This window comes from Pseudomonas taetrolens (assembly GCF_900475285.1).
Lineage (GTDB): Bacteria > Pseudomonadota > Gammaproteobacteria > Pseudomonadales > Pseudomonadaceae > Aquipseudomonas > Aquipseudomonas taetrolens.
The window spans coordinates 4747501-4805171 of sequence record NZ_LS483370.1 but is presented as its reverse complement, the minus strand read 5'-3'; the positions used below and the strand labels follow the sequence as shown (position 1 = coordinate 4805171).

Here is a 57671-nt window from a genome sequence, read left to right as displayed (position 1 = left end):
AGGCACTGCGGCTATTGCCTGACAGTCAGCATCACGACCCCAGCGGTAATCAGGTCAATGCTCCCGGCAAGGTGGTAAAGCCCGGGATGAAGTACTCGAGCCGACTCTGGCAAAGAGGGCGGACAACGCCGCAAAGGTAGCTGGCAACAGGGCCCAGAATGTTCAGGAGGAAAATACACCTGAGCCCATGTTGCTCACTTTATCGTCTGAAGGCTGTCGTGTTGCTGTCAGACAGCCTCAAGTTTGGCATAGCCCATCATCAGCCACTTGCTGCCTTCGGAGAAGTTGACTTGCACCCGCGCTTGAGCGCCAGCGCCCTCAAAGTTGAGGATAACGCCTTCACCAAACACGGCATGCTTCACCATCTGACCGAGTTTGAATTCGGTTTCAGGGATCTCTGATCCGCCAAACAAAGTGCTGGCGCTTTGCTTTTGGCCGCCGCCGAAAGGACGGCTGACGCTGTTGGAAAGCCGAACTTCCTGAATCAGACCTTTGGGTACTTCGCGTACGAAACGCGAAACCTTGTTATAGGTTTCGCTACCGTACAAGCGTCGGGTTTCAGCATAAGTCATGACCAGATTGTGCATGGCCCGAGTGATGCCCACGTAGGCCAGACGGCGTTCTTCTTCAAGGCGGCCGGGTTCTTCCAGACTCATCTTGTGAGGGAACAGACCTTCTTCCATGCCGACCAGGAACACATATGGAAATTCCAGCCCTTTGGCGCTGTGCAGCGTCATCAACTGGATGCCGTCTTCATGTTCTTCAGCCTGGGTGTCACCGGCTTCCAGCGAGGCGTGACCGAGGAAAGCCGCCAGAGGCGACAGTTCTTCGTCTTCGTCATTGCTTTCGAAGTTGCGCGCCGCGCTGACCAGTTCCTCAAGGTTCTCTACCCGGGCCTGGCCCTTTTCGCCTTTTTCCGCCTGGTGGTAGGCAATCAGCCCGCTTTGTTCGATCACGGTTTGGGTCATCAGATGCAGAGGCATCTCCATGACTTTTGCCGACAGGTTTTCGATCAGTTCGATAAAGCCGGCGATGGCACCCGAAGCGCGACCTGGCAGGGCTTTATTGGCGATCAGTTGGCGCATCGCTTCCCACATTGACACATCGCTGTGTCGAGCGTGTTCGCGAATGGCTTCGACGGTTTTTTCACCGATGCCGCGAGCCGGTACGTTGATGACCCGCTCCAGAGCGGCGTCATTGCCTCGACCTTCCAGCAGGCGCATATAAGCCATGGCATTTTTGATTTCCGCCCGCTCGAAGAAGCGTTGGCCACCGTAAATACGGTACGGAATACGCTCACGCAGCAGCGCTTCTTCAAGCACACGTGATTGGGCGTTGGAGCGGTACAAAATAGCGATATCGCTGTGAGCAAGACCGGTTTTCAGGGCGCTTTCGATGGTTTCGACAACGTAACGTGCTTCGTCATGTTCGTTGAAGGCCGCGTATAGATTGATTGCTTCGCCTTCGCCGCCGTCGGTCCACAGCTCTTTGCCCATACGTCCGCTGTTATTGGCAATCAGGGCGTTGGCCGCTTTGAGGATACCGGCGGTGGAGCGATAGTTTTGCTCCAGGCGGATGGTTTCGGCATCCGGGAAGTCGGTCGAGTACTGGTAGATGTTCTCAATCTTGGCGCCGCGCCAGCCATAAATCGATTGGTCGTCATCCCCTACGACCATCAGGCTGTCGCCGCCCTTGGCCAGTAATCGTAGCCACGCATACTGAACGGCGTTGGTATCCTGGAATTCGTCCACCAGAATATGCCGGAAACGCTTCTGGTAATGCGCCAGCAAGCCCGGATGGTCACGCCACAGGTCCAGGGCACGCAACAGCAGTTCAGAGAAGTCGATTACGCCTGCGCGTTGGCATGCAACTTCGTAGGCTTCGTAGATGTTGCGCATGGTGGCCAGGAACAAGTCGCCGCTGGCTTGAATATGTTTAGGGCGCAGACCTTCGTCTTTTTGACCGTTGATAAACCATTGCGCCTGACGCACTGGCCAGCGTTGTTCGTCCAGCCCGAGTTCACGAATCACACGTTTGACCAAGCGTTGCTGGTCATCGCTGTCGAGAATCTGGAAGGTCTGGCTCAGCCCGGCTTCTTGCCAGTGCGCCCGCAGCAGACGATGTGCGAGGCCGTGGAAGGTGCCTACCCACATGCCGGCCGGGTTGATGCCCATGAGCTGTTCGATGCGGTGGCGCATCTCGGCAGCGGCCTTGTTGGTGAAGGTCACCGACAGCACAGAGTGCGGGGAGGCGTTTTCGACCTGGATCAACCAGGCGATACGGTGCACCAACACACGGGTTTTGCCGGAACCTGCGCCGGCCAGAACCAACTGACGCCCGACACTGGCCGTGACGGCCTGACGTTGGGCATCGTTGAGGGAATTTAACAAGAGAGAGAGATCATCGCGCATCGGCGCATTCTAGGGTGCTGGCTCAAACCGGGCAAACCCCAATGCCGCTTAGTGTTGTCCTCTGCTTGTCCGTCCGTCGCGGTCTTGGGTTGAGTGCTTTAAAACGGAGCACGCGGTGCGGACTGATTCAGCATATTTATTTCATCTATTTAATGACGCGTCACCGTTTGGCCGCAGGCATTGCTTGTGTATGCTCGGGCAACTTTTGGTTGATCCACTGATAAGAATTTTGCCGATGATTCAGAGTTTCAGCTATCAGGGTGTTTTTTTCGGCATTGGGCTGGGAGTTTTCCTGGCTCTGCTGGGCGTTCTCGGCTGGCAAGTGAGTCGCCGTCAGGCGCGTCATGCACACCCTCAGGCATTATTCGAAGACTTGCAGCTCGCTAATGTACGCAGTGAGCAACTGAATGCAGAGCTGGTGGGGGAGGTGGAACAGCGTCGCCTGGCCGCCACCGTATTTGAAGCGGCCAGTGAAGGCATTGTCATTCTCGATCCGTCTTACGCCGCATTGGCTGTCAATCGGGCTTTTAGTCATATCAGCGGTTACACCGTAGAAGAGTTGATCGGGCGTCGAATGGATGAGCTGGCCTGTTGCCGCGATGCCAGTCGACATTTTCCGACCATTCAAATTTCGCTTGATCAGTTGGATCGCTGGCAAGGCGAGCTGGTTGAGACGCGAAAGAACGGCGAGCTGTATCCACAATGGCTTCAGCTCAAGGTGGTGCGGGATGATAACGAGCACATCAGCCATATTGTGGCGTTTGTCAGCGACCTCTCGGCGCGACGAGAATCCGAAGCACGTGTGCGTCACCTCACGCATTTCGATGAACTGACCGGCCTGGCCAATCGGCTGTTATTCAGAGAGCGTCTGGAGGAGGCCAATTTGCGTGTGCGGCAGGGCTCGCGCAGCCTGGCATTGCTGCATATCAACCTTGACCGCTTCAAACTGCTCAATGACAACCTGGGGCATGAGCTGGCTGATCAAGTTCTGCAAGAAGTTGCGAAACGGATGGTCAAGGCCATGCCTGAAGCCTACACAATCGCGCGCCTGTCGGGTGATGAGTTCGCGGTGTTGTTCGATGCCTATGGCAGCCTGACCAGCCTGGCGCGAGTCGCAACCCGACTGCTGAGCAAGCTGAGCCGGCCGCTGGTAATTGAAGACCATGAACTGGTCGTCAGTGCCTCCATCGGTATCAGCCTGCTGTCTGACATCGCGCGGGACGCTGGCACGCTGGTCAATCAGGCAAACAAAGCCATGCAGCAGGCCAAGCATCTGGGCGGCGGTCGCTTTCAATTTTTTAGTCATAGCCTGCAACACAGCACCTTTGAGCGGTTGCAGTTGGAAAATCAGCTGCGTAAAGCCATCGCCGAACATCAGCTCAAGGTTTTTTACCAGCCCAAGTTATGCCTGGCGACAGGGAGGCTGCAGGCTGCCGAAGCACTGGTGCGTTGGGATCATCCGCAGTTGGGTCGCATCCCCACAAGCGACTTTATCGGTCTGGCCGAAGAGACAGGGCTGATCGGCGCAATCGGCGAGTTTGTGCTGCGTGAAGCCTGCCGCCAGGCGTGTGAATGGCAGCGCGAAGGGCTGGCGCCCATTCGGGTGTCGGTGAACCTGTCGGGGCATCAGTTGCGTCAAGGGACGCTGGTAAGCCTGGTGCGTCAGGTATTAGAGGATACCGGTCTGGCGCCGCATTTCCTGGAGCTGGAGTTGACAGAAAGTCAGTTGCTCGAAAATGTTGAATACGTCATTGCGACGTTCCAGCAATTGCACAGGCTGGGGGTGAAGTTGTCGATCGATGATTTCGGTACTGGTCATTCATCGCTCAGCTACCTCAAGCGTTTTGCGGTGGACTACGTGAAGATTGATCAGACGTTTATTCAGGGTGTTGGTCGCTGCAGCGAAGACGAGGCCATCACGGTGGCGATCATTGCAATGGCTCGCAGCCTTGATCTAAAAGTGGTGGCCGAAGGTGTCGAAGATGACGTGCAGCTGGCATTTCTCAAGGCTCAACACTGTGACGAAGTGCAGGGGTACTTGATCAGTTGCCCGGTTAACTCATTGGATTTGGGTGAATTATTACGTAGAAATGTAGTTTTTTTGTAGTGCGGGGAAGGGCTACATAGAGCAAAAGCTGCGTGATTGTGGGGCAGGAAGGGCTTGGTTCGTGTGGATTGACTGGGCAGAAAGCGAATTCTTGTAGTATAACTACAAGATTGCTACATCCCCGGTAGCCAACCTTTCCAGACCGAGTCCTGCCCTTTGAACTTGCTGCAACATATTGCCCAGTCGCGCCACTTGTTACGTAAATCGGAACTCAAGGTCGCCGATCACGTGCTGCTTGATCCTGCGGCTGTTATGCACAGTTCCATGGCCGACCTCGCCCACAGTGTTGGCATCAGCGAGCCGACCATCGTGCGCTTTTGTCGGGCGATCGGGTGTTCAGGATTTCAGGACCTTAAACTCAAGCTGGCACAAAGCCTTGCGGCAGGTGCCAGTTTTGGTCAGTTTGCGATCCATGAAGACGATTCTGTGGCTGACTACAGCCTGAAGATTTTCGATACCACGCTGCACACCTTGATGGATGTGCGCGAAAAACTGGATCCGGTTGCGCTGCAGCGTGCCGTGACAGCCATGTCACAAGCACAGCGGGTCGAATTTTATGGTTTTGGAGCGTCGGGCGCGGTGGCGGCTGATGCCCAGCACAAGTTTTTTCGCCTGTTGCTGACCGCAGCTGCTTATTCCGACCCGCACATGCAGGCCATGTCGGCTGTCACCTTAAAGCCCACTGATGTGGCGATTTGCATCTCTCAGTCCGGGCGCTCCAAAGATTTGCTGATCACCGCCAATCTAGTGCGTGAAAGCGGCGCGACCCTGATCACCTTGTGCCCGAGTCAAACCCCGCTGGCCGAGCTCGCTACCGTCAATCTGGCGATTGATGTCCACGAAGATACCGAAATCTATACCCCTCTGACTTCGCGCATTGCCCATCTGGTGGTGATTGACGTGCTGGCTATGGGCGTAGCCATGGCTCGCGGTCCAAGCCTGGTCAACCACCTCAAAAGCGTTAAACGCAGCCTTCGTAGTTTGCGCCTGTCACCCAAGTCATTGAAAAATATCGAAGATTAAGCATCTTCACGTCCGCTGTAGTCGTACCTGTAATCCGGCTTCATGAGGGTCTGCGGTTTTAATTGCAGCCTTCGGGAGTGGTTTCACGATTGGGTTCGAACTATAGCGTTCATGTTTTTGTCATCCTGCCTTCGCCAAGCCGTCATAAACAAAGTCCATCGTGAAGCTCCCGTATACGCCTTGGGAGACTCGAAATGGCTCAGTCCTACGAAGAACGCAATAGCGCCGTCAAAACTCGCCGTCAGCAGGAAGATCAGCGCCGCATGGCCTTCCGTCGCGCGATTGAAGACCATACGAGCCAGCGCCAACTGCGCCTGGAAACGGCTGATTACCCCGATCTCAATGGGATCAACTATTGGCAGGCCGCGCCGGCAAGTGACCGGCGAAGCGCTCGACCAGTGCGCTGATTAACAGACGCTCACTGCGAATAAACCCTAAAAATGCATGGGCTACCGGTGACAGGCGCTTGGCTTTGGCCTGCACCACGCACCAACTGCGATACAGCGGCAACTCTTCGATCGGCAGCTCGCGCAGCAAGCCGGTCGCCAGCTCCAGGCTAACGGCGTGGCGCGTCAACAAGGCCACGCCCAACCCGGCCACTGCACATTCACGCTGAGCATCGGTGGAAGCCACTTCCAGAGTTTGGCTGAAGTGCACACGCTTTTCTTTGAAATACTCTTCGCAGGCAAGGCGTGTGCCTGAACCCTGTTCGCGCATGAGCAACGTAAAGGGTTCCAGATCTCTTAAATGCAAAGGGCTCTGCGCGCATAGTGGATGGTCGACCGGTGCAACCGCGATGATCGGGTTATTCAAAAAGGGCAAAAACTCCAGGCCCATGTCCTGCGGCACCATCGACATGATCACTAGGTCATCGCGGTTATCAGACAGTCGGCGCACGGCCTGTGCCCGATTCACCACCGTGAGTTGCAAATTGACCTCCGGGTGCTGGCGTTTGAAAGCCGCAAATAAATGCGGAATAAAATATTTAGCACTCGATTCGACCGCTAATTTCAGTTGCCCCTGCAGTGACCCCAGCATGTCCGACAGCTGCATATCGAGGTTTTCCAGCCGCCCGAAAATATCTCGGCTGGCGCGCTGAAGCGCTTCAGCGGCCTCGGTCATGTATAGCTTTTTGCCGACGTAATCGAATAAAGGTTGCCCAATCAGCTCTTCAAGCTGGCGAATTTGTAGGCTCACGGCTGGTTGTGTCAGAGACATTTCTTCAGCTGCGCGGCTGTAAGAGCGTAAATCGCAGACTTCATTGAAGATTTGAAGCTGTCGTAATGTGATACGCATCAATGACTTACGCATTTTTATGCTCTTTTTTGAGGCGTTGAGTTCTTCAACTATAAGTCTTTGCTTATGATCATCCCAAGAATTATTGATTTTTATTAATCACTACACAGGACTAGTGTGACAACGCAACGGTTCAGACACATTTGGACACGTGCCGACTTGGTCTAGCAGGTCGTTTGTTCCATGGGCTTTAGGAAACCTCCAAGTGATAAAAAAGATCCTGATCGCCAACCGCGGAGAAATTGCCGTCCGTATCGTGCGCGCTTGTGCCGAGATGGGTATTCGCTCAGTTGCGGTCTATTCCGAAGCTGACCGGCATGCTTTGCACGTAAAGCGTGCAGATGAATCACACAGCATTGGTGATGACCCGCTGGCCGGTTACCTCAACCCGCGCAAGCTGGTGAACCTGGCAGTTGAAACCGGTTGTGATGCCTTGCATCCCGGTTACGGCTTTTTGTCAGAGAATGCCGAGCTGGCTGATATCTGCGCTGAGCGCGGGATCAAGTTCATCGGGCCGGCGGCTGAAGTCATTCGCCGCATGGGTGACAAGACCGAAGCGCGCCGCAGCATGATCAAGGCGGGTGTACCGGTTACCCCGGGCACTGAAGGCAACGTTGCCGACATCCATGAAGCATTGCTTGAAGGCGAGCGCATTGGCTATCCGGTCATGCTCAAGGCTACCTCGGGTGGTGGCGGTCGTGGCATTCGTCGCTGCAACAGCCGTGAAGAGCTTGAACAAGCGTTCCCGCGAGTGATCTCTGAAGCCACCAAAGCTTTTGGCTCGGCTGAAGTGTTCCTCGAAAAATGCATCGTTAACCCCAAACACATCGAAGCCCAGATTCTTGGCGACAGCTTTGGCAACGTGGTGCACTTGTTTGAGCGCGATTGCTCGATCCAGCGCCGCAACCAGAAGCTTATCGAAATCGCCCCAAGTCCTCAGTTGACCCCGGAGCAGCGCGCCTACATCGGTGACTTGTCTGTGCGCGCAGCCAAGGCCGTGGGTTACGAGAACGCCGGTACCGTGGAGTTCCTGCTCGCCGAAGGCGAGGTGTACTTCATGGAGATGAACACTCGAGTGCAGGTGGAACACACCATCACCGAAGAAATCACCGGCATCGATATTGTTCGCGAACAGATTCGCATCGCCTCCGGCCTGCCGCTGTCGATCAAGCAAGAAGATATCCATCACCGGGGTTTTGCCCTGCAGTTCCGAATCAACGCTGAAGATCCGAAAAACAACTTCCTGCCCAGCTTCGGCAAGATCACCCGTTATTACGCGCCCGGCGGTCCTGGCGTGCGTACCGACACGGCGATCTACACCGGTTACACCATTCCACCGTATTACGACTCCATGTGTCTGAAACTGGTGGTATGGGCGCTGACTTGGGAAGAGGCGATGGACCGTGGTTTGCGCGCCCTCGACGACATGCGTCTGCAAGGGGTGAAGACCACCGCCGCGTATTACCAGGAAATTCTGCGTAACCCGGAATTCCGTAGTGGCCAGTTCAATACCAGCTTCGTAGAGAGCCACCCTGAACTGACCAACTACTCGATCAAGCGCAAACCCGAAGAGCTGGCTCTGGCCATCGCTGCTGCCATCGCCGCCCACGCAGGCCTGTGAGGAATATTTCAATGTCCAAGAAGATTTTCGTAACTGACACCATCCTGCGTGATGCTCACCAGTCGCTGCTGGCCACTCGCATGCGCACTGAAGACATGCTGCCGATCTGCGACAAGCTCGACAAAGTCGGCTACTGGTCTCTGGAAGTGTGGGGCGGTGCCACCTTTGACGCTTGCGTACGTTTCCTTAAAGAAGACCCGTGGGAGCGCCTGCGTCAGTTGCGCGCCGCCTTGCCTAACACGCGTCTGCAAATGCTGTTGCGTGGGCAGAACCTGCTGGGCTATCGCCATTACAGCGACGACGTGGTCAAAGCGTTTGTGGCCAAGGCGGCGGTTAACGGGATCGACGTGTTCCGCATCTTTGATGCCATGAACGACGTACGTAACCTGCGTGTCGCTATCGAGGCGGTCAAAGCTGCCGGCAAGCATGCCCAGGGCACTATCGCGTACACCACCAGCCCTGTGCACACCACTGAAGCGTTTGTGGCTCAAGCCAAGCAAATGGAAGCCATGGGTTGCGACTCGGTAGCAATCAAGGACATGGCCGGCCTGCTGACGCCGTTCGCGACGGGTGAGCTGGTCAAGGCGCTGAAAGCTGAAATCAGCCTGCCTGTTTTTATTCACTCCCACGACACCGCCGGGCTGGCTGCCATGTGCCAGCTCAAGGCGATCGAAAACGGTGCCGACCATATCGACACCGCGATCTCCAGCTTCGCATGGGGCACCAGCCACCCGGGTACCGAATCGATGGTCGCAGCCCTTAAAGGCAGCGAATACGACACCGGTCTGGACCTGGCGCTGCTGCAGGAAATTGGCATGTACTTCTACGCTGTGCGTAAGAAGTATCACCAGTTTGAAAGCGAGTTCACGGCTGTCGACACCCGTGTTCAGGTCAACCAGGTACCGGGCGGGATGATTTCCAACCTTGCCAACCAGCTCAAAGAGCAAGGCGCTCTAAACCGCATGAGCGAGGTGTTGGCTGAGATCCCGCGCGTGCGTGAAGACCTGGGCTTCCCTCCGCTGGTGACGCCAACCTCGCAAATTGTCGGTACCCAGGCGTTCTTTAACGTGCTGGCGGGTGAGCGCTACAAGACCATCACCAACGAAGTGAAGCTGTATCTGCAAGGTGGCTACGGCAAGGCACCGGGGGTGGTGAATGAGAAGCTGCGCCGTCAGGCCATCGGTAACGAAGAGTTGATCGATGTGCGTCCGGCTGACTTGCTCAAGCCTGAAATGGTCAAGCTGCGTGGCGAAATTGGTGCGCTGGCCAAATCCGAAGAAGACGTGCTGACCTTCGCCATGTTCCCGGACATCGGTCGCAAATTCCTTGAAGAGCGTGCTGCAGGTACTTTGTCTCCAGAAGTGTTGCTGCCAATCCCGGAAGCGGGTGGTGTCAGCAAGGCGGGCGGCGAAGGGGTGCCAACCGAGTTCGTGATCGACGTGCACGGTGAAAGTTACCGCGTCGACATTACCGGTGTTGGCGTTAAGGCGGAAGGCAAGCGCCACTTCTACCTGTCCATCGACGGTATGCCGGAAGAGGTTGTGTTTGAACCACTCAACGAATTCGTCGGCGGCTCTGCAAGCAAGCGCAGGCAAGCCAGCGAGCCGGGTCATGTCAGCACTGCCATGCCGGGCAACATCGTTGATGTACTGGTCAATGTTGGCGACATCGTCAAGGCAGGCCAGTCGGTACTCATCACCGAAGCCATGAAAATGGAGACCGAAGTACAGGCCGCGATCGCTGGCAAGGTCGTCACCATTCACGTGATCAAGGGTGACCGCGTCAACCCGGGCGAGATTCTTATCGAAATCGAAGCCTGATACGCCTTTGATCCAAACGCTTTAAACCTCGGGGGAGCATGTGCTCCCCTTTTTTTTACCTTGAATTTGATATCTGCACTTTAGTGCAGATATCAAGGTTAAAAGGGCAACTTATCTGCAATAAAATGCATGAAAGCAAAGGAAATATCGGTATGCCTGCACTATATTGCAGGTATGTGTTATTTCTCGGTCGTGAAAGTGCATTAAATTGCAGGTGACGTTATGTTTCAGCTGACCCTTCAGCTCTACAGTGCCGGCCAATGGCTGGATGCGATGACGCTGGCTTTTCCTGAGCCGGAAAAAGGCCTCGATGGTCCGTGTCGCTTTGGCTATAAACAGGATTATCTGCTGGATAATCTGGGCGCCATCGACAGTCCTTTCGCCGCATCGGTGAGCGCGTGTGTTCCTCTTGAGTGGGATGCCAGACACACGAAGCAGGCCCCGGCGTTTTTGCATGACATCGCGCCTGCGGGTGCGGCGAAAAAAGTGCTGATCAAACAAATAGGCCGTGAAAAGCCGGAGCACCTGAGCGATGACTTGTTTTTGCTGGGGCGAAGCACGCCCGCGCCTATTGGGCATCTGCGAATAAAAGAATCGTTTGAGCAGCTCGATCAGCGTCAGGCGATGGGTTTTTCGCGTGAGGATGTCATCGTTCGTGACAATAGCTTTCTGGAGTACGCCCACGAACAGGGTGCGGCGATTGGTGGTGCAACGGGTGCGGGTGGCGAGGCTCCCAAGCTATTGATGGCTGAGGGTGCTGACGGCTTGCTGTACCCGGACGCCACCCTCGCAGACGCTCAGGTTAAACAGCACTGGTTTATCAAGTTTGCCCGCAACCAGGCCTTCGAGCGTGATCAGGTCATTTTGCGCAGTGAGTTCCTTTACTACCAGGCCTTGCAGGCGCTAGGAATTGAAACTGTTCCGGCCCAGGGCCTGGCGTTGGAAGAGGGGCGCAAGCCAAGCCTGTGGATGCAGCGTTTTGACCGTCACATCGAGGCTCAAGGCGTTCAGCGCTACGCCGTAGAGTCGATCTACTCCTTGGCCCAAGTCACGGAACCTGGGAGCACCATGACTCATCTGGAAGTTGTCGAGTTGCTGGCCACCCTTTGGACACAGGCGGGGCAGCAAGCGCAAATCCCGGATTTGGTCGCTGAATATCTGCGCCGCGATCTGCTGAACAAAATTCTGGGCAACAGCGATAACCACGGGCGCAACACTGCGATCATTCGTGGCTCGGATTCGTTTCGCCTGGCGCCGATTTATGACCTGGCGCCGATGGTGATGGATGACGAAGGCATTACCCGAACTACTAAATGGCCTTTGGCTATCGAGCGAGCGGGGGCGGTTGATTGGCGCGCTGCGTGTGATTCATTGCGCGGCGTTATCGACCCGCAATTGGCCTTTGATCGCTTGCGCCACGACGCGCAGCAACTATTGGCATTGCCCGATCTACTCAGCGCCAGCGGCTTACCGGATGTGACGATGAATCATCCGCAAATTGCGCTGAGGAATCTCGATCAGCGACTGCAGGAATGGGGCTTGAAATGACGCTCTCTATCGACGTTCGCCAGGCAAAAATCCAGAGCATTGAAGATGACCTGGCCCAAGGCAAAATCACCTTGGGCGAGGCGGTGAAGCGCTTTCGGGTGGATGTCACTCAGTTGCAGCAAACCCAGTACGCCCGCATGTGCAAAATCTCGGTGCGTACGTTGATTCAAATCGAGCACGACGAAGGTAATCCCACGCTTAAATCCCTGAATGCAGTCTTTAAGCCTTTTGGGTTGCAGATGGGTGTCGTGCGCCGGCCTCGAAAGTTTTAACCCCTGCCTGACACAAAAACGCCCGACAGTTCTTGTCGGGCGCTCTGATCATTTTTTATACAGTTGAGTCTCTGCATTCTTCCAGGGTTCTTATTTGGCCGCTTTCTGGTTGGTTATCCAATGCCAGCCATTTTTCGAAGCCTGCGGCTATAGGCGGCCATTGTGTACTGATAATGCTGTACCACGTGGTATCACGATTTTTGCCTTTTACCACCATATGCTGGCGAAAAACCCCTTCAAACGTGTACCCCAATCGTACTGCGGTACGCTTGGATCTGGCGTTGTCGTTATTGCACTTCCATTCCAGACGACGGTAGCCCAGTGCGAAGGCTTCCTTGGCCAGCAGGTACACGGCTTCGGTGCTTTTCGGCGAACGCTGCATAGGGGCACCAAAGGTCACGTGGCCGATCTCGATTCGCCCATGATCCGGAACGATGGACATCAGGCTGAGCAGCCCTTGTGCCTGGCCATTGGATTTATCGATAACGCTGTAGAAATGCGGGTCAAGGCTGGCGGCGTGGTTCTTGAGCCATGCATCGAATGTGGTGCGCTCGTGGAAAGGTCCGTAGGGCAAGTAGTCCCACAGCTTGGGGTCGCTGTCCGGCCCTTGTAAGGCTAGCCATAATTCATCGCCGTGACGTATCGGGTCTAGCTTTTCCAGACGAATGAAGCGCCCTTCGAGGGACCTGTTGTCGGGCGCTTGGGCCGGTTGCCAGTGTTGTAGAGATTCCGACATTGCGCGTTCCTTTTTATGACAAGGATTTGCGAAACTGAATAAACCCGGGGCGTTCGGCAATACGTTCATAAAGCCGAATCGCCGTGGCATTGGTTTCCTGGGTCAGCCAGTGGACTTTGGCACACTGCGCGGCGCGGGCGGCGGCGTAAACATGTTCGATCAACTGTCGGCCGACACCTGTACCGCGCACCTCCGGGCTGGCAAACAGGTCTTGAAGGTAGCAGGAGTTACCAATGCTCCAGTTAGAGCGGTGATAGATGTAGTGCACCATGCCCACGGCTGTATCACCCTTCCATGCCAGCGCCAGGTGAGTGGGCTCGGTGGGGTCGAGAAAGCGCTGCCAGGTAGATTGACTGACCTCGGCCGGCAACTCGGTTTTATAGAAGTGCAAATACGCCTGCCACAGAGGTAGCCAGTGATCATGATCGGCGGCAGTGGCAGGTTTGATCTGGAGTGGCTGGGGCACGGTGCTATTCCTTAGCGATTAAAAGTGCGAGTGCGTGGTCTTGCGGGTTGCTGTTGGCCAAAAGCCCGGATCGCACGCCGGCCTGATCGGCAGCATTGCGGTTTTGGCTGAGTTTGCGTTTGCCGTCCAAGCGGGTGATTGGCAGACGAAAACCAACAATCGCCTTGAGCATGCTGTCGATGTAGTCCGTAGGCGCGTCACTGACAGCCCAAGGTTGGGAGCGACTGGACTCGTGCTTGTTGCTCAACTCGCTGACCAGCGCCAGCAGGCGTTCGGCATCGTCGAATACTTCGGCCTGGCCGTAGGCGTGGACCGCCACGTAGTTCCAGGTAGGGACCGCTTTGCCGTGTTCAGCTTTGCTGGGGTAGAAGGACGGGCTGATGTAAGCCTGCTCGCCCGTGAAGATCACCAGCGCTTCAGCGCCTTCGGCCAGGGTCTGCCACTGCGGGTTGGCGCGAGCAAAGTGTCCGTACAGCGTGCCGTAGTCGCCTTCGTGCGGGTTTAGCAGCAAAGGAATATGGCTGGCGAACAGGCCTTGGCTGTCGTGAGTCACGAGTACCGGTAAAGGCGTGGCTTGCATCTGTTCATGCAAGGTGGGCGTGTGCAGTTCTTCGAAGGCGCGGGGGATATACATAGAAGTTTTCCTTGGCGAATGACTGCATCCTAGGCAGGCTATTGGCTTGTTGTAAGAGCCATTAATGGTCATTTTCACAGGTCCAATTTATGTCCGACTCAGCGCTGTCGATTGCCTTCAACCCGGCCGGTATTGAGCTAGACCCTAAACTGGGGTTGAGCCGCCAGCTCTATCAGGCATTACGCCAGCGTGTATTGGATGGTCGTTTGAGCAGTGGCTCGCGGTTGCCTGCCAGTCGCGATCTCGCAACAGCCCTCGGTATTTCGCGCAATAGCGTGGTGCGGGCCTATGACCAACTGTATGCCGAGGGCTTTATTGAAGGGCGGATTGGTGATGGCACTTACGTTGCGCAATTACCGGAAAAAGCCCTACCGCTAAAAAAGTTGTCCACTAACTTGTCCACAGGGTTTTCAACAAGCTTATCCCCAGGGTTATCCACAAAATCGGCAAAAATACCTGTAATTACATCCAGTAAAGTTATCCACAGCACTGCCTTGAACAGGGTGGCTACGCACTCGCTTGACCTGCCTCCAAGTGGTCCTCCCAGGGCATTTCGGGTGGGGGTACCTGCTTTTGACTTATTTCCTTTTGAGGTATGGAGCAAGCTGCAGGCGGCTTTTTGGCGTAAGCCGGACTTGCAGCAGCTGTGCTATGGCGACCCGGCGGGGGATGAGCGTTTGCGAGGGCTCATTGCGGCCTATTTGCGAACTTCCCGGGGTTTATCGTGTACAGCTGATCAAATTTTGATCACAAGTGGTGCGCAGCAAGGAATTAGCCTTTGTGCACAGCTGCTGGTTGAGCCGGGTGAGGGGGTCGCTGTGGAAAACCCGGGCTACCGTGCTGCCGCTTATGCCTTTGCGATTGCCGGGGCTCAAGTACAGGGTGTGGCGGTAGATCAGGACGGTATGGATTGTTCTGCACTGGCGCATTTGAACAACTGTCGCCTGGCCTATGTCACACCGTCCCATCAATACCCGACCGGTGTCACCATGAGCCTGGCCCGGCGACTGGAGCTGCTGGCCTGGGCAGAGCGGACCCAAGGCTGGATCGTCGAAGACGACTACGATGGCGAGTATCGCTATAGCGGTGCACCGCTGGCACCTTTGGCAGCGCTGGATCGGCAAGGACGGGTGATTTATGTCGGTACCTTCGGCAAGGTCGCCTTCCCGGCATTACGGTTGGGGTATTTGGTATTGCCTGCGGATTTGATCGAGCCATTTGCCCGTCGACGCTCGCTGGATATGCGTCATTCCGAGGTCAGTACTCAGGCGGTGATGGCTGAATTTATGGCAACGGGACATTTTCAGCGTCATATCCGGCGTATGCGTCGGGCCGCATTGAGCAGGCGTAACGCGTTAATGGCCGATTGGCCATCCGGACTGGCGGGCGTGGGGGCTTTGCCGAGCATTGCGGCGGGGCTACATGTTGCCGTACCGGTAGCAAGCCTTGAACGTGAGCAGCAACTTCTGGCCCAGGCCGGGGCAGTCGATGTAGAAATCAACGGGCTAAGCCGTTATTGGCAAGAAGACTCAGTTGAGCCTGTGGATAACCGCGCCGGGCTAGTACTGGGCTTTGCTGCCGTGCCGGAAAGGGACATCAAGGCGGCATTGAAACGATTGGGCGCGGCCTGGGCATGACGTCACCCTTGTAGACGCGAGACAAGCCCGCGTCTACAAGGTGGTGCGCTGCGTTAAGTTCCGGATTTTATCTTGGTCCATATCCGCGTCCGGACACGCTCGGCTTCGCGTGGCAGCGGAGTGAGGGTGTAGAGCGAGCTCATGGCTGTTTCGGTGGGGTACAAATTAGGGTTGTTGCGAATGGTTGGGGCCACCAGATCAGTAGCGTCTTTGTTCGGATTGGGATAGCCGACAAAATCGCTGATCGGCGCAATCACTTTGGGCTCAAGCAAGTAGTTGATGAAGGTGTGGGCGTCTTCCGGATTTTTGGCCCCTTTAGGGATCGCCAGCATGTCGAACCAGATCGGCGCACCTTCTTTAGGCAGGCGCATGTCGACGGTCACACCATTGTTGGCGTCTTTGGCCCGGTTGGCTGCTTGCGAGAAGCTCCCCGAATAACCTACCGCTACGCAGATATCGCCATTGGCGATGTCGGCCATGTATTTGGAGGAGTGGAAGTAGGTGATGTACGGGCGAATTTTCATCAGCAAGGCCTCCGCTTTGGCGTAGTCCTTGGGATCGCTGCTGTTAGGCGGCAAACCCAGGTATTGCAGCGCCAGCGGCACTATTTCGGAGGGTGAATCCAGCAGCGCAACACCGCATTGCTTGAGCTTGCTGATGTTCTCTTCTTTGAAAATAAGGTCCCAACTGTCGACCGGTGCATGTTCACCCAATGCAGCTTTGACCTTGTCCGGGTTGAAGCCGATCAGGATGGTGCCGTACATATACGGCACAGCGAATTGGTTACCCGGATCATTGGCCTCGATCAACTTCATCAGCTTGGGGTCCAGATGATTCCAGTTGGGCAGCTTGCTGCGGTCCAGTGGTTGAAAAACCCCGGCTTCGATTTGCTTGGCCAGAAACACATTAGACGGAACCACCACGTCGTACCCCGAATTACCGGTCAGCAGCTTGGCCTCCAGCGCTTCATTGGTGTCGAAAATGTCGTAGATCAGCTTCACCTGGGTGTCTTTTTTAAAGTCGACCAAGGTTTTCGGAGTGATGTAATCGAACCAATTGTAGACCCGCAGGGTACGCTCCTCGGCCTGTACGGCGCTGCTCAGCAGAGCGCTGGCGCACAGGGCGGGAGTCAAGAATCGCGTGAGAGTGCTCATTGTTTTCATTCCTCGGTAGCACGCTGGAAGCCTTCAAGTACATTGACGGCATTGATGCCGATTTCCTCTACGGCGTAACCCCCCTCCATCACGAACAGAGTGGGTTTCCCCAGACCCGCGATGCGTTCGCCCATGCGCAGGTAGTCCGGGCTATCAAGCTTGAACTGGGAGATCGGGTCGTCCTTGAACGTGTCGACCCCCAACGAAATGACCAAGACATCAGCGTCGTAGCGTTCGATCTCGGTGCAGGCCTGTTCCAGTGCGGCGCTCCAGTGGCTCCAGGCTGAGCCTGCTGCCAGCGGGTAGTTGAAGTTGAAGCCTTCGCCCGGGCCTTCGCCATGTTCATCGTCGTAACCCAGAAAGAACGGGAACTCGGCTTCAGGATGGCCATGGATCGAAGTGAACAGCACGTCGTTGCGCTCATAGAAAATCGACTGCGTACCATTGCCATGGTGATAGTCGACATCGAGGATCGCAACCTTCTGGCGGCCTTGATCGAGGAAGGCTTGAGCCGCAATGGCAGCGTTGTTCAGGTAGCAATAGCCGCCCATCAAGTCGCCTGCGGCGTGGTGACCGGGTGGCCGGCACAAGGCGAATGCACTGCGGGCGCCGCGCTGGATTTCCGCCTGAGCGGTCAGGGCAACCTGCGCTGCGCTATAGGCTGCCTGCCATGTGCCTGCGGTAATCGGTGCTCCGCCGTCAAAGCTGTAATACCCCAATTGGCCATGCAGGCTGGTGGGTAATACTGAGCGCAAGGTGCGGGCAGGCCAAGTGTAGGGCAGCAAATCGCCGTCTCGGCCCTGTTCGCTCCAGCGTGCCCAGGCGCCCTGGAAAAAATCCAGGTAGGCGGCGCTGTGGATACGCTCCAGAGGGGTGCGGCCAAAGTCTTGTGGAGCATGTACAGGCCCCAGTTCACGGTTTATTACGCGTTGCAAAATATGGTCGGCGCGAGAGGGCATTTCAAAGCAAGGCATCAATTGGCCGTCCATCAACTCGCAGCGGCCGTGATGTAGATGGTGATCATCCGAGTAGATTGTCAGCATTTTCTTATTCTCCGCAGGCTTAACTGGTGGGTAACAGTCTTGCGGGGTTGGATCTTTCAGAGAACGGCCAGAGCGGCCAAAAGGGGATAAATATGGCCAAAATGATTGACCGAAATTCGCCTCTTTCAAGCGCACGAGTGCCCCTTTTTTGAGCAACAAAGAATACGGGGCGTTCGGTCATGGCCAGCTGAAACGACCGATGGGCAAGATTTTTCAGGCGCGAAACTGACTGGGTGATACGCCGCTCCAGCGGATAAACGCGTGTCGAAAGCTGGCCGTCTCGCTGAAACCCAGCGTGTCGGCGATCCGGTAAATCGGCCATTCGGTTTCGTTTAACAGGCTCTTGGCGCGCTCAAAGCGCAGGTCATCGAGCAAGGCCTGGTAGCTGCAGCCCACGGCATGCAGATGCCGGCGCAGGGTGCGAGGTGAGCAGTTCATTTGTTCGGCCAGCCCCTCAACGCCCGGTGCGGCGTGAAGTTGGTCGGCCAGTAGTTGGCGGATCCGGTCCAGCCATGTCTGGCGACCGGTAAATTCCCTGTTTTGTCTTCGACAACGCTCGGCCATCGCTTGGTGAGTGACGGCATCTGCCAATGGCAAAGGGTGCTCCAGCCAGTGTCTGGCAAAGGCAAATGCATTGTCCGAAGCGTCGAAACGGTGTGGGCAGTCGAGGCTCTTCCCGTATTGAGCCCGGTAGTCCGGGGCGCTATGGGCGAACCGCGCAGCTAGCAAGGGCAAAGGCTGACCGAGCAGGTCATTGCAAATAGTCTTCAGTGAAACCAGACACAGTTCGGTGTTGAAAACAGCCAGTTGCGGGTTCTCTCGGTAGCCATTGGCGCAAAACCAGACAATGTCGTCCTGAACCTCAAGGCTTAAATCAAACAACGTTCCCAGTAGCGCCGGGTAGCGCAGGGCCAAGCGTAAAGCGTCACCTAAGGTGGCACTGGTGAGCAGGGCATAACCGAGCATGCCGTATGAAGACACGTGCATGCGTAGCCCCAACTCCAGCCCGATCTCGCGCCGTAACGCAACGGCGTTGGCACACACGCGCATCTCTTGGTCGGTTGTGATTCGGCTGTCTGCGCGGCTCAAGTCCGCAGCCCGTATGCCGCTACCGGCTAACAGCACCTCGTTGGGCATGCCTTCGGCCTTGAAGGTGCTGAGCACCAGCGAGACCGCATTGAGCGTTGTGAGATGGGAATGGGGCATGCTCGCTTCCTGCCTAAAGGTGCTGGAAGCGAGCAAGTTATGTGCCGAGGGGGAATGTACTTAAGCCAGCTCTGAACACAGGTCCAGTTCGATCAGGCGTCGCACTTCAGCCAAGGGCAAGTCTGCACCCAGCAAGGCGTGCAATTTGCCGAATACGGCTTCGCGGGTCATGCCGCCGCCCGAGAGTACACCTGCTCCACGTAAACGACTGCCCGCTTCGTACACGTCCAGCTCCACGCCGCCTTCATGGCATTGGGTAATGGCGACAACTACGATGCCGTCCTTCTGCGCCTGTTGCAGGCTGGCCAGGAATGCCGGGTTGTCGCTTGGGCCGGTGCCGCTGCCGAAGCACTCCAGCACCAGCGCCTGAATGCCACTGCTCAGCATGGCATCCAGCTGTGCGGCGTTGATTCCCGGCACCAGCGGTAATACGCCCACGCAGGCTTCGCGTCGGGGCTGGTTGTAGTTCAGTGCGACGGGGAGCGTCTCGGCCTTGGCAGCACCGCCATTGCGATTGAGCGCCATGAACGGGTTACGTCCAAAGCTGCGCACTTTGGCACAGCGGGTTGGCGCCAGCAGCGCGCCGTGAAAGTACAGCTGCACACCGTGAGGCTGACCTTGTGCGAGGGCCGTCAATGCACCGCTGATGTTTTCCCAGGCATCGCTGTCGGGCACACCTGCGGGCAGCATGGAGCCGGTAAATACCACCGGTGCTGGTAAGCCCAGCAGTTGAAAGCACATAGCCGCCGCACTGTAGGCCAAAGTGTCAGTGCCATGCAGGACCAATACCGAGTCGCAGCCGTCCTGTTCGATAGCTTCGACAATCGCGGCACGCAGACGCAGCCAATAAGCAGGCGTCATGTTGGCGCTGTCGATCAGCGGGCTCATCTCGCGAAAGCGCCATTGCGGCACTTGCAGTTGGGGTTGGCTGGCGAGGAATTCACCCATGCGCGCTTCGAAGCCGGACGCGGGCGCCAGGCCGTTGGCGCTGGCTTGCATGCCGATGGTGCCGCCGGTGTAGAGCACCATGACGCGTTGGGCGATGTGATGAGTGGTCATTTATGAGTCCCCATAAGCAAAAACGCAGCGGTTCTGGTCAGAACCGCTGCGTGAGTGTCAGCGTTTGGTCTCTGTGGCCTTGGCGACCGATCTTGGCGGCCAGGCTTTCAGATCCAGATCCAGATCCGGAAATTTACTGGAATCGAACACAGGTGTCTTGATCCCCGCACAGCGCTGGTCGTCGTAGTCCTTGAGTACACGCATGCAGATTTTGAACAGCATCGCCAAGGCAACCAGGTTGACGAAGGCCAACATGGTCATGGCGATGTCGGCGAACGCGAAGACGGTCTGCAGGTTTTCGATCGACCCCCAAAAAATCAACACAAGCACCAGCACGCGATAACCAATCAGCGCTTTGCGGCTTTCACCGACCAGAAAGCGCAGGTTGTTTTCACCCAGATAGTAGTTGTAGAGCATTGAGGTGAACACGAACAGCGCCAGGGCCACGCTGATAAATACACGGCCCCATTCGCCCACAACGGCCGCCAGGGAGTTTTGGGTCAGGGCAATGCCATCGCCTTCAAAGCCCGGAGTGTAGAAACCAGACAGCAGAATCAGCAACGCGGTGCAGGTGCAGATTACGAAGGTGTCGAGGAATACGCTGAATGCCTGAACCACACCTTGAGCAATCGGGTGATCAACATCGGCCACGGCAGCGACGTTCGGGGCACTGCCCAGACCGGCTTCGTTGGCGAATACACCGCGTTTGACGCCCATGACAATGGCACTGCCGATCAGGCCGCCAAACACCGGGTCGATACCGAAGGCGCTCTTGACGATATGGCCCAGCATGGCTGGCACGTGATCGAACTGCAGCACAATCACGTACAAGGTGACTGCGATATAGGCCAGGGTCTTGACCGGTACCAGAAGGTCAGCCACCGAAGCGATACGCTTGATGCCACCGATAAACACCAGGCCTAGCAGCACGGCGATGGCCAGGCCCGAGTAGTTGGTTTCAAAGCCGAAAGCATCTTGCAGCGAGTGGGTCACGGCATGGGCTTGCAGGCCCATAAAGGCAAAACCGAAGGTGATCAGCAGCAAGACGGCCATCAGCTGGCCCATCCACTTTTTGCCCAGGCCGTATTTCATATAGAAGGACGGGCCACCACGTAGCTGACCTTCAGCGTCACGACGCTTGTACAGCTGGCCGAGAGAACATTCGATCAGGCTGCTGGACATCCCGACCAGGGCTGTCACCCACATCCAGAACACTGCGCCAGGTCCGCCGAGGGTTACGGCGATGCCGACACCGGCAATGTTGCCTGCACCTACACGGCCCGCCAGGCTCAGCATCAATGCCTGAAACGAACTCAGTTCACCGGCGCTGCTGCGCAAGCTGTCTTTGAATACCGAAAACATGTGCAGGAAGTAACGGAACTGAACGAAACGCGAGCGAATCGTGAAGTAGCCCCCGAGCCCAACCATGAGCACGATGAGCACTTTCCCTGAGAGGAAGTCATTGATGACTTCAAGCATGATTATTCCTCGCTGTTTTTATCTGATGGCAAAACGGCCGGATCGAAATATCGCGTTACATCCCAGGCGAGGGGCGTAAAAGTAGGCGATGGACCCTGGCCATGTTGCTGCTTGGTTTACGATGCTGTTTTCGCGTTGCCAGTGGCTGCTATTGCAGGCCTACACACGCAAGAGGGGCGGCACTATACCTATACGTGTAGGAAGCGTCTCCATAAGTGACTGATTTTTCATGTGTCTCCCGCCTCTACACGATGCCGCAGGTCGTGCTGGCGTTCTGTTTACGGAAGGTCTTTCGGTCTTTGTTGCTGCCTTCGCCCGCGACTGACTAGAGAAAGAAACTCTCAAATTACGGGCAAAAAAAGGGCTCGCAGATGTATCTGCGAGCCCTCAAAAGGTGAGAGGTGTCTAGTCTCTCGACCTGGTGAGCGTGTTACAGCGTTAGGCCTTCAAAGGCACCAGACGCGGGGCAATCATGTTTTCCGGGCGCAGGATGTCGTCGAGCATGGCATCGTCGAGCAAGCCTTCTTCACGCACCAGTTCCAGCACGCCACGACCGCTTTCGAGGGCGATTCGGGCAATGCGGGTGGCGTTTTCGTAGCCGATGTACGGGTTCAGTGCAGTGACCAGGCCGATCGAGTGCTCGACCAGTTCGCGGCAGCGTGCTTCGTTGGCAGTGATGCCGACGATGCAATGTTCGCGGAGCATGTCCATGGCGCGTTGCAGCAGGCGGATCGAGTCGAAGATCTTGAAGGCGATCAACGGTTCCATCACGTTCAGTTGCAGCTGGCCGCCTTCGGCTGCGATGGTCAGTGCCAGGTCGTTACCGATGATCTGGAAGGCCACTTGGTTAACGGCTTCCGGGATAACCGGGTTGACTTTGCCAGGCATGATCGAGCTGCCAGGCTGACGCGCAGGCAGATTGATCTCGTTGATGCCGGTGCGTGGGCCGCTGGACAGCAGGCGCAGGTCGTTGCAGATCTTCGACAGCTTGACTGCGGTACGCTTGAGCATGCCGGAGAACAGTACGAAGGCGCCCATGTCCGAGGTGGCTTCAATCAGGTCAGCTGCCGGAACCAGCGGGTGGCCGCTGATGGTCGCCAGACGTTGAACGGCCAGGTGCTGGTAACGCGGGTCGGCGTTGATGCCGGTACCGATGGCGGTACCGCCCAGGTTCACTTCGGTCAGCAGTTCAGGTGCCAGCGTTTTCAGGCGCGCCAGGTCTTCACCCAGGGTTGTGGCGAAAGCACGGAACTCTTGGCCCAAGGTCATTGGCACGGCGTCTTGCAGCTGGGTACGGCCCATCTTCAGGACGTGGCTGAATTCTTCACCCTTAGCGGCGAATGCCTGGATCAGGCTATCGAGGCTGGCAAGCATGGCGTCGTGCCCCAGCAGCAGACCCAGGCGGATCGCGGTCGGGTAGGCGTCGTTGGTCGACTGCGCCATGTTGACGTCGTTGTTCGGGTGCAGGTACTGATATTCGCCTTTCTGGTGGCCCATGGCCTCCAGCGCGATGTTGGCGATAACTTCGTTGGCATTCATGTTGGTTGAAGTGCCAGCGCCGCCTTGAATCATGTCGACCACGAACTCATCGTGGAAATCGCCGCGGATCAGGCGGGCACAAGCTTCGCTGATGGCAGCGTGCTTGGCATCGCTCAGATGGCCCAACTCGCGGTTGGCGTCAGCAGCGGCCTGTTTGACCATTGCCAGCCCTACGACCAGTTTTGGGTAGTGCGAAATCGGGACGCCGGAGAGACGGAAGTTATGCACCGCTCGCAGGGTCTGGATGCCGTAATACGCTTGAGCGGGTACTTCGAGTACGCCAAGCAGGTCTTTTTCGGTACGGAAAGATGCAGCGGAGGACATGATAGAAATCATCTCGATAAGGACCCGGTCTGAGCCGGAACGCTGTGAATCCTAGGCCTGCGCCCAATTTAGGGCCAATGCCTTTAAACACTATCCTATGCATAAACGGCATAATGGCGACGTGACGCGGAGAGCGCGTCGAGCGTGTGACCCAAATTGGTGCGCGTCCGGGAGGACTCAATGAACCTAGAAAGTAAATGGCTGGAGGACTTCAGTGCCCTGGCCGCCACTCGTAGTTTTTCCCAGGCGGCAGAGCGTCGTTTTGTCACTCAGCCGGCCTTCAGTCGACGCATTCGAAGTCTTGAAGCGGCACTTGGACTGACCTTGGTGAATCGTTCCCGCACCCCGGTGGAGTTGACTGCGGCCGGGCAGCTTTTTTTGGTGACGGCACGTACGGTGGTCGAGCAGCTGGGTGAAGTCTTGCGCCATCTGCATCACCTCGAAGGCGGGCAAGGTGAGGTCATGCAAGTGGCTGCTGCGCACTCTCTGGCACTGGGTTTTTTCCCGCGCTGGATCGCTCAATTGCGTAACGAAGGGTTGAACATCGCCACACGGCTGGTTGCGACTAACGTCGGAGACGCTGTGCATGCGCTGCGTGAAGGTGGCTGCGATTTGATGCTGGCATTTTATGACCCTGACGCGGCGTTGCAGATGGATCCGGAAATTTTCCCGTCATTGCACCTGGGTAATACCGAAATGCTTCCGGTCTGTGCTGCCGATGCTGACGGCAAGCCATTGTTCGACCTGGAAGGGGAAGCCAGTGTGCCGCTGCTCGCCTACAGTGCGGGTGCGTTTTTGGGGCGCTCGGTCAATTTGTTGCTGCGCCAGCGCAGTCTGCGCTTCACCACTATTTATGAAACGGCGATGGCCGACAGCCTTAAAAGCATGGCGCTTGAAGGGCTGGGCATTGCCTGGGTGCCGCACCTGAGTGTGCGGGCCGAGCTGGCGCGGGGTGAGCTGGTGGTATGCGGCGGCCCGCAGTGGCATGTGCCGCTGGAGATTCGCCTGTATCGCTGCGCCTTGGTGCGCAAGGCGAACGTACGGTTGTTGTGGCGTAAACTGGAAAACCCTTCAACCCCAGCTCCGGCGCTTGCATAGCCAGCCCTTGCGGAGGTTGTTGGCTTGACCTGAAAGTCAGTAAAACCGGGCTCCGGGCCAGTTTTTACAGTGAAAGGCAGATGGTCGGGGGAATATGCGTTTTGTTTGCCTTTTTGGGTATACTGCGCGGCCTTCGGCTGGCTTGACCGGCCTTAATTCCTATAACAAGCCACGTCGGATTCTCCACGTGGCTTGTTGTTTTTTGACGCGCCTGCGGGCGCCCAAGAGAAGAGGCGCGACGATGAGTGCACTGGTAGGCGTGATCATGGGCTCCAAGTCCGATTGGTCCACCCTCAGCCACACCGCCGATATGCTGGAAAAACTCGGCATTCCTTACGAAGTTAAAGTGGTCTCAGCCCACCGTACTCCGGATCTGCTGTTCCAGTATGCCGAAGAGGCCGAAGGCCGCGGGATTGAGGTCATCATCGCCGGTGCCGGTGGCGCAGCCCACCTGCCAGGCATGTGTGCAGCCAAAACCCATTTGCCGGTACTCGGTGTTCCCGTACAGTCGGCCATGTTGTCGGGCGTTGATTCGTTGCTGTCGATCGTGCAAATGCCTGCTGGCATTCCGGTGGCGACCCTGGCCATCGGCAAAGCGGGCGCTATCAACGCTGCCCTGCTGTCGGCGAGCATCCTGGGTGCCAAGCACCCACAGTTCCATACCGTACTGAAAGCATTCCGTGCTGAGCAGACAGACAGCGTGCTGGACAATCCAGACCCGCGCGAAGCCTGAGGTTTTTGACGATGAAAATCGGTGTAATCGGTGGCGGCCAGCTGGGTCGCATGCTGGCCCTGGCGGGTACTCCGCTGGGAATGAACTTCGCTTTCCTGGACCCGGCTCCGGACGCCTGTGCCGCCGCATTGGGCGAGCACATTCGTGCCGATTACGGCGACCAGGATCACTTGCGCCAACTGGCCGACGAAGTTGATCTGGTCACGTTCGAGTTTGAAAGCGTCCCGGCCGAGACGGTCGCCTTCCTGTCGCAATTCGTACCGGTTTATCCGAGTGCCGAAGCCCTGCGTATTGCTCGCGATCGCTGGTTCGAAAAAAGCATGTTCAAAGACCTCGGGATCCCGACGCCGGCGTTTGCCGACATCCAGTCCCAGGCTGACCTTGATGCTGGCGTAGCCACTATTGGTCTGCCGGCCGTACTCAAGACCCGTACCCTGGGTTATGACGGCAAGGGCCAGAAAGTGTTGCGTACGCCTGCTGATGTCGTGGGCACATTTGCCGAACTGGGCAGTGTCCCGTGCTTGCTCGAAGGTTTTGTTCCATTCACTGGCGAGGTATCGCTGATTGCGGTGCGCGGTCGTGATGGCGAAACCCGGTTCTACCCGTTGGTCCACAACACCCATGACAGCGGCATCCTCAAGTTGTCAGTAGCCAGCACCGATCACCCGCTGCAGGCCTTGGCTGAAGACTACTCCAGCCGTGTGCTCAAGCAGCTGGATTATGTAGGTGTGATGGCGTTCGAGTTCTTCGAAGTCGACGGCGGCCTCAAGGCCAATGAAATCGCTCCGCGCGTGCACAACTCCGGGCACTGGACCACTGAAGGGTCCGAGTGCAGCCAGTTCGAAAACCATCTGCGAGCCATTGCCGGCCTGCCGCTGGGGTCGACGGCCAAGGTCGGTGAAAGTGCCATGCTTAACTTTATCGGCAGCGTACCGCCGGTTGAGAAGGTCGTTGCGATTGCAGACTGCCATTTGCACCACTACGGCAAGGCCTTCAAGGTCGGTCGCAAGGTTGGGCACGCTAACCTGCGTTGTGCCGACATGGCGACGCTGCAAGCGCAAATCCTGCGCGTTGAGACGTTGATCAACGAAGCCTGAATCGGTAATCGGCGGGAACCATTCGGTTATCGCCGCTCTCTGATGGCGTGATGCCAAAGTGCTGACTAGGCTTTGGCTTTACGTCATCAATAGAGAGGAAGCGCCCATGGGCATCATTGGAACCATTTTTATCGGCTTGATCGTTGGCCTCCTGGCTCGTTTCTTGAAACCAGGTGACGACAAGATGGGATGGATCATGACCATCCTGTTGGGTATCGGTGGCTCGCTGGCGGCTACCTATGGTGGTCAGGCAGTGGGTATCTACAAGGCAGGCGAGGGTGCCGGCTTTATCGGTGCAGTCGTCGGCGCGGTCATCTTGCTGGTGATCTATGGCCTGGTGTCGAAAAAGAGCTGATTGAGCGCTGGGTCCTCTCTGCGCCCGTCGTAGAGAGGGCTAGAATGCGCAGCGTCATAAGCCCTATTTCTATTGAGCCTGTCATGCGCCGTCTTGTAGTGACTTTTCTTTTGCTGGGCTGCGGCCTGGTGCACGCGGCAGAACTGCCGGAAACCGACTGGCTGGACCTCATGCCCAAGTCGGATCAGATTGCCCTCGAACAAATGCCTGAAATCGACCATGACTCGCCCGAGGCCAATGGAACGTTTACAGACAAGGGTGGCTTGAAACAAAGCAAAGGCCTGCCGGCCGTGATGTATTCCAACAAAACCGTCGCAGCCATGAATGGCAAGCAGATCCGTTTGGGCGGTTATCCCGTACCGTTGGAAACCGATACCCAGGGGCGCAGCACTCTGTTCTTTTTGGTGCCATACCCGGGCGCCTGCATTCACGTACCCCCACCACCGCCTAACCAGCTGGTGCTGGTGCGCTATCCCAATGGCCTGAAGCTGGACGATATCTACACACCGCTGTGGGTGACGGGGGCGCTGAAGGTCGAAAGCGTCAGCAATGATCTGGCGGATGCTGCCTATGCATTGGACGCGAGTAAGGTGCGGGTCGTGGAAGAGGCAGATTTGTAGCCACTGCACACAGTTTGCAGGCGCAAACGGCCTGCAGACGGTGTGGCGGGTTAACCGTGCAGGCGCTGGCTGCCGATACTCACACCCAGGGTGTGGCTGGCGCCTGGTTCAAGCGTGATGATGTCATTCATCACGTTCGCGGTTTCGATGCACAGCATGCGTTGCCAGCCGTCGTCCGCCATGTCGTCGAACTGCCTGGCGCGTTCGATCCACGGATTCCAGATGACGGCGCTGCGTGAGCCGCGGCTGCTCAGCTCAATGCTGCGGGCCCAATCAGGATCAACGATGCTCAGTTGCTGTGGGGTATCGAGGTAGATGCGGTCGGTTTCACCGCTAAAGGTCAAATCACCTGTTTGCCTGACGTGTTTCCAGTCATCCAGCGTCTCGATGTATGTCAGACCATCCACACCTTTCACTTGAACCTTTCGCACATCGCTGACAGCGAAATAGCTGTGCAGTGCCTGGCTGATACTGACTGGAATATCGCTGCGGTTATGGCTGGTGAGACTGATATGAAGCTGTGTATCAAGGCGGATACTCAAGGTCAGTGCCACATCGTGGGGCCAGCCGGGAAGGCCGCCTTCGAGGTGGGGCAGGCCAAGCTCGATATGCAGTGCTTCACCCGCATCATCGATTTCAAGGATTTCCCACTCAAGGGTGCGTACCAGACCGTGGGCGGTGGCAGGTTCATCGCTGTGACGCATGGCCTGCACGCTTTGCGGATTCATGGCCAGGTTGCCAAACCACGGCCAGCACACCGGTACGCCGGTGCGAATGCCTTTGCCTGCCTTGTACTGTGCTTTTTCATTGAGCCAGATAACCGGTGGCTCATCGCCAACCTGGTAACTGAGTACCTGAGCGCCTTGTTTGGCGATCAACAGTTGTGCCTGACCATGCTGGAAGTGCCAGCACTCCAGTTCGTCCAGGGTGACCGACTCAATGTGGTGCATGGCAGGCTCTCTATTTCAATGACTGGGGCAGCATTCGGCAGGTGATGTGCCGTGGGGTTTAACGGCGGGGTGGAACGGAGCGCGTGCGGCCGCTGCCATCAATGGCGACGAACACGAACACGGCCTCTGTCACTTTGCGCCACTCGCTGGACAGCGGGTCGTCACTCCAGACCTCAACCATCATCTGGATTGAGCTGCGGCCGATTTCCAGTGCCTGGGTGTAAAACGACAACTGTGCGCCGACGGCCACAGGAACCAGAAACGCCATACGATCAATAGCGACAGTGGCGACACGTCCGCCCGCTACCTTGCTGGCCATTGCGGTACCGGCGAGGTCCATCTGTGACACCAGCCAGCCACCGAAAATATCGCCGAAGCCATTGGTTTCGCGCGGGAGGGCGGTGATTTGCAAGGCGAGGTCGCCTTGCGGGATTGGATCTTCTTGTTCGAGCTCTAGCATGCCGAAGGGCCTCTGACCCGTGATTCATCATGTGTACTGCGGGTGAATAAGCGTCTATAGAAAAACGATTCAGCCCGAACATACTACGTTCGTCACGTTCTTCATAAGCCGCGCCAAGAGAAACTCTGCGAAATCGGCTGGGACTCCCCAGCGGGCGTTTTCGCACAGCAACCTTAAAAGCATCCTTCGGCCAGCGAGTATATCGGGCGACAGCGTAGCCGACGACCTTCAGATTCTGCTTTTTAAATGGGGCATGCGTCTAGCTCTGTGCTTTTACAGGCAATTTGTTATCTTTCCATGTCTGCCCAGCATCTGCCGGCGTAGTTGCAGCTTTTTCGCCGAATCTAATAAGAGAAGCAATTCCCCATGATCACAGAGTCTTTCAGCGCAGCACCGCCTGCGCGGCCGTTAACCCGTAACGACTATAAAACTTTGTCGCTGTCTGCCTTGGGCGGCGCGCTGGAGTTCTACGATTTCATTATTTTTGTGTTTTTCGCCACTGTGGTCGGCAAGCTGTTTTTCCCGGCGGACATGCCTGAGTGGCTACGACTAATGCAAACCTTCGGCATTTTTGCCGCAGGCTATCTTGCTCGGCCATTGGGCGGCATCGTGATGGCGCACTTCGGTGATCTGTTGGGGCGCAAAAAGATGTTCACTTTGAGCATCTTCATGATGGCTGTTCCTACCCTGATCATGGGCTTGTTGCCGACCTATGCGCAGATCGGCATGTGGGCGCCGATTCTTTTGCTGCTGATGCGTGTGATCCAGGGCGCGGCCATTGGCGGTGAAGTACCCGGGGCATGGGTATTCGTGGCTGAACACGTACCGGCTCGCCATGTGGGCTATGCCTGCGGCACGCTGACTTGCGGGCTGACTGCGGGTATCTTGCTGGGCTCGCTGGTGGCCACCGCCATCAACTCGATTTACACCCCGGTCGAAGTCTCTGATTACGCGTGGCGGATTCCTTTCCTGCTGGGCGGTGTATTCGGACTGTTCTCGGTGTACCTGCGTCGCTGGTTGCACGAAACGCCGGTGTTTGCCGAGCTGCAACTGCGCAAGGCCCTGGCCGAAGAAGTTCCGCTCAAGACCGTATTGCGTGATCACCGTGGGGCGATTGTGATCTCGATGCTGCTGACCTGGTTACTGTCTGCCGGCATCATCGTGATCATTCTGATGACGCCGACTGTTCTGCAAACCGTGTACGGCTTTTCGGCTACTACCTCGCTGCAAGCCAACAGCCTGGCCATCGTCTTTTTGAGCCTGGGCTGTATTGCCTCAGGGGCGCTGGCAGACCGCTTTGGTGCGGGCAAGGTGTTTGTGGTGGGCTGCACTGCATTGCTGGTGACCTCATGGGTTTTCTATCACAGCTTGTTGCAGCATCCAGATTGGCTGTTTCCGTTGTACGCCTTGAGTGGTTTGTTTGTAGGAACCATCGGTGCTGTGCCGTATGTGATGGTCAAGGCCTTCCCGCCTGTCGTGCGTTTCAGTGGTCTGTCGTTCTCCTACAACCTGGCTTACGCCATCTTCGGTGGTCTGACGCCAATGGCTGTGACCATGCTGCTCAAAGAAAGCGCGATGGGGCCGGCGTATTACGTGGCCATCATTTGTACAATGGGTTTGCTGGTCGGCGCCTACCTGTGGAAAAAGGGCCGCTGATTAGGTTCTATTGCGTATAACCCACCCCGACCCCCTTCTCTTTAAAGGCCAGTCATTCGCTCCCGGATGCTGGCCTTTCATCTAATTGTCACAATCGGTTCATAGAGTAGTCACATGGCCTGCAGATACTGGCCCCCGATTCATCTAACCCCGTTTGCTAGGAGTAAGGCATGAAACTGAAGCGTGTGATGGCGGCTCTGACTTTTGTCGCCGCAGGCGTTGCGACTGCTAACGCAGTTGCCGCTGGTGTTGACCCGGCTATTCAGCCCTACGTGAAAACAACCGGCGTGTCGGGCAACTTGTCCAGTGTTGGTTCCGACACCCTGGCGAACCTGATGACGCTGTGGGCTGAGGCGTATAAAAAAGAATATCCGAACGTAAACATTCAGATTCAAGCTGCCGGCTCTTCGACAGCACCACCTGCGATTACTGAAGGCACCGCTAACCTGGGCCCGATGAGCCGCAAGATGAAAGACAACGAACTGGCTGCTTTCGAGCAGAAGTACGGCTACAAGCCTACCGCCATCCCGGTAGCGGTTGATGCCCTGGCCGTGTTCGTACACAAGGACAACCCGATCAAGCACATGACCATGGAACAGGTCGATGCGGTTTTCTCTTCGACGCGCCTGTGCGGCGGCAAGAGCGATGTGAAAACCTGGGGTGACCTGGGTGTGACCGGCGATCTGGCCAACAAGCCGGTGCAGCTGTTCGGTCGTAACTCGGTGTCTGGCACCTACGGTTACTTCAAGGAAGAAGCCCTGTGCAAAGGTGACTTCAAGCCGAACGTAAACGAACAGCCAGGCTCGGCCTCGGTGGTTCAGTCGATCAGCAGCTCGCTGAACGGTATTGGCTACTCGGGCATTGGTTATAAAACCGCCAGTGTAAAAACCGTACCGCTGGCCAAAAAAGGCAGCACCGAGTTTGTTGAAGATACCGAAGAAAACGCACTGAACGGCAAATACCCGCTGTCGCGTTTCCTCTACGTGTATGTGAACAAGGCGCCGAACAAGCCGTTGAACCCGCTGGAAGCCGAGTTCATCAAGCTGGTGCTGTCCAAGCAAGGTCAGGAAGTGGTTGTGAAAGACGGCTACATTCCGCTGCCGGCCAAAGTGGCTGCCAAAGCCCTGGCTGATCTGGGCTTGAAAGAAGGCGGCGCAGACGTCGCCAAGAAGTAACGCCTTCACTCCGGGATTGATTGCGGAGTGGTGCAGGAGCGAGTTATTCGCTCCTGCACGCCCTTATTTTCCACCCCGCTCCCAGCACCACTGGGCGGCGGCTTTTCTGCGTCACTGCTTTGTCATCTTTTTGTCATACAGGATCGCTAGGGTGTGCGCATGAATGATCTGGCCAACTCTCCAATGACTACGACATCCGCTCCCAAGCGCATTGATTTCAATACGCCTGAATTACAACGCAAGCGTCGCATTCGCGCGCTCAAGGATCACCTGACCCGCTGGTATGTATTTATCGGCGGTCTTGCCGTGCTCGGCGCGATCACCCTGATTTTCTTCTTCCTCGGTTACGTCGTGTTCCCGCTGTTCCAGGGTGCAGACCTGAATGCCAAGCAGGCATTGACGCCGGTCTGGATGCAGGATGCGGGCAAACCGCTGATGATCTCCGTCGAGGAGCAGAATCAGGTCGGTATGCGGGTATCGGACAAAGGGATGGTGCTGTTCTTCAACGTGAAGAATGGCGAGGAGCTTTCGCGGGTTGACTTGCCGCTGCCAGCCGACACCCAAGTCACCTCGCTGGGTGAAGACCAGCCCGGCAATCCCGTAGTAGTGGTGGGCCTGTCCAACGGCCAGACCCTGGTGTTCCGCCATACCTATAAAGTCAGCTATCCGGATGGTAAAAAAACCATCTCTCCAGCCATCGAATATCCCTACGGTGAAACGCCGATCGTCCTCGACCCGCAAGGTCGTTCACTGGATCACGTGAACCTCAGTGTGAACGATTCGACGCTGGTGCTGGCGGGCTCGACCGGTGCTCAATTGCACGTGCTGTCGTTGGCCAGCGAAGAGAACATGATGACCGGCGAGGTCACAAACTCTGAGACCCGTATCGACCTGCCGCAGATGACCGAACAGGTCAAAGAACTGTTTATCGATCCGCGCCAGCAATGGTTGTATGTCATCAATGGTCGCGCTCAGGCCGACGTCTTCAACCTGCGTGACAAAAGCCTCAATGGACGCTACAAGCTGGCTGACGATGCCACCACCGAAATCACTGCCAGCGCGCAGTTGGTGGGCGGGATTTCGCTGATCTTCGGCAACTCGAACGGTGGATTGAGCCAGTGGTTCATGGCCCGTGACCCGGATGGCGAGCAGCGTTTCAAACACATTCGCAGCTTCCAGATGGGCACCACGCCTATTGTTGAAATAACCGCAGAACAACGTCGCAAGGGCTTCCTGGCCCTGGATGCTGCCGGTGAGATCGGCGTGTTCCACAGCACGGCGCATCGCACCCTGCTGGTTGAAAAAGTTGCAGAAGGCCCGGGCGTCATGGCGTTGTCGCCACGTGCCAACCGCGTCATTGTCGAGGAGGGTGGAAAGCTGCTGCCGCTGACCTTGAAGAACCCGCACCCGGAAGTGTCCTGGAGCGCGCTGTGGAGCAAGGTCTGGTACGAGAACTACGACGAGCCCAAGTACGTTTGGCAATCGACCGCGGCCAACACCGACTTCGAACCCAAGATGAGCCTCGCGCCCTTGACCTTCGGCACGCTTAAGGCGGCGTTCTACGCCATGTTGCTGGCGGCCCCGCTGGCAGTTGCCGCTGCTATCTACACGGCTTACTTCATGGCCCCGAGCCTGCGCCGCAAGGTCAAGCCGGTTATCGAACTGATGGAAGCAATGCCGACCGTGATTCTGGGCTTCTTCGCCGGCCTGTTTCTGGCGCCGTATGTCGAAGGCCATTTGCCGGGGATTTTCAGTCTGCTGATGTTGATGCCGATCGGTATTCTGGTGGCGGGCTTCACCTGGAGCCGTTTGCCTGAGTCGATCCGTCTGCGTGTGCCGGACGGCTGGGAAAGCCTGATTCTGATTCCAGTAATTCTGTTTATTGGCTGGTTGTCGCTGTACATGAGCCCGTTCATGGAGGCCTGGTTCTTCGGCGGTGATATGCGCCTGTGGATCTCTCACGACCTGGGCATCACCTACGACCAGCGCAACGCCTTGGTTGTGGGATTGGCAATGGGCTTTGCGGTTATTCCGAACATCTACTCGATTGCCGAGGATGCGGTGTTCAGCGTGCCTCGCGGTCTGACTCTGGGTTCGCTGGCACTGGGTGCAACACCTTGGCAGACCATGACCCGTGTGGTGATCCTGACGGCCAGCCCGGGGATTTTCTCGGCGCTGATGATCGGCATGGGGCGCGCTGTGGGTGAAACCATGATCGTGCTCATGGCTACCGGCAACACGCCGGTCATGGAAATGAACCTGTTCGAAGGCCTGCGCACCTTGGCGGCGAACGTGGCCGTGGAGATGCCTGAATCGGAAGTTGGCGGCAGTCATTACCGCGTCCTGTTCCTCTCCGCATTGGTACTGCTGCTGTTTACCTTTGTCATGAACACGCTCGCCGAGCTGATCCGTCAGCGTCTGCGCAAGAAATATTCGTCGCTTTAAGGAAGGTAGAAGTCTGTGAAACAGAATTCCCTCAAAGGTTGGTTCAAGAGCGGCGCTCCGGGTGTCTGGATCAGCGGTGGTGCAGTTTCCATCGCGGTCATCATGACGATCGGTTTGCTGTCAGTGATCGCGGTGCGCGGCTTGGGCCACTTCTGGCCGGCTGATCTGGTGCACGCTCAGTACGGTGTGCCGGGTGATGCCAATCACGTGGTGATCGGCGAAGTGGTGCAAAAGGAAGAAGTGCCTCGCGAACGCCTGAAAAGTGCAGGCTTGCCGGTGCCTGAGCAAGGCCCGGAGTTCATGACCCGTGAACTGATCAAGGTCGGCAACCGCGACCTGAACGGCAACGACTTCTCGTGGGTAGTGGGTGAGTGGCTGACGGACCAGACCACGCCACCGGAGCTGATGGCGATTGAGCGCCGCGAGTGGGGTAACTTTTACGGTTACCTGGTCAATGTCAAAGAAAACGGCAAAGTCGTCGCTGAAGGTGCTGCTGCCTGGCCAGAGCTGCAAGCCCGGGTTAAACGGGTCAATGATCTGGCAGCGCAACTCAGCCAGCTCGAAAAGAAAGACATTGGTGCCATCAACTACGGGCTTGAGCGCATTCGCTTGCAGGGTCGCAAGCTGGAGCTGGCAGGTGAGCTGGATGCTGCCGCCCAGGCTGACATGGAAGTTGAGCGTGCCGAGTTGAACGCCCGCTACAAGGCTATCGAGGATCGCTTGAGTGAACTGCACGCACAGTTCAACCGCGACAGCCTCACGGCCCGTGATGCCAACGGTAAAGAGCTGGAAATCAGCATCGGCAAGGTGGTCAAGGCCTACCAGCCGAACGCGATGAACAGCTGGCAAAAACTGGGTATGTATTTCAGTAACATCTGGGAGTTCCTCAGCCAGGATCCGCGTGAAGCCAACACCGAAGGCGGGATCTTCCCGGCGATTTTCGGCACGGTGATGATGACCCTGATCATGGCCATTATCGTGACGCCGTTTGGTGTACTGGCAGCGGTGTACCTGCGTGAATATGCCAAGCAAAACACCCTGACCCGTGTGATCCGTATCGCGGTCAACAACCTGGCGGGTGTCCCGGCAATTGTTTATGGCGTATTTGGTCTCGGCTTCTTTGTGTATGTGCTGGGTGGTTCGGTAGACCGGTTGTTCTTCGCGGAAGCCTTGCCCGCACCGACCTTTGGTACGCCGGGCCTGATGTGGGCTTCGCTGACCCTGGCGCTGCTGGCTGTGCCGGTGGTGATCGTGGCAACTGAAGAAGGGCTGGCGCGGATCCCGCGTACCGTCCGCGAAGGTTCGCTGGCGTTGGGGGCAACCAAATCTGAAACGCTGTGGAAGATTGTGCTGCCGATGGCCAGTCCGGCCATGATGACCGGCATGATTCTCGCCGTGGCCCGTGCCGCGGGTGAAGTGGCACCGCTGATGCTGGTGGGTGTGGTCAAGCTGGCGCCATCGCTGCCGCTGGATGGAAACTACCCTTACTTGCACCTTGATCAGAAGATCATGCACTTGGGCTTCCATATTTATGACGTCGGTTTCCAGAGTCCGAACGTCGAAGCCGCACGACCGTTGGTATATGCCACCGCGTTGTTGCTGGTTCTGGTGATTGCGACCCTTAACTTGTCGGCGGTGTGGATCCGTAACCACCTGCGCGAGAAGTACAAGGCGCTGGAAAGCTGATAACGAAATACCTGTAGGAGCGAGCTTGCTCGTGAAGGCATCGGTAGGGTTTCAAGGTGGGACCGAGGTGTCTGGATCGAGAGCAAGCTCACTCCTGCAGAAGATAAAAAGCCCGGTCAGAACGAAACGACCGATACGAATTTTTAGCGTATGGAGCAACCCATGCAGCATGAATCCTCCTCCCACGGCATCAACATGTCGGCCTTGGGTCGCAGCAAGCAGAGCTTGAACCTGGCTGATGAAGCCGTTGCCATCGAAGTACCGGGCCTGAACCTTTACTACGGTGACAAGCAGGCACTGTTCGACGTCAGCCTGAATATCCCGAAACAACGGGTAACGGCGTTTATCGGGCCATCGGGTTGCGGTAAATCCACACTGCTGCGCACTTTCAATCGCATGAATGACCTGGTGGATGGCTGCCGCGTAGAAGGCGAGATCAACCTGTACGGCAACAACATCTACCGCAAGGGCGAAGACGTGGCTGAGCTGCGTCGCCGAGTGGGCATGGTGTTCCAGAAGCCAAACCCGTTCCCCAAGACCATCTATGAAAACGTGGTCTACGGCCTGCGGATTCAAGGCATCAATAAAAAGCGCATCCTCGACGAAGCGGTCGAATGGGCTCTCAAGGGGGCGGCGTTGTGGGAGGAGGTCAAGGACCGCCTGCATGATTCGGCACTGGGCCTGTCCGGTGGTCAGCAACAGCGTCTGGTGATTGCCCGGACCATTGCCGTCGAGCCTGAGGTGTTGCTGCTCGATGAACCATGTTCGGCTCTCGACCCGATCTCGACGCTGAAGGTTGAAGAGCTGATTTACGAGCTCAAGTCCAAGTTCACCATCGTCATCGTGACTCACAACATGCAACAGGCGGCGCGAGTTTCCGACTACACCGCGTTTATGTACATGGGCAAAATGGTTGAGTACGGCGACACCGATACCTTGTTCACCAACCCGGCCAAAAAACAGACCGAAGACTACATCACCGGTCGATATGGCTAGTTGGCCGCCGCCAGTTTTCAGCTTCTGCGGCAAGTAAGGCAGTTTGGCGTAACGACACAATCAGCTTGCAGCTTTTGGCTTGCAGCTCACAGCTTTTGCGGAGCAAAACCATGATTTCAAAGGATGGCCTCACCCATCACATTTCCGCGCAGTTCAACGCGGAACTCGAAGACGTGCGCAGCCACTTGCTGGCGATGGGCGGCCTGGTCGAGAAACAGGTCAACGATGCGGTGACGGCGTTGATCGAGGCCGACTCCGGGTTGGCTCAGCAAGTGCGCGAGATCGATGACCAGATCAATCAAATGGAGCGCAATATCGACGAAGAATGCCTGCGCATTCTGGCCCGTCGTCAGCCTGCGGCCTCTGACCTGCGTCTGATCATCAGCATTTCAAAGTCGGTGATTGACCTTGAGCGCATTGGCGACGAGGCAACCAAAATTGCCCGTCGGGCGATTCAGCTCTGCGAAGAAGGCGAGGCGCCGCGGGGTTACGTTGAGGTGCGCCACATTGGCGACCAGGTGCGCAACATGGTGCGCGATGCTCTGGACGCGTTTGCTCGTTTCGATGCCGATCTGGCTCTGTCGGTGGCGCAATACGACAAAATCATCGACCGCGAATACAAGACCGCTCTGCGCGAGCTGGCCACGTACATGATGGAAGACCCGCGCTCGATCACCCGTGTGCTGAGCATCATCTGGGTACTGCGATCACTGGAGCGCATCGGTGACCACGCACGGAATATTTCAGAGTTGGTGATTTATCTGGTGCGCGGAACTGACGTGAGGCACATGGGCCTCAAGCGCATGCGCGAGGAAGTTGAAGGAACAGCCGGTGATAAGCCTAATGTTGAGCCTCGGTCTGACGATAAGTAAGACTGCCTGAGACAAAAAACGCCCGGCTCATGTCGGGCGTTTTGGTTTTCAGCGTTCACATTCAGGTGCTCTGCGGACGTTAATGCAGTCGGGGTGCCCATCGATCTTGGCACATGGCCACTATTTGGCGCATGGTTGTCAGGATTTTAAAGGAGCAGTCGATGAGCAAGGTCAGTGTGCTGGTGGTAGATGATGCGTCGTTTATTCGCGACCTGATTAAAAATTGCCTGCGTAACTATTTTCCGGGCATCAGGATCGAAGACGCGGTCAACGGTCGCAAAGCACAGTCCCTGCTGATCCGCGAATCGTTCGACCTGGTGCTGTGCGATTGGGAAATGCCCGAGATGTCAGGCCTTGAACTCTTGACCTGGTGCCGTGAACAGGATCATCTGCAAACGCTGCCATTCATCATGGTCACTAGCCGGGGTGACAAAGAGAATGTGCTGCAGGCGATACAGGCTGGTGTTTCGGACTTTGTAAGCAAGCCTTTTACCAACGAACAGCTACTGACCAAAGTGAAGAAGGCCTTTACCAAAGCCGGCCTGCTGAATGCGGTGATGGCGAGTTCACCGTCACGGGTCAATTCGGCCTTTGGTAACGACTCACTGAATGCATTGACTGGCGGCAAGGCGCAGGTTGTTGCCTCTGCCTCTGCCTCTGCCTCTGCGCCGGTCCCGGAGCCAGTAGCTCGCCAGTCATCGGCTCCGGTTACACCGGCGCTGACAAACCGTAGCCAGGGGCAACTGCGGTTGCCCAGTGGTACCCAGCTGTGTGTGATCAAGGCGCTGAGCCTTAAGGAGGCGCTGCTGGTGGTGCGTCGCGGGGATGTGTTGCCTCAGGTGCTGGACAGCGCGGTACTGGACCTTGAGCAAGGCGAGAAGGCGGAAGTGGCGCGTTTGAATGGCTACTTGCATGCCATCGTGGCGTACGAGCCCAAACCGGACAGCGACTGGCTGCAACTCACCTTTCGTTTCGTCGATCAGGATGCCGAGAAAATGAACTACCTCTCACGGCTGATCGCCCACGGCACAGCGCAGAAGCACTTTGTGCCGGGGGCGTAACGCCTTGCTACGGCAGCTGTAACCCGCCTGCCGCTTTGTGGAGCGCCCGCAGGTGTTCGCCGATCTGCTTGGTGTTGGCTTCGGTGGCGGCGATCTCTGCAGCGCGGGCGGGTTCCAAGAGGGTACGCACTTCTTTGTCCAGATCACCGGTCAGGCGTAGTAGCTGCTGCTGGCGCTGGCTGCTTTCTGACTCGAGCAAGGCCCATTCCTTGGCCTGCGGCAAGCCGTAGCCGCTACTGCCCAGCAATTCGGCCGGGCGGCTGAGGTAGCCGCTGCTGGCGAGAATTTCCTGAAGGGTTTTGTTGGCTTTATCCATGCCCCCATCCTTGAGTCCGCGGGCGCCCAGATACTTCTGCTTGACCTCATCCTGAGCCAATAGCAGCTGTCTGCGAAAACTGGCCTGCTCCAACAGCAGCAGAGCGGCGCTGGTGCGCAGGTCGGCCTTTTCAAACCAGGGGCGGCGCTCGTCAGCGCTCAGGGCCATCCAGTCTTCGACCGAGGTTTGCTTGATCGGCAAACGGGTTTTCAGGACATCGAACATCGCCTGGTAGCGATCTCGGTACGAATCAAAGCGATAACCCAGGCGCAGTGCCTCGCGGGGATCATCCAGCACACTGGTATCTGCCAGATTGCGGGCTTTGAGCACCTCCAGCAAACCATTGGGGACGATACTGTCCAGGCCCTTTAGTTGGCTGTTGTCACTGCCGCTGCGCAGCAGTTTCAAGGTCTCCACGGCGCAGTTATTGGATACGAAGTAATAATCACCGTCGTAGCTCCAATGCATCTCTGCCGCGTGCTCAACCACTTCTTCGATTTCCGGGCGACTCAATTTGAGCGGTACCGACGCCAGGCTGCGCAGTTCAGTTTTGGTGTATTCGTCGATCACCTGCGCCAATGGCAATACAAACAAGCGCGAAGGATAGGCCCCGGTCAGGCCATCCCAGCTGGAGAGCTGTACATCATTGACGAACGCCCGATAGGACAGCACCAGGTGCTCTTGCAGATCGAGGCGGCAGTCGGGGCCGCGTGGTCGCCCTGGTGCGCAGATGACCAGGCGCAGCATGCTGTGACCCCAGCGGCTGGCCCACTCCTGGTTAGCCTCAGCCAACAGGTAATCAACGGCATACACCCGTTCCGGGTCGACGGTGCCCAGCGGCTGTTTGGCGAAGTCGTTGCCGGCATTTAAAAAGGCGAAGCCTTTGGGGCATTCGTCTTTGGCTGCGGGGGCCCAGCCGAAGTGTTGCTGGTAGTAGCGGTACAGTGCCGGACGGCGGCAGGCGTAAGCGGGGTCGAGGAGGAAGTACTCCATGTTGACCGCGACAAACTCCTTGGGACTGCTGACTTCGTATAGATCCGGGCTGCGTACGACCTGATGGTTGTCTTGCTCGCGCTCACCCCGGCGGCCCACATATTGCTGCCAGCCCGCGAGGTCGAGCAGGCGCGGGTCGTCACTGAGGGTAAAACGACGATCGGTCTGGCCCCGGCATTGATCCGGCAGACCAATAATCCCTGCACTGCCAGCTTGCCGGGTACAGCGCTGGATCAGCGTACGCTGTGCGGCTGGCCAGAGGCGGGCGCGGTCGTAGAGATGGGTGAGCTCATGCAACACCGTGGCAAGCATTTCACGCCGTACTGTGCCGTGAGGGCGTTGGGTCTGCTGGGTAGCGGCAGACCCATCGACCAGCCCGGCCAGCAATTTGCGATTGAGGTCCAGTTCTGAAGTCAGCGACGCTTGCCCATAGGCATTGCCTGGCATGTCATCCGTCCAGCCGACCAGAATCTGGCGATCCAGTTGCTCAATAAAGCGCGGTGGCAAACGCTGCATGGCCTCGTCCAGCAGGGCTTGGCTGGCCTGTTGTTCAGCCGGACTCAGACCTTCGGTCTTGAGTTGCAGGTGCAGCGCGGCCTGGGCACTGTTGCCGATCAGCAGCAGGCCACAGGCGGCGAGCCAGCAAGTTAACCGCCTCACAGAGCGAGGATGGCTTCGGCGAGGTCTTGATCACTGGCATTGCGGGCTTCAGGTACGCGGTCACGCAGGGTGCTGAAAGCCGATTCCAACTGCACGCCACGAATGTTGCCTTGGCTGGCGACAAATGTAGCGGCGTCATCGTGGGCTTCACGTACCACTTTTGAATCGCGTATGGAGGTGGTGGTGTCCGAGGTGAAATCGATGGTGCGGCCAAAAGCCCGGACAATGATGTTACTGGTCTGCACGACAGTTTGTGCCTGCGCTACATCGGCGAGCAGAAACAGGCCAAGGGTGGCGACAATCAAAGGGCTACGCATGAAACATCTCCAGATAACGCGGGTATTTATTGGACGAGAATTGCTTGTGCCAGTTCAAGATCGTTGGCACTGATTTTTGGCTGGGACTGGCGCAGGTAGCGCAAGGCAGACTCCAGCTGTGCTCCTCGTAGTTGTCCATCGCTGGCAACGAAGGCTGCGGCGTCATCCTGGGCGGCAAGTATCAGTTTGTGATCGAAAGGCGCGGATGTCACTTTACTGGTGACGTAACCGCTGATCACTACATTTTGCGTGGTCATATCGAAGGCGTTTGCTGTGTGTGTCCAGCAGAGGGCAAGTAGAGCTAAAGAGAAAAAACGCATGGGTCTCGTGGGCTGATGAGCGAGGCCCAAGGCTAGCGCAATGCCCGGGGCAGAGCCAGCGCGGGGTGAGGCACGACGCCTGCAGGAGCGCGCTTGCTCGCGATAGCATCACAGCGCCTCTGCAGAGACGCCGCGTCGTTGCATCGTGATCAGGCTTGCCCTGCAGGCGAGCGATGTACGTTAGATAGTCAGGATGGCCTGGGCCAGTTGAGTATCGGTAGCTTGCAGCGCGGGTGCTTGTTGGCGGATAGCTTCGAATGCACTTTCGAGTTTCACGCCACGAATGGCACCTTCACTGGCAACAAAGCTGGCGGCGTCGTCACGTGCGGCACGCACGATTTTGTTGTCACGAAACGAACCGGTCGCATCGGATGTCAGGTCAGACGTTGCTTTAAGGGAGCCTACCAGAGAGTCGGTGGTAACAATAAAGCTTGAAGCATTAGCGCTCGCAGCAAGCGTCAACAAGGCAGCAGCAGTGAGTAGGCGAAATGTGGACATGGTGTTACTCCAGGGCATGAGCTATTACAAAATAGACGGTTATGGTGTGAATAGTAGGCGCAGACCACGTATGGCGCATAGGCTGTTTTTGCAGCTTGCTACGCTGCACTGCTCTAGATCAGGGCTTTACGAAACTGTACTGGCTATATTTTTATATTTTAACAACTGTACCTGTCAGCTGTCTCTCTTCAAAAAACAGGCTTATAAACGACAAAACCCGTCAACGGCTGACCGTGACGGGTTTTGTTTTTTCAATTCAGGGTGCTGGCGATGGACCGATGGTCAGGGCCAGCGAGCGCTCTTTAGCGCCAGAACGGCTTGCTCAGCTCTTCGTAACGCTGTGCTTCGCTAATCCCGGCATCAGCCAAAAGACGCGAATCCAGTCGAGCCAATTGATGGCGGCTGGAGATACGGCGCTGCCACAGCATAAGGTTGGCAAGTACGCGCAAAGGCATGGCTGCCTGGTTTTTTACAGTGTTGCTTTCGCTGAACAGTTCGGAACTGAGTGTACGTTCCATGACGGCATCCTTCCGCTTGTGGCGGCATTGGCTAGTGGTTTAACTGATGCCAATGATCCTCCTCTTTGTCCAGGGTCTCTAGATACAGTTCACCTGTATTGCGCTGGGCCAGTTAACTGTTTATTAGTGCTGTACGGCCATAAATGAGCACAACTGTACCTGTCGGCCCCAATATGGTGCATTTTTGATCAAATTGGTGGGTTGGACAGGGGAAGTAGGCTGAAAATGACCAGTACAGCAGTACAGTTTTTGAAAAATTGAGGCGAAAAAAAGCCGCCGCTGAAATGAAATTTCAGCGGCGGCTGTCTAGTCCGCGTGTTACGGCAGCATTTTCCCGGTTTCTTCCAGGTTGATATGCCAGCTCAGGGCCTCACGCAGGATATGCGGTGTATGACCGCCAATTGCGCAAGCGGCAGCGAAGTACTCGTTCAGTGCCTCACGGAAGTCCGGGTGGACGCAGTTGTCGATGATGACGCGTGCGCGCTCACGCGGGGCCAGGCCGCGCAGGTCGGCCAGGCCTTGCTCTGTGACGAGAATGTCGACGTCGTGCTCTGTGTGGTCGACGTGGCTGACCATAGGCACAACGCTGGAGACTGCCCCGGCCTTAGCAATGGATTTGGTCACAAAGATCGCCAAGTGAGCGTTCCGTGCGAAGTCACCCGAGCCGCCGATGCCATTCATCATCCGCGTGCCGCAGACATGAGTGGAGTTGACGTTGCCGTAGATGTCGAATTCCAGTGCGGTATTGATACCGATGATGCCCAGGCGACGAACCACTTCCGGGTGGTTGGAGATCTCTTGGGGACGCAGTACCAGTTTGTCTTTATAGCGTTCCAGGTTACCGAACACGTCCGTATTGCGGCGGCTGGACAAGGTGATGGAGCTCCCTGAAGCGAAACTCATCTTGCCCGCGTCGATCAGGTCGAAGGTTGAGTCCTGCAGTACCTCGGAGTACATGGTCAGGTCTTCGAACGGTGAGTCGATCAGACCACACATCACCGCGTTAGCAATGTTTCCGATACCGGCTTGCAGTGGGCCGAGCTTGTTGGTCATACGCCCAGCGTCCACTTCCTGCTTGAGGAAGTTGATCAGGTGGAAGGCGATGCCCTGGGTTTCGCTGTCGGGCTCGAGCACCGTGGACGGCGAATCCGGTTTGTTGGTGATGACAATCGCGACGATTTTTTCGGCGGGGATCGGAATCGCGGTGCTGCCAATGCGGTCATCGACCTTGGTCAGCGGAATCGGTGTACGGGTCGGACGGTAGGTCGGGATGTAAATATCGTGCAGACCTTCCAGGTTCGGATTGTGCGCCAGGTTGATTTCGACGATGACCTGTTTGGCGAAGATCGCAAAGCTGGCGGAGTTACCTACGGAGGTCGTTGGAACAATATGACCTTGCTCGGTAATGGCAACGGCTTCGATAACGGCAATGTCCGGCAGTTTGAGCTGATTGTTACGCAGTTGCTCAACGGTTTCGGACAAGTGTTGATCGATAAACATCACCTCGCCGGCATTGATTGCCTTGCGCAGGGTGCTGTCGACCTGAAAGGGCATGCGACGAGCGAGTACACCGGCTTCGGTCAATTGCTTGTCGAGGTCGTTGCCCAGGCTGGCGCCGGTCATCAGGGTGATTTTGAGCGGTGACAACTTGGCGCGCTCGGCCAATGCTTGTGGGACTGCCTTGGCTTCGCCGGCACGGGTAAAACCGCTCATGCCGACGGTCATGCCGTCCTGGATAAGGGCGGCGGCTTCTTCGGCGCTCATGACCTTATCGTGTAGAGAAATCAGGCGAATACGTTCACGGTACATGGATTGTTATCTCGGGCAACGGAAGCAAGAGGCGCAGTCTATTCATTTTCACAGCCTTACGTCCCGCTACCATGGTCGAATGCCAGACGGCGATTTAGAGCCATTGGTCGGGATCTCTAGAAATAGAAAACCCCGGCCAATCCAGCGCCGGGGTTTGAGTGTTGCTGGGGGGCGGGGATGTTACTCGACCGCTTTCACCATATCTTCAATAACTTTCTTGGCGTCGCCGAAAACCATCATGGTTTTATCCAGATAGAACAACTCGTTATCCAGGCCGGCATAACCGCTGGCCATCGAACGTTTATTCACGATGACGGTTTTGGCCTTATAGGCTTCGAGGATCGGCATGCCGGCAATCGGCGATTTCGGATCGTTCTTGGCTGCCGGGTTGACCACGTCGTTGGCGCCAAGCACCAGTACGACGTCGGCCTGGCCAAACTCGGAGTTGATGTCTTCCATCTCGAACACCTGGTCGTAAGGCACTTCGGCCTCGGCCAGCAAGACGTTCATGTGACCTGGCATCCGGCCTGCAACCGGGTGAATCGCGTACTTCACGGTCACGCCGCGGTGAGTCAGCTTTTCGGTCAGCTCTTTCAGGGCGTGTTGTGCCCGTGCCACGGCCAGGCCGTAACCTGGAACGATGATCACGGTGTCGGCGTTGGTCAGCAGGAAGGTGGCGTCATCGGCTGAGCCCGACTTCACCGGGCGCGCTTCTTTCGAGCCGGCAGGCCCGTCCGACTCGACTGCGCCGCCGAAACCACCAAGAATCACGTTGAAGAACGAGCGGTTCATTGCCTTGCACATGATGTACGAAAGAATCGCACCCGAAGAACCTACCAGCGAGCCGGCAATAATCAGCATCGAGTTGTTCAGCGAAAAGCCAATGCCAGCCGCTGCCCAGCCCGAGTAGCTGTTCAGCATCGAAACCACGACCGGCATGTCGGCGCCGCCAATCGGGATGATGATCAGTACCCCCAATACGAACGCCAAAGCCAGCATCAGTGCAAAGGCATTGAGGTTGCCAGTCAGCATAAAGGTGATGCCCAGGCCCAGCGTGGTCAGGCCCAGTACCAGGTTCAGCTTGTGTTGGCCGCTGAACTGTACGGGTGCACCCTGGAACAGGCGGAACTTGTATTTGCCTGAGAGCTTGCCAAACGCAATCACCGAGCCGGAGAACGTGATGGCGCCAATGGCTGCACCCAGGAACAACTCCAGACGGTTACCGGCAGGGATGGCCTCGCCCAGATGTTTGACGATGCCCAGCGATTGCGGTTCAACCACGGCAGCGATGGCAATAAATACCGCCGCAAGGCCGATCATGCTGTGCATGAAGGCGACCAGTTCAGGCATTTTTGTCATTTCGACGCGCTTGGCCATGATAGAGCCAGCGGTGCCGCCGACCAGCAGGCCGACAATCACATAGCCGATGCCAGCCGTAGCGATCTCTGCGCCCAGCTTGTAGATCAAGCCGACGGTGGTAATGATCGCCAGGCCCATGCCGAGCATGCCGAACAGGTTGCCACGGCGTGATGTAGTGGGGTGCGACAGGCCTTTAAGGGCTTGAATGAAGCAGATCGATGCAACCAGATACAGAACGGTGACCAGGTTCATGCTCATGACTTACGCACCTCTTCTTTGGCTTTCGGTGCTTTCTTCTTGAACATTTCCAGCATGCGCCGGGTGACCAAAAATCCACCAAATACGTTTACGGCGGCCAGCGCGACCGCGAGGGTACCCATGGTTTTACCCAGCGGGGTGACTGTCAGGGCTGCAGCGAGCATGGCGCCCACAATCACAATCGCGGAAATGGCGTTGGTTACGGCCATCAAGGGGGTGTGCAAGGCAGGTGTAACGTTCCAGACCACGTGATAACCGACATATATAGCCAGTACAAAGATGATCAGGTTGTAGATGCCGGGGGAGATCAGCTCTTCCATTGTTTTTATCCTCAGCCGTTTTTGCGCACGACTTGACCGTCGCGGCACATCAGGCACGCGGCGACGATATCGTCTTCAAGGTTGATCTGGAATTGACCTTCAGGGGTGAAGACCAGTTTGAGGAAGTCCAGCAGGTTGCGGGCGTAAAGCGCCGAAGCATCTGCGGCAACCAGGGCGGCCAGGTTGGTGTGCCCAACGATGGTTACGCCGTGCTCAATCACGACCTGATCGGCCACGGTCAAGGGGCAGTTGCCGCCTTGGGCTGCGGCCAGATCGATAACCACCGAGCCGGGCTTCATCTGTGCCACGGTTTCGGCGCTCAGAAGCACAGGGGCTTTACGGCCCGGGATCAGTGCTGTGGTAATGACGATATCAGCCTGCTTGGCACGCTCGTGAACGGCTAGCGCCTGGCGCTGCATCCAGCTGGCGGGCATTGGACGCGCATAACCGCCAACGCCAACCGCACATTCGCGCTCTTCGTCGGTTTCATACGGCACGTCGACAAATTTGGCGCCCAGGGATTCGATCTGCTCTTTAACGGCAGGGCGCACATCGGAAGCCTCGATGACTGCACCCAGGCGTTTGGCCGTGGCGATGGCCTGCAATCCGGCAACACCTGCACCCAGGATCAGCACGCGAGCGGCTTTTACCGTGCCGGCAGCAGTCATCAGCATCGGCATAAAGCGTGGATAGTGATGGGCGGCGAGCAGGACGGCTTTATAGCCGGCAATGTTGGCTTGAGATGACAGCACATCAAGGCTTTGTGCGCGAGAGGTGCGCGGGGCCGCTTCGAGAGAGAACGCCGTGATCCCGCGTTCGGCCAGCTTGGCAATGGTTTCATTGCTGAACGGGTTAAGCATGCCAACCAGCACTGTATCGCTGCTGATCAAAGCCAGCTCGCTGTCATTGGGGGCTACAACCTTGAGAATCAGTTCGGCGCCGAAGGCATCGCTGACGCTCCCAATGTTCGCACCTGCTGCTTCATAAGCACTGTCAGTGACGCTGGCATTAATACCTGCGCCGGTTTGAACAGTCACTTTATGGCCTTGGCCGATCAGCTTCTTGATGGTTTCCGGGGTAGCAGCGACCCGGGTTTCACCCGTATGGGTTTCGAGAGGAACACCAATGTGCACGTCATATCTCCTGCGTGATCTTTTATAAGAAAGCCAGCGCACTACGGATGGTGCGACTGGGGCGGCCGATCAGCACGATCCCACCAAAATCTGGGTGGGGCGCCGCATAATGCAGGCGATTTTTTAGGCCTTCAAGAACTTATGGAGGGTGACGGAATTTTAACTACAAGTCATGCAGTGACCGAATGTCGCAACGACAGGCTGCAGGCCTTTATTGGCGTGGCCTGTAGCGTTTTGTTGTGGTTTTTAAAGTTTTCTCACATTTCTTTTGGTTATCGCTGCATAACTTTCAGAAATACCCTGCAGGCCGCGTGGTTACTGGGTTTAAGGTTTGTCTAGTTAGACATAAGTAAGGACTGCTTAAAAGCGACATTTACGTATATATGTAGTGCGTTTTGTAGTGACTACATAATCCTTCCGGACGATGCGGGACTTCAACTCAGGCTGTAGCACTGGGCCTGATCGATCAGCCAGTCGCGAAAGGCTTTGAGTGAAGCGGACTCAATTTTGCGCTCTGGAATCATCAGGTAGTAAGCCTTGGCACTCGGCAAAGTGCAGGGGTTGGCGACCACCAGTCGTTTCTCGGACAGTTCTCGCTGGATCAGAAAAGGCGGAATGAGCGCCACGCCCATTTCGTGCATGGCGGCTTGCGCAAGCATCGAGAACAGTTCGTAACGAGGACCTGTCAGGTCTCGTGGTACGTTCAAGCCTTGTGCGTTAAACCATTGGCGCCACGCGTAGGGGCGGGTGGTTTGCTGCAGCAGTGGCAGCTCGGAGAGAGCTTGAGGGCTGAGGTTCTGGTTTGTGCCCAGTAGCGAGGGGCTGCATACCGGGACCGGGTTTTCTCCCATTAGGCGGTACGACGCTGTACCAGACCAGTCGGCATCGCCGAAGTAGATGGCGGCATCAAAATCGGTGTCAGCAAACAGGAATGGACGCGTACGGTTTGTCAGGTTAACGGTGACGTCCGGATGTTGTTGCTGGAAGTCCTTGAGTCTTGGAAGCAGCCATTGCGTGCCGAAGGTGGGTACGACGGCCAGCTCAATGACATTGGCACCCTGTTGGCCCATGACGGACAGCGTGTCCCGTTCCACTGCATCGAGTTGGGTCGCAATTCGACGGCTGTAAGAAAGGCCTGCTTCAGTCAGTTTCACGCCGCGCTTGGAGCGTCTGAAGAGCTCTACGCTCAGGAAATCTTCCAGGCTAGCAATTTGTCGGCAAATAGCGCCTTGCGTGAGGGAAAGCTCCTCTGCCGCTTTGGTAAAGCTTTCATGGCGTGCGGCAGCTTCAAAGCTGATCAAGGCTGTTGTGCTGGGTATTTTGCGGCGCATGTACAGCTTCCTCACTAAAGATCATCAAAGATGGCTTTTTTGGGTGCTACGGAGTGAGAAATTATCACAAGAGCGTGCTGAATCCTCGTTTGTCCTTATATAGAAGGCGACCTAGGATCGGCTTACGACATTTGTTCTATTTCTCGAGGGTTCACTCATGGCGGGTAAAGCAAGCTTCAACTGGATTGATCCATTGCTGCTGGATCAGCAACTGACTGAAGAAGAGCGCATGGTGCGCGACAGTGCTGAGCAGTTTGCCCAGGATAAGCTGGCGCCACGTGTGCTTGAAGCTTTCCGTAATGAGAAGACCGACCCTGCGATTTTTCGCGAAATGGGTGAGACCGGATTGCTGGGTGCAATGATTCCTGAGCAATACGGTGGTAGCGGCCTTAACTACGTCAGTTATGGACTTATTGCCCGTGAAGTGGAGCGGGTGGACTCTGGTTATCGCTCAATGATGAGCGTGCAGTCGTCCTTGGTGATGGTGCCGATCAATGAGTTCGGGACTGAGGCGCAAAAACAGAAGTATCTGCCCAAGCTGGCCTCCGGCGAATGGATTGGTTGCTTTGGCCTGACTGAGCCCAATCATGGCTCTGACCCGGGTGCGATGATCACTCGTGCTCGGTCTGTCGATGGCGGTTACAGCCTGACGGGCAGCAAGATGTGGATCACCAATAGTCCTATCGCTGATGTCTTTGTGGTATGGGCGAAGGATGACGAGGGTGACATTCGTGGGTTTGTGCTTGAAAAGGGCTGGAAAGGCCTGAGCACTCCGGCGATTCACGGCAAGGTCGGTTTGCGTGCATCGATTACTGGCGAAATCGTCATGGATAACGTCTTCGTGCCGCAGGAAAACATATTTCCTGATGTGCGCGGCTTGAAAGGCCCTTTCACCTGTCTCAACTCCGCGCGCTATGGCATCTCTTGGGGGGCGCTGGGGGCTGCTGAGTTCTGCTGGCATACCGCTCGCCAATATACGCTGGACCGTCATCAGTTCGGTCGGCCTTTGGCTGCGACGCAGCTGATTCAGAAGAAACTGGCTGACATGCAGACCGAAATTACGCTGGCGCTGCAAGGTTGCCTGCGGTTGGGTCGAATGAAGGATGAAGGAACTGCAGCTGTTGAGATTACCTCGATCATGAAGCGCAACTCGTGCGGTAAATCTCTGGATATCGCGCGTATGGCTCGCGACATGCTGGGCGGTAATGGCATTTCGGATGAGTTCGGGGTGGCGCGGCACTTGGTCAACCTTGAAGTGGTGAATACCTATGAAGGAACGCATGACGTGCATGCCTTGATTCTTGGGCGTGCACAAACCGGTCTTCAGGCGTTCTATTAACAGGAGTTCGCCTCATGGGTGCTTTATCGCATTTGCGGGTGTTGGATTTGTCGCGGGTATTGGCCGGCCCATGGGCTGGGCAGATCCTGGCGGACCTCGGGGCTGAAGTCATCAAGGTAGAGCGTCCAGGTAATGGGGATGACACTCGAGCCTGGGGGCCGCCTTTTCTTGCAAATGCCCGTGGCGAGAGTACCGGTGAGGCGGCCTATTACTTGTCGGCCAATCGCAACAAGCAATCGGTGACCATTGACTTCACCAAGCCTGAAGGGCAGCGACTGGTGCGTGAGCTGGCGGCGAAGTCCGACATCCTCATCGAGAACTTCAAGGTCGGGGGGTTGAAGGCTTACGGATTGGACTACGCGTCGCTCAAGGATCTGAACCCTGAGTTGATCTACTGCTCGATCACTGGATTTGGTCAGACGGGCCCTTATGCCAAGAGGGCGGGCTATGACTTCATGATTCAGGGATTGGGCGGTCTGATGAGCTTGACCGGTCGGCCGGAAGGAGAGGAGGGGGCGGGCCCGGTTAAGGTGGGGGTTGCTCTGACGGATATCCTGACCGGACTTTACTCGACCGTAGCAATTCTGGCGGCCCTTGCTCACCGTCAGAATGATGGCGGTGGGCAGCACATTGATATGGCATTGCTGGATGTGCAGGTGGCATGTCTGGCCAATCAAGCAATGAACTACCTGACAACAGGCGTGCCTTCGCAGCGTTTGGGTAATGCCCACCCGAACATCGTTCCGTACCAGGATTTCCCAACGGCGGATGGCGACTTCATCCTTACTGTGGGTAATGACAGTCAATTCCGTAAGTTCGCAGAGGTGGCAGGCCGGCCTGAGTGGGGGGATGACCCGCGGTTTGTGAGTAACAAGCAGCGGGTGGCCAACCGTGCGGTGCTGGTGCCGTTGATACGGCAGGCGACTGTCTTTAAAACGACCGCTGAGTGGGTGGCGCAATTGGAGGCGGTCGGTGTGCCATGCGGGCCGATCAATGATTTGGCGCAGGTGTTTGCCGATCCTCAGGTGCAGGCGCGGGGCCTGGCCATAGAGATGCCGCATGCGCTGGCGGGAATGGTGCCGCAGGTGGCAAGTCCGATTCGGTTGTCGAGTACGCCGGTGGAATACCGTAATGCGCCGCCATTACTGGGGGAGCACACTCAGGAGGTGCTGGAGCGGGTACTGGGGCTGCGGTCTGGCGCTATTGAGGCTTTGCGGCAGTCGGGAGTTCTGTAGCTATCTAATAGAGGGGGCGTTAGCCCCCTTCTATTAGATAGGTGGTTTTGGATTAATTGATAGAGTCACTCAATTAGGGCTTGACTCGGAATCTTAACCGCCTATAATTCGCCCCACTTCCGGCGCAGTCGAAACGGAAAACTCCTTGAGCTTCAATGAGTTGGATTGGTTTTCGACGGTGTCAGCTTCAAGTCATCGAAGCAGGAAATGAGGTGTTGACAGCAGCGTGTAACGCTGTAGAATTCGCCTCCCGCTAACGAGCAATCGATAGCGCAAGTGGTTGAAGTTACAGAGGAAACTTTGAAAACTTCTTAAAATAACCGCTTGACAGCAACAGAGGCTGCTGTAGAATGCGCGCCTCGGTTGAGCGAAAGCTTAACCAACCGCTCTTTAACAACTGAATCAAGCAATTCGTGTGGGTGCTTGTGGAGTCAGACTGATAGTCAAAAAGATTATCAGCATCACAAGTTACTCCGCGAGAAATCAAAGATGTAACCAACGATTGCTGAGCCAAGTTTAGGGTTTTCTCAAAACCCAAAGATGTTTGAACTGAAGAGTTTGATCATGGCTCAGATTGAACGCTGGCGGCAGGCCTAACACATGCAAGTCGAGCGGTAGAGAGGTGCTTGCATCTCTTGAGAGCGGCGGACGGGTGAGTAATACCTAGGAATCTGCCTGGTAGTGGGGGATAACGTTCGGAAACGGACGCTAATACCGCATACGTCCTACGGGAGAAAGCAGGGGACCTTCGGGCCTTGCGCTATCAGATGAGCCTAGGTCGGATTAGCTAGTTGGTGAGGTAATGGCTCACCAAGGCTACGATCCGTAACTGGTCTGAGAGGATGATCAGTCACACTGGAACTGAGACACGGTCCAGACTCCTACGGGAGGCAGCAGTGGGGAATATTGGACAATGGGCGAAAGCCTGATCCAGCCATGCCGCGTGTGTGAAGAAGGTCTTCGGATTGTAAAGCACTTTAAGTTGGGAGGAAGGGCATTAACCTAATACGTTAGTGTTTTGACGTTACCGACAGAATAAGCACCGGCTAACTCTGTGCCAGCAGCCGCGGTAATACAGAGGGTGCAAGCGTTAATCGGAATTACTGGGCGTAAAGCGCGCGTAGGTGGTTTGTTAAGTTGGATGTGAAATCCCCGGGCTCAACCTGGGAACTGCATCCAAAACTGGCAAGCTAGAGTATGGTAGAGGGTGGTGGAATTTCCTGTGTAGCGGTGAAATGCGTAGATATAGGAAGGAACACCAGTGGCGAAGGCGACCACCTGGACTGATACTGACACTGAGGTGCGAAAGCGTGGGGAGCAAACAGGATTAGATACCCTGGTAGTCCACGCCGTAAACGATGTCAACTAGCCGTTGGGAGTCTTGAACTCTTAGTGGCGCAGCTAACGCATTAAGTTGACCGCCTGGGGAGTACGGCCGCAAGGTTAAAACTCAAATGAATTGACGGGGGCCCGCACAAGCGGTGGAGCATGTGGTTTAATTCGAAGCAACGCGAAGAACCTTACCAGGCCTTGACATCCAATGAACTTTCCAGAGATGGATTGGTGCCTTCGGGAACATTGAGACAGGTGCTGCATGGCTGTCGTCAGCTCGTGTCGTGAGATGTTGGGTTAAGTCCCGTAACGAGCGCAACCCTTGTCCTTAGTTACCAGCACGTAATGGTGGGCACTCTAAGGAGACTGCCGGTGACAAACCGGAGGAAGGTGGGGATGACGTCAAGTCATCATGGCCCTTACGGCCTGGGCTACACACGTGCTACAATGGTCGGTACAAAGGGTTGCCAAGCCGCGAGGTGGAGCTAATCCCATAAAACCGATCGTAGTCCGGATCGCAGTCTGCAACTCGACTGCGTGAAGTCGGAATCGCTAGTAATCGTGAATCAGAATGTCACGGTGAATACGTTCCCGGGCCTTGTACACACCGCCCGTCACACCATGGGAGTGGGTTGCACCAGAAGTAGCTAGTCTAACCTTCGGGAGGACGGTTACCACGGTGTGATTCATGACTGGGGTGAAGTCGTAACAAGGTAGCCGTAGGGGAACCTGCGGCTGGATCACCTCCTTAATCGACGACATCAGCTGCTCCATAAGTTCCCACACGAATTGCTTGATTCATTGAAGAAGACGGTAGAAGCGACGTTAAATCGTGGCTTCTCTATCGTAAAGCTTAGAAATGAACATTCCATCAGATGGTGGTGAATGTTGATTTCTGATCTTTTGATTAGATCGTTCTTTAAAAATTTGGGTATGTGATAGAAAGATAGACTGGATAACACTTTCACTGGTGTTTATTCAGGCTAAGGTAAAATTTGTGAGTTAAATTGCGAATTTTCGGCGAATGTCGTCTTCATAGTATAACCAGATTGCTTGGGGTTATATGGTCAAGTGAAGAAGCGCATACGGTGGATGCCTTGGCAGTCAGAGGCGATGAAAGACGTGGTAGCCTGCGAAAAGCTTCGGGGAGTCGGCAAACAGACTTTGATCCGGAGATGTCTGAATGGGGGAACCCACCTAACATAAGTTAGGTATCTTAAGCTGAATACATAGGCTTAAGAAGCGAACCAGGGGAACTGAAACATCTAAGTACCCTGAGGAAAAGAAATCAACCGAGATTCCCTTAGTAGTGGCGAGCGAACGGGGACCAGCCCTTAAGCTGTATTGATGTTAGCGGAACGCTCTGGAAAGTGCGGCCATAGTGGGTGATAGCCCTGTACGCGAAAACATCTTTGCAGTGAAATCGAGTAGGACGGAGCACGAGAAACTTTGTCTGAATATGGGGGGACCATCCTCCAAGGCTAAATACTACTGACTGACCGATAGTGAACTAGTACCGTGAGGGAAAGGCGAAAAGAACCCCGGAGAGGGGAGTGAAATAGATCCTGAAACCGTATGCGTACAAGCAGTGGGAGCCCACTTTGTTGGGTGACTGCGTACCTTTTGTATAATGGGTCAGCGACTTATTTTCAGTGGCGAGCTTAACCGAATAGGGGAGGCGTAGCGAAAGCGAGTCTTAATAGGGCGTCTAGTCGCTGGGAATAGACCCGAAACCGGGCGATCTATCCATGGGCAGGTTGAAGGTTGGGTAACACTAACTGGAGGACCGAACCGACTACCGTTGAAAAGTTAGCGGATGACCTGTGGATCGGAGTGAAAGGCTAATCAAGCTCGGAGATAGCTGGTTCTCCTCGAAAGCTATTTAGGTAGCGCCTCATGTATCACTGTAGGGGGTAGAGCACTGTTTCGGCTAGGGGGTCATCCCGACTTACCAAACCGATGCAAACTCCGAATACCTACAAGTGCCGAGCATGGGAGACACACGGCGGGTGCTAACGTCCGTCGTGAAAAGGGAAACAACCCAGACCGTCAGCTAAGGTCCCAAAGTTATGGTTAAGTGGGAAACGATGTGGGAAGGCTTAGACAGCTAGGAGGTTGGCTTAGAAGCAGCCACCCTTTAAAGAAAGCGTAATAGCTCACTAGTCGAGTCGGCCTGCGCGGAAGATTTAACGGGGCTCAAACCATACACCGAAGCTACGGGTATCACTTAGGTGATGCGGTAGAGGAGCGTTCTGTAAGCCTGTGAAGGTGAGTTGAGAAGCTTGCTGGAGGTATCAGAAGTGCGAATGCTGACATGAGTAACGATAATGGGTGTGAAAAACACCCACGCCGAAAGACCAAGGTTTCCTGCGCAACGTTAATCGACGCAGGGTTAGTCGGTCCCTAAGGCGAGGCTGAAAAGCGTAGTCGATGGAAAACAGGTTAATATTCCTGTACTTCTGGTTATTGCGATGGAGGGACGGAGAAGGCTAGGCCAGCTTGGCGTTGGTTGTCCAAGTTTAAGGTGGTAGGCTGGAATCTTAGGTAAATCCGGGATTCCAAGGCCGAGAGCTGATGACGAGTGTTCTTTTAGAACACGAAGTGGTTGATGCCATGCTTCCAAGAAAAGCTTCTAAGCTTCAGGTAACCAGGAACCGTACCCCAAACCGACACAGGTGGTTGGGTAGAGAATACCAAGGCGCTTGAGAGAACTCGGGTGAAGGAACTAGGCAAAATGGCACCGTAACTTCGGGAGAAGGTGCGCCGGTGAGGGTGAAGCATTTACTGCGTAAGCCCACGCCGGTCGAAGATACCAGGCCGCTGCGACTGTTTATTAAAAACACAGCACTCTGCAAACACGAAAGTGGACGTATAGGGTGTGACGCCTGCCCGGTGCCGGAAGGTTAATTGATGGGGTTAGCTAACGCGAAGCTCTTGATCGAAGCCCCGGTAAACGGCGGCCGTAACTATAACGGTCCTAAGGTAGCGAAATTCCTTGTCGGGTAAGTTCCGACCTGCACGAATGGCGTAACGATGGCGGCGCTGTCTCCACCCGAGACTCAGTGAAATTGAAATCGCTGTGAAGATGCAGTGTATCCGCGGCTAGACGGAAAGACCCCGTGAACCTTTACTATAGCTTTGCACTGGACTTTGAATTTGCTTGTGTAGGATAGGTGGGAGGCTTTGAAGCGTGGACGCCAGTCTGCGTGGAGCCAACCTTGAAATACCACCCTGGCAACTTTGAGGTTCTAACTCAGGTCCGTTATCCGGATCGAGGACAGTGTATGGTGGGTAGTTTGACTGGGGCGGTCTCCTCCTAAAGAGTAACGGAGGAGTACGAAGGTGCGCTCAGACCGGTCGGAAATCGGTCGTAGAGTATAAAGGCAAAAGCGCGCTTGACTGCGAGACAGACACGTCGAGCAGGTACGAAAGTAGGTCTTAGTGATCCGGTGGTTCTGTATGGAAGGGCCATCGCTCAACGGATAAAAGGTACTCCGGGGATAACAGGCTGATACCGCCCAAGAGTTCATATCGACGGCGGTGTTTGGCACCTCGATGTCGGCTCATCACATCCTGGGGCTGAAGCCGGTCCCAAGGGTATGGCTGTTCGCCATTTAAAGTGGTACGCGAGCTGGGTTTAGAACGTCGTGAGACAGTTCGGTCCCTATCTGCCGTGGACGTTTGAGATTTGAGAGGGGCTGCTCCTAGTACGAGAGGACCGGAGTGGACGAACCTCTGGTGTTCCGGTTGTCACGCCAGTGGCATTGCCGGGTAGCTATGTTCGGGAAAGATAACCGCTGAAAGCATCTAAGCGGGAAACTTGCCTCAAGATGAGATCTCACTGGAACCTTGAGTTCCCTAAAGGGCCGTCGAAGACTACGACGTTGATAGGTTGGGTGTGTAAGCGCTGTGAGGCGTTGAGCTAACCAATACTAATTGCCCGTGAGGCTTGACCATATAACACCCAAGCAATTTGCTGACTCGAAAGAGCACCAGATTGCGGTGTGTGAAGACGATACAAACCGAAAGTTTGCAATTCACAAAGCACCGACTCTATTACATACCCATTCGCTGGAGCGTGAACCGAAAGGTAAACGACCTGGCTACCGAATTTCTTGACGACCATAGAGCATTGGAACCACCTGATCCCATCCCGAACTCAGTAGTGAAACGATGCATCGCCGATGGTAGTGTGGGGTTTCCCCATGTGAGAGTAGGTCATCGTCAAGATTAAATTCCAAAATCCCTGTCTGCTCGCGCAGACAGGGATTTTGTTTTTGTATAAGTACAAGCTTTGTTTAAAGCTTGTCCAGTTAGCCGGGTCGTTTACCTGGTTAGCGAATCGATTGAAAGTTGCAGGAAATAAGGTGTTGACAGCAGCGTGTAACGCTGTAGAATTCGCCTCCCGCTAACGAGCAATCGATAGCGCAAGTGGTTGAAGTTACAGGGGAAACTTTGAAAACTTCTTAAAATAACCGCTTGACAGCAACAGAGGCTGCTGTAGAATGCGCGCCTCGGTTGAGCGAAAGCTTAACCAACCGCTCTTTAACAACTGAATCAAGCAATTCGTGTGGGTGCTTGTGGAGTCAGACTGATAGTCAAAAAGATTATCAGCATCACAAGTTACTCCGCGAGAAATCAAAGATGTAACCAACGATTGCTGAGCCAAGTTTAGGGTTTTCTCAAAACCCAAAGATGTTTGAACTGAAGAGTTTGATCATGGCTCAGATTGAACGCTGGCGGCAGGCCTAACACATGCAAGTCGAGCGGTAGAGAGGTGCTTGCACCTCTTGAGAGCGGCGGACGGGTGAGTAATACCTAGGAATCTGCCTGGTAGTGGGGGATAACGTTCGGAAACGGACGCTAATACCGCATACGTCCTACGGGAGAAAGCAGGGGACCTTCGGGCCTTGCGCTATCAGATGAGCCTAGGTCGGATTAGCTAGTTGGTGAGGTAATGGCTCACCAAGGCTACGATCCGTAACTGGTCTGAGAGGATGATCAGTCACACTGGAACTGAGACACGGTCCAGACTCCTACGGGAGGCAGCAGTGGGGAATATTGGACAATGGGCGAAAGCCTGATCCAGCCATGCCGCGTGTGTGAAGAAGGTCTTCGGATTGTAAAGCACTTTAAGTTGGGAGGAAGGGCATTAACCTAATACGTTAGTGTTTTGACGTTACCGACAGAATAAGCACCGGCTAACTCTGTGCCAGCAGCCGCGGTAATACAGAGGGTGCAAGCGTTAATCGGAATTACTGGGCGTAAAGCGCGCGTAGGTGGTTTGTTAAGTTGGATGTGAAATCCCCGGGCTCAACCTGGGAACTGCATCCAAAACTGGCAAGCTAGAGTAT

At 56.0% G+C, this 57671-nt stretch carries 44 protein-coding genes, 4 rRNA genes and 2 pseudogenes (1 of these 50 running past the window's edge); 26 read left to right on the top strand and 24 right to left on the bottom strand.

Annotation, left to right across the window (positions count from 1 at the left end):
• Positions 1–99: 99 nt before the first annotated feature.
• Positions 100–189: pseudogene (locus DQN55_RS22600) on the bottom strand (EamA family transporter); the annotation flags it as partial.
• A gap of 38 nt (positions 190–227) precedes the next feature.
• The gene (gene uvrD / locus DQN55_RS22040) at positions 228–2411 is read right to left on the bottom strand and encodes a DNA helicase II (protein ID WP_048381596.1); all 2184 of its coding nucleotides are present in this window, start codon (positions 2409–2411) and stop codon (positions 228–230) included.
• Positions 2412–2841: 430 nt separating this feature from the next.
• Here uvrD and DQN55_RS22035 point away from each other — a divergent pair.
• From DQN55_RS22035 to DQN55_RS22510, 3 genes and pseudogenes are all read left to right on the top strand, one after another.
• A pseudogene (locus tag DQN55_RS22035) lies at positions 2842–4518 on the top strand (putative bifunctional diguanylate cyclase/phosphodiesterase); the annotation flags it as partial.
• A 156-nt stretch (positions 4519–4674) separates the two neighbouring features.
• Positions 4675–5541, top strand: coding sequence for a transcriptional regulator HexR (gene hexR, locus DQN55_RS22030; protein ID WP_047279049.1), 867 nt, complete (start codon positions 4675–4677; stop codon positions 5539–5541).
• Between the two features lie 194 nt (positions 5542–5735).
• Complete coding sequence (locus DQN55_RS22510) at positions 5736–5948, top strand: PA3496 family putative envelope integrity protein (RefSeq protein ID WP_074702820.1); 213 nt, start codon at positions 5736–5738, stop codon at positions 5946–5948.
• On the opposite strand, the gene DQN55_RS22020 is transcribed toward DQN55_RS22510, so the two are convergent.
• On the bottom strand, positions 5890–6852 hold the full coding sequence (locus DQN55_RS22020) for a LysR family transcriptional regulator (RefSeq protein WP_048381599.1): 963 nt from the start codon (positions 6850–6852) through the stop codon (positions 5890–5892). The genes DQN55_RS22510 and DQN55_RS22020 overlap by 59 nt on opposite strands.
• 190 nt (positions 6853–7042) lie before the next feature.
• Here DQN55_RS22020 and DQN55_RS22015 point away from each other — a divergent pair, with 190 nt between their 5' ends.
• The 4 genes from DQN55_RS22015 (at position 7043) to DQN55_RS22000 (ending at position 12098) form a co-directional block, all read left to right on the top strand.
• Complete coding sequence (locus DQN55_RS22015) at positions 7043–8458, top strand: acetyl-CoA carboxylase biotin carboxylase subunit (protein WP_048381600.1); 1416 nt, start codon at positions 7043–7045, stop codon at positions 8456–8458.
• A gap of 11 nt (positions 8459–8469) precedes the next feature.
• Positions 8470–10278, top strand: a complete 1809-nt coding sequence (gene oadA, locus DQN55_RS22010) for a sodium-extruding oxaloacetate decarboxylase subunit alpha (RefSeq protein ID WP_048381605.1) — start codon at positions 8470–8472, stop codon at positions 10276–10278.
• 222 nt (positions 10279–10500) lie between these two features.
• Entirely contained in the window at positions 10501–11826 is a 1326-nt protein-coding gene (locus tag DQN55_RS22005) for a type II toxin-antitoxin system HipA family toxin (RefSeq protein WP_048381606.1), read from the top strand.
• The gene (locus DQN55_RS22000) at positions 11823–12098 is read left to right on the top strand and encodes a helix-turn-helix domain-containing protein (protein ID WP_048381608.1); all 276 of its coding nucleotides are present in this window, start codon (positions 11823–11825) and stop codon (positions 12096–12098) included. The genes DQN55_RS22005 and DQN55_RS22000 overlap by 4 nt, the downstream gene beginning before the upstream one ends.
• 55 nt (positions 12099–12153) lie before the next feature.
• On the opposite strand, the gene DQN55_RS21995 is transcribed toward DQN55_RS22000, so the two are convergent.
• From DQN55_RS21995 to DQN55_RS21985, 3 genes are read right to left on the bottom strand one after another with little or no spacing between them, the layout of a single operon-like run.
• Positions 12154–12834 carry a GNAT family N-acetyltransferase gene (locus tag DQN55_RS21995; protein ID WP_048381609.1) on the bottom strand — a complete coding sequence of 227 codons (681 nt, stop codon included), beginning with the start codon at positions 12832–12834 and terminating at the stop codon, positions 12154–12156.
• Positions 12835–12847: 13 nt separating this feature from the next.
• Positions 12848–13300 carry a GNAT family N-acetyltransferase gene (locus tag DQN55_RS21990; RefSeq protein ID WP_048381610.1) on the bottom strand — a complete coding sequence of 151 codons (453 nt, stop codon included), beginning with the start codon at positions 13298–13300 and terminating at the stop codon, positions 12848–12850.
• 4 nt (positions 13301–13304) lie between these two features.
• Positions 13305–13934, bottom strand: coding sequence for an FMN-binding negative transcriptional regulator (locus DQN55_RS21985; protein WP_048381611.1), 630 nt, complete (start codon positions 13932–13934; stop codon positions 13305–13307).
• 89 nt (positions 13935–14023) lie between these two features.
• On the opposite strand from DQN55_RS21985, the gene pdxR reads away from it, so the two are divergent.
• Positions 14024–15571: a MocR-like pyridoxine biosynthesis transcription factor PdxR gene (pdxR, locus tag DQN55_RS21980; protein WP_048381613.1), complete on the top strand. Its 1548-nt coding sequence runs from the start codon at positions 14024–14026 to the stop codon at positions 15569–15571.
• A gap of 53 nt (positions 15572–15624) precedes the next feature.
• On the opposite strand, the gene DQN55_RS21975 is transcribed toward pdxR, so the two are convergent.
• The 6 genes from DQN55_RS21975 to aspA form a co-directional block, all read right to left on the bottom strand.
• The gene (locus DQN55_RS21975) at positions 15625–16725 is read right to left on the bottom strand and encodes a polyamine ABC transporter substrate-binding protein (RefSeq protein WP_048381614.1); all 1101 of its coding nucleotides are present in this window, start codon (positions 16723–16725) and stop codon (positions 15625–15627) included.
• Between the two features lie 5 nt (positions 16726–16730).
• Positions 16731–17768 (bottom strand): histone deacetylase family protein, encoded by a 1038-nt coding sequence (locus DQN55_RS21970; RefSeq protein ID WP_048381616.1) that lies wholly within the window; start codon positions 17766–17768, stop codon positions 16731–16733.
• A 213-nt stretch (positions 17769–17981) separates the two neighbouring features.
• Positions 17982–18974, bottom strand: coding sequence for an AraC family transcriptional regulator (locus tag DQN55_RS21965; protein ID WP_048381619.1), 993 nt, complete (start codon positions 18972–18974; stop codon positions 17982–17984).
• Positions 18975–19034: 60 nt separating this feature from the next.
• Positions 19035–20033: an asparaginase gene (locus DQN55_RS21960; protein ID WP_048381621.1), complete on the bottom strand. Its 999-nt coding sequence runs from the start codon at positions 20031–20033 to the stop codon at positions 19035–19037.
• Between the two features lie 57 nt (positions 20034–20090).
• Positions 20091–21512 (bottom strand): alanine/glycine:cation symporter family protein, encoded by a 1422-nt coding sequence (locus tag DQN55_RS21955; RefSeq protein WP_048381623.1) that lies wholly within the window; start codon positions 21510–21512, stop codon positions 20091–20093.
• A gap of 438 nt (positions 21513–21950) precedes the next feature.
• Positions 21951–23375 carry an aspartate ammonia-lyase gene (aspA, locus tag DQN55_RS21950; protein ID WP_048381625.1) on the bottom strand — a complete coding sequence of 475 codons (1425 nt, stop codon included), beginning with the start codon at positions 23373–23375 and terminating at the stop codon, positions 21951–21953.
• Positions 23376–23555: 180 nt separating this feature from the next.
• On the opposite strand from aspA, the gene DQN55_RS21945 reads away from it, so the two are divergent.
• The 5 genes from DQN55_RS21945 to DQN55_RS21925 all read left to right on the top strand — a co-directional run bounded on the left by DQN55_RS21945 (position 23556) and on the right by DQN55_RS21925 (position 27278).
• Positions 23556–24473, top strand: a complete 918-nt coding sequence (locus tag DQN55_RS21945) for a LysR substrate-binding domain-containing protein (protein WP_048381627.1) — start codon at positions 23556–23558, stop codon at positions 24471–24473.
• A gap of 241 nt (positions 24474–24714) precedes the next feature.
• Positions 24715–25206 carry a 5-(carboxyamino)imidazole ribonucleotide mutase gene (gene purE / locus DQN55_RS21940; protein WP_003438120.1) on the top strand — a complete coding sequence of 164 codons (492 nt, stop codon included), beginning with the start codon at positions 24715–24717 and terminating at the stop codon, positions 25204–25206.
• An 11-nt stretch (positions 25207–25217) separates the two neighbouring features.
• A complete protein-coding gene (locus DQN55_RS21935; protein WP_048381628.1) occupies positions 25218–26303 on the top strand; it encodes a 5-(carboxyamino)imidazole ribonucleotide synthase in 1086 nt (361 codons plus the stop codon).
• 106 nt (positions 26304–26409) lie between these two features.
• Entirely contained in the window at positions 26410–26658 is a 249-nt protein-coding gene (locus DQN55_RS21930) for a GlsB/YeaQ/YmgE family stress response membrane protein (protein ID WP_048381630.1), read from the top strand.
• Between the two features lie 83 nt (positions 26659–26741).
• Positions 26742–27278, top strand: coding sequence for a DUF3299 domain-containing protein (locus DQN55_RS21925; protein ID WP_048381632.1), 537 nt, complete (start codon positions 26742–26744; stop codon positions 27276–27278).
• Positions 27279–27328: 50 nt separating this feature from the next.
• On the opposite strand, the gene DQN55_RS21920 is transcribed toward DQN55_RS21925, so the two are convergent.
• Positions 27329–28228 (bottom strand): D-hexose-6-phosphate mutarotase, encoded by a 900-nt coding sequence (locus DQN55_RS21920; RefSeq protein WP_048381634.1) that lies wholly within the window; start codon positions 28226–28228, stop codon positions 27329–27331.
• Positions 28229–28286: 58 nt separating this feature from the next.
• Positions 28287–28688: an acyl-CoA thioesterase gene (locus DQN55_RS21915; protein WP_003438129.1), complete on the bottom strand. Its 402-nt coding sequence runs from the start codon at positions 28686–28688 to the stop codon at positions 28287–28289.
• Positions 28689–29054: 366 nt separating this feature from the next.
• Here DQN55_RS21915 and DQN55_RS21910 point away from each other — a divergent pair, with 366 nt between their 5' ends.
• From DQN55_RS21910 to DQN55_RS21880, 7 genes are all read left to right on the top strand, one after another.
• Positions 29055–30344, top strand: a complete 1290-nt coding sequence (locus DQN55_RS21910; RefSeq protein ID WP_048381637.1) for an MFS transporter — start codon at positions 29055–29057, stop codon at positions 30342–30344.
• 170 nt (positions 30345–30514) lie between these two features.
• Positions 30515–31519 (top strand): phosphate ABC transporter substrate-binding protein PstS, encoded by a 1005-nt coding sequence (locus tag DQN55_RS21905; protein WP_048381639.1) that lies wholly within the window; start codon positions 30515–30517, stop codon positions 31517–31519.
• 159 nt (positions 31520–31678) lie between these two features.
• A complete protein-coding gene (locus DQN55_RS21900; RefSeq protein WP_048381641.1) occupies positions 31679–33964 on the top strand; it encodes an ABC transporter permease subunit in 2286 nt (761 codons plus the stop codon).
• A 15-nt stretch (positions 33965–33979) separates the two neighbouring features.
• On the top strand, positions 33980–35650 hold the full coding sequence (pstA, locus tag DQN55_RS21895; protein WP_048381643.1) for a phosphate ABC transporter permease PstA: 1671 nt from the start codon (positions 33980–33982) through the stop codon (positions 35648–35650).
• 162 nt (positions 35651–35812) lie between these two features.
• A complete protein-coding gene (gene pstB, locus DQN55_RS21890; RefSeq protein WP_048381645.1) occupies positions 35813–36646 on the top strand; it encodes a phosphate ABC transporter ATP-binding protein PstB in 834 nt (277 codons plus the stop codon).
• Positions 36647–36756: 110 nt separating this feature from the next.
• A complete protein-coding gene (phoU, locus tag DQN55_RS21885) occupies positions 36757–37518 on the top strand; it encodes a phosphate signaling complex protein PhoU (RefSeq protein WP_048381647.1) in 762 nt (253 codons plus the stop codon).
• A 161-nt stretch (positions 37519–37679) separates the two neighbouring features.
• Positions 37680–38579: a response regulator gene (locus DQN55_RS21880; RefSeq protein ID WP_048381649.1), complete on the top strand. Its 900-nt coding sequence runs from the start codon at positions 37680–37682 to the stop codon at positions 38577–38579.
• Between the two features lie 7 nt (positions 38580–38586).
• On the opposite strand, the gene DQN55_RS21875 is transcribed toward DQN55_RS21880, so the two are convergent.
• The 10 genes from DQN55_RS21875 to DQN55_RS21830 form a co-directional block, all read right to left on the bottom strand.
• Entirely contained in the window at positions 38587–40548 is a 1962-nt protein-coding gene (locus DQN55_RS21875; RefSeq protein ID WP_048381651.1) for a DUF7844 domain-containing protein, read from the bottom strand.
• A complete protein-coding gene (locus tag DQN55_RS21870) occupies positions 40545–40865 on the bottom strand; it encodes a DUF2388 domain-containing protein (RefSeq protein WP_048381653.1) in 321 nt (106 codons plus the stop codon). Before DQN55_RS21870 ends, DQN55_RS21875 begins: the two co-directional genes overlap by 4 nt.
• Before the next feature lie 26 nt (positions 40866–40891).
• On the bottom strand, positions 40892–41185 hold the full coding sequence (locus DQN55_RS21865; protein ID WP_048381655.1) for a DUF2388 domain-containing protein: 294 nt from the start codon (positions 41183–41185) through the stop codon (positions 40892–40894).
• Positions 41186–41365: 180 nt separating this feature from the next.
• Positions 41366–41683: a DUF2388 domain-containing protein gene (locus tag DQN55_RS21860; RefSeq protein ID WP_048381658.1), complete on the bottom strand. Its 318-nt coding sequence runs from the start codon at positions 41681–41683 to the stop codon at positions 41366–41368.
• A 302-nt stretch (positions 41684–41985) separates the two neighbouring features.
• Positions 41986–42201, bottom strand: a complete 216-nt coding sequence (locus DQN55_RS21855; protein ID WP_048381660.1) for a DUF1127 domain-containing protein — start codon at positions 42199–42201, stop codon at positions 41986–41988.
• A gap of 318 nt (positions 42202–42519) precedes the next feature.
• Positions 42520–44010, bottom strand: a complete 1491-nt coding sequence (locus tag DQN55_RS21850) for an acetyl-CoA hydrolase/transferase family protein (RefSeq protein WP_048381661.1) — start codon at positions 44008–44010, stop codon at positions 42520–42522.
• 180 nt (positions 44011–44190) lie between these two features.
• Positions 44191–45627, bottom strand: a complete 1437-nt coding sequence (locus DQN55_RS21845) for an NAD(P)(+) transhydrogenase (Re/Si-specific) subunit beta (protein WP_048381663.1) — start codon at positions 45625–45627, stop codon at positions 44191–44193.
• The gene (locus DQN55_RS21840) at positions 45624–45947 is read right to left on the bottom strand and encodes an NAD(P) transhydrogenase subunit alpha part 2 (protein ID WP_048381665.1); all 324 of its coding nucleotides are present in this window, start codon (positions 45945–45947) and stop codon (positions 45624–45626) included. The genes DQN55_RS21845 and DQN55_RS21840 overlap by 4 nt, the downstream gene beginning before the upstream one ends.
• An 11-nt stretch (positions 45948–45958) precedes the next feature.
• Positions 45959–47080, bottom strand: a complete 1122-nt coding sequence (locus DQN55_RS21835; protein WP_048381667.1) for a Re/Si-specific NAD(P)(+) transhydrogenase subunit alpha — start codon at positions 47078–47080, stop codon at positions 45959–45961.
• Positions 47081–47514: 434 nt separating this feature from the next.
• Positions 47515–48411 (bottom strand): LysR family transcriptional regulator, encoded by an 897-nt coding sequence (locus DQN55_RS21830; protein WP_048381669.1) that lies wholly within the window; start codon positions 48409–48411, stop codon positions 47515–47517.
• 157 nt (positions 48412–48568) lie between these two features.
• On the opposite strand from DQN55_RS21830, the gene DQN55_RS21825 reads away from it, so the two are divergent.
• The 6 genes from DQN55_RS21825 to DQN55_RS21790 form a co-directional block, all read left to right on the top strand.
• On the top strand, positions 48569–49750 hold the full coding sequence (locus DQN55_RS21825) for an acyl-CoA dehydrogenase (protein WP_003438163.1): 1182 nt from the start codon (positions 48569–48571) through the stop codon (positions 49748–49750).
• A gap of 14 nt (positions 49751–49764) precedes the next feature.
• Complete coding sequence (locus DQN55_RS21820; protein ID WP_048381670.1) at positions 49765–50985, top strand: CaiB/BaiF CoA transferase family protein; 1221 nt, start codon at positions 49765–49767, stop codon at positions 50983–50985.
• Positions 50986–51531: 546 nt separating this feature from the next.
• Positions 51532–53068 (top strand): 16S ribosomal RNA (locus DQN55_RS21810).
• 314 nt (positions 53069–53382) lie between these two features.
• Positions 53383–56274, top strand: a 23S ribosomal RNA gene (locus DQN55_RS21805).
• 157 nt (positions 56275–56431) lie between these two features.
• A 5S ribosomal RNA gene (rrf, locus tag DQN55_RS21800) occupies positions 56432–56547 on the top strand.
• 471 nt (positions 56548–57018) lie between these two features.
• Positions 57019–57671, top strand: a 16S ribosomal RNA gene (locus DQN55_RS21790); it runs 884 nt beyond the window's last position.
• Together the 16S, 23S and 5S rRNA genes form the textbook arrangement of a ribosomal RNA operon.

What these genes read in the sequence shown, in the direction of transcription:
- DQN55_RS21860 (WP_048381658.1), bottom strand. Translation starts at nt 41,683, where the DNA reads ATGTCCACATTTCGCCTACTCACTGCTGCTGCCTTGTTGACGCTTGCT.
- DQN55_RS21925 (WP_048381632.1), top strand. Translation starts at nt 26,742, where the DNA reads ATGCGCCGTCTTGTAGTGACTTTTCTTTTGCTGGGCTGCGGCCTGGTG.
- DQN55_RS21965 (WP_048381619.1), bottom strand. Translation starts at nt 18,974, where the DNA reads ATGCCCCATTCCCATCTCACAACGCTCAATGCGGTCTCGCTGGTGCTC.
- aspA (WP_048381625.1), bottom strand. Translation starts at nt 23,375, where the DNA reads ATGTCCTCCGCTGCATCTTTCCGTACCGAAAAAGACCTGCTTGGCGTA.
- DQN55_RS21840 (WP_048381665.1), bottom strand. Translation starts at nt 45,947, where the DNA reads ATGGAAGAGCTGATCTCCCCCGGCATCTACAACCTGATCATCTTTGTA.
- DQN55_RS21960 (WP_048381621.1), bottom strand. Translation starts at nt 20,033, where the DNA reads ATGACCACTCATCACATCGCCCAACGCGTCATGGTGCTCTACACCGGC.
- oadA (WP_048381605.1), top strand. Translation starts at nt 8,470, where the DNA reads ATGTCCAAGAAGATTTTCGTAACTGACACCATCCTGCGTGATGCTCAC.
- DQN55_RS21935 (WP_048381628.1), top strand. Translation starts at nt 25,218, where the DNA reads ATGAAAATCGGTGTAATCGGTGGCGGCCAGCTGGGTCGCATGCTGGCC.
- DQN55_RS22020 (WP_048381599.1), bottom strand. Translation starts at nt 6,852, where the DNA reads ATGCGTAAGTCATTGATGCGTATCACATTACGACAGCTTCAAATCTTC.
- DQN55_RS21820 (WP_048381670.1), top strand. Translation starts at nt 49,765, where the DNA reads ATGGGTGCTTTATCGCATTTGCGGGTGTTGGATTTGTCGCGGGTATTG.
- pdxR (WP_048381613.1), top strand. Translation starts at nt 14,024, where the DNA reads ATGTCCGACTCAGCGCTGTCGATTGCCTTCAACCCGGCCGGTATTGAG.
- DQN55_RS22005 (WP_048381606.1), top strand. Translation starts at nt 10,501, where the DNA reads ATGTTTCAGCTGACCCTTCAGCTCTACAGTGCCGGCCAATGGCTGGAT.
- pstB (WP_048381645.1), top strand. Translation starts at nt 35,813, where the DNA reads ATGCAGCATGAATCCTCCTCCCACGGCATCAACATGTCGGCCTTGGGT.
- DQN55_RS21905 (WP_048381639.1), top strand. Translation starts at nt 30,515, where the DNA reads ATGAAACTGAAGCGTGTGATGGCGGCTCTGACTTTTGTCGCCGCAGGC.
- DQN55_RS21955 (WP_048381623.1), bottom strand. Translation starts at nt 21,512, where the DNA reads ATGCTTGAAGTCATCAATGACTTCCTCTCAGGGAAAGTGCTCATCGTG.
- DQN55_RS21880 (WP_048381649.1), top strand. Translation starts at nt 37,680, where the DNA reads ATGAGCAAGGTCAGTGTGCTGGTGGTAGATGATGCGTCGTTTATTCGC.
- DQN55_RS21865 (WP_048381655.1), bottom strand. Translation starts at nt 41,185, where the DNA reads ATGCGTTTTTTCTCTTTAGCTCTACTTGCCCTCTGCTGGACACACACA.
- DQN55_RS22000 (WP_048381608.1), top strand. Translation starts at nt 11,823, where the DNA reads ATGACGCTCTCTATCGACGTTCGCCAGGCAAAAATCCAGAGCATTGAA.
- purE (WP_003438120.1), top strand. Translation starts at nt 24,715, where the DNA reads ATGAGTGCACTGGTAGGCGTGATCATGGGCTCCAAGTCCGATTGGTCC.
- DQN55_RS21915 (WP_003438129.1), bottom strand. Translation starts at nt 28,688, where the DNA reads ATGCTAGAGCTCGAACAAGAAGATCCAATCCCGCAAGGCGACCTCGCC.
- DQN55_RS21910 (WP_048381637.1), top strand. Translation starts at nt 29,055, where the DNA reads ATGATCACAGAGTCTTTCAGCGCAGCACCGCCTGCGCGGCCGTTAACC.
- DQN55_RS21920 (WP_048381634.1), bottom strand. Translation starts at nt 28,228, where the DNA reads ATGCACCACATTGAGTCGGTCACCCTGGACGAACTGGAGTGCTGGCAC.
- DQN55_RS21985 (WP_048381611.1), bottom strand. Translation starts at nt 13,934, where the DNA reads ATGTATATCCCCCGCGCCTTCGAAGAACTGCACACGCCCACCTTGCAT.
- DQN55_RS22510 (WP_074702820.1), top strand. Translation starts at nt 5,736, where the DNA reads ATGGCTCAGTCCTACGAAGAACGCAATAGCGCCGTCAAAACTCGCCGT.
- DQN55_RS21975 (WP_048381614.1), bottom strand. Translation starts at nt 16,725, where the DNA reads ATGAGCACTCTCACGCGATTCTTGACTCCCGCCCTGTGCGCCAGCGCT.
- DQN55_RS21870 (WP_048381653.1), bottom strand. Translation starts at nt 40,865, where the DNA reads ATGCGTAGCCCTTTGATTGTCGCCACCCTTGGCCTGTTTCTGCTCGCC.
- DQN55_RS21845 (WP_048381663.1), bottom strand. Translation starts at nt 45,627, where the DNA reads ATGAGCATGAACCTGGTCACCGTTCTGTATCTGGTTGCATCGATCTGC.
- DQN55_RS21830 (WP_048381669.1), bottom strand. Translation starts at nt 48,411, where the DNA reads ATGCGCCGCAAAATACCCAGCACAACAGCCTTGATCAGCTTTGAAGCT.
- DQN55_RS21850 (WP_048381661.1), bottom strand. Translation starts at nt 44,010, where the DNA reads ATGTACCGTGAACGTATTCGCCTGATTTCTCTACACGATAAGGTCATG.
- phoU (WP_048381647.1), top strand. Translation starts at nt 36,757, where the DNA reads ATGATTTCAAAGGATGGCCTCACCCATCACATTTCCGCGCAGTTCAAC.
- DQN55_RS21970 (WP_048381616.1), bottom strand. Translation starts at nt 17,768, where the DNA reads ATGCTGACAATCTACTCGGATGATCACCATCTACATCACGGCCGCTGC.
- DQN55_RS21900 (WP_048381641.1), top strand. Translation starts at nt 31,679, where the DNA reads ATGAATGATCTGGCCAACTCTCCAATGACTACGACATCCGCTCCCAAG.
- DQN55_RS21930 (WP_048381630.1), top strand. Translation starts at nt 26,410, where the DNA reads ATGGGCATCATTGGAACCATTTTTATCGGCTTGATCGTTGGCCTCCTG.
- DQN55_RS21945 (WP_048381627.1), top strand. Translation starts at nt 23,556, where the DNA reads ATGAACCTAGAAAGTAAATGGCTGGAGGACTTCAGTGCCCTGGCCGCC.
- DQN55_RS21855 (WP_048381660.1), bottom strand. Translation starts at nt 42,201, where the DNA reads ATGGAACGTACACTCAGTTCCGAACTGTTCAGCGAAAGCAACACTGTA.
- DQN55_RS21825 (WP_003438163.1), top strand. Translation starts at nt 48,569, where the DNA reads ATGGCGGGTAAAGCAAGCTTCAACTGGATTGATCCATTGCTGCTGGAT.
- uvrD (WP_048381596.1), bottom strand. Translation starts at nt 2,411, where the DNA reads ATGCGCGATGATCTCTCTCTCTTGTTAAATTCCCTCAACGATGCCCAA.
- DQN55_RS21995 (WP_048381609.1), bottom strand. Translation starts at nt 12,834, where the DNA reads ATGTCGGAATCTCTACAACACTGGCAACCGGCCCAAGCGCCCGACAAC.